The sequence below is a fragment of the Nostoc sp. genome, from assembly GCF_036917575.1.
Taxonomy (GTDB): Bacteria; Cyanobacteriota; Cyanobacteriia; order Cyanobacteriales; family Nostocaceae; genus Nostoc.
Genome location: NZ_JBALDC010000101.1, coordinates 1 through 57,671 on the forward strand (window position 1 = coordinate 1; position 57,671 = coordinate 57,671).

Below are 57,671 nucleotides of genomic sequence, written 5' to 3' on the forward strand. Positions count from 1 at the left end.
GATTCGAAAGCAGCTATACCGTTTTCTAACTTTGCGAGAGGCTATGGAGCATATCCTTCACCTAGCATCCTAACTAAAATGGCGACGGCTATACCTTAACCTTTCACGGATGATTTTAACCCAGAACTAAATGTGCGAATGTTTCTTAACGTCAAACGACCGCACAACAGTGAAGTGCCAACATCCACTTTGCTGCGGGAGTTTGCCAGTACTTTTCGCCAAAATATTTGGCCAGTAAAAAGACTACCTGAAGTATTTCACGATCCGCGATCGCTGATGGTGGGCGTGGAATCAAAAGCTTGTTTACACGCCAAATGTGTTGTTGTAGATTAGGAGCGTGTGCTTGTGACCTCTGCCAATTTTACAGAAGCGGCTCACGAGCGCAATATCGAAGCTGGTGTATTACTTAATGATCCAATAACTGCTCAAGCTTTACAAATGCAATTTGAAAGCTTGGTTACAAGAAATATCCTATGTCGAATTTCTGGAATTTAAATATTTAAAGTAACATCTTATATCTACATTTGATTCTACTAAGACAAGTCTAGCCATTTTACTAAACGATATTGTAGTTGGCAAAATTCAACGGCCTGATTTTCAAAGGGGTTGGGTTTGGGATGACGAACATATCCGCTCCTTGTTAGTGAGTATTGCTCGTGCCTTTCCTGTCGGAGCAATCAGCTTTTGGGACGAGGAACTTTGAGTTTGGCTCCGAGAGAGTAGCGAACTAGTTGATAAACTGTTTTATAGGCTTTTGTTAAGTCCTAGTTCGCTCTTGAGCCATTGTTGAATTTCATTATAGCTGTGAAATCCTTGCGACTGCTCTAATCGTTGCTTCAAACGTTCTAAGCTTTCTTCACTAACTATAGGTTCTTTACCTGGCGCATGTTTTACCTCCAGTAAGCCGGCTCGTCCCCCATCTTTATATTTCCTTAACCAACGCGTTATTGGTTGCCTCATTCCTTCCTAAACGTTCTGCGATCGCACTGCGACTCTTCACTTGACCACTTTTTAGCCAGTAGAGCATTTGTAATCGCTCTTTGCTGCTTGCCTCGTAAGCGTATTTAACAGCTTTTTCTAATTCTTCTTGACTCTCTTTTATTTCGACTTGTAATCTTAAACCCATCACGCTTAAACCAAATTTACCCTTGGTGATAATTTAGCGCATCTTCATACAGAAATGGTATAAAAAAGCAAAGTTTGTTACGCGAGGTTCAACCTACTGAGTTTCTTCAAGGATTGACACTACTGCATACTTGGGATAAACGAAGGGAAGACTTAAAGATGGGTAAAACTGGCAAGCAGGTAACAGGTGTAACTGCCAAGCGCGAAGCAGTTTTGTCTTTACCTCTATATGCTTACCAAAAATGGAAACAGCCTCTTACGCAAGGTTACTGGAAAGCAGCTAAATTTCTGCGTCAAGAATCGTTTTTCTCTACCAACGATTTACCCTACCGTACCCAACTTGTTCCGCTTGCCGTGGTCATGGCATTCCTTAGCGATCGCTGGCTGGAACCGAAAATCCACGACAAAATCGCCCGTTGGTTCTGGTGTGGTATCCTTGGCGAATTGTACGGCGGGGCAGTTGAAACTCGCATGACTTTGGATATTCAAGAGCTTATCGACTGGATTGAGAACGGTAAGGAAGAACCTGCAACTGTTCGGGATGCTAACTTTCAACCTGCACGTTTAGGGACTTTGCGCTCCCGAACTAGTAGTCTGCCAACCCAAAGATGCGCTTGTGAGGGCTGGGGAAAGGGGAAAGGGAAAAGGGTAAGGAATTTAAAACCTTTCCCCCTGCCCCTTATCCCCAGAGGGGGCCCCACCTTCCCCCTTACCCAATAAATAGCCAAGTTCACTTGGCGAACTACTAGTGCTGCATATAAAGGTATCAATACCTTGATTCAACGTGAACGTTCTCAAGATTTCTTTTGGAAGTCCACTATTCGGGATTTGGATGAAAGCGATTGGGAAGAGCGCAGACTAGATATTTATTCATCACATTTTCCCCAAAAGTTGGTGTGACAAGCAGGGTATCCCCGCATCGCGCTATAACTCTATCCTCAACAAAACTCCGATATCGTTTAAAGCAAATCGCATGATTGGCGGTAAAGCTCCAAGTGAATATCTGGTTCAACTTCAAAAGCATGACAGTGTTCAGCTAGACGATGCAGGTATGAATGCGATTTTGGCAACTCATCAAATTGACGCAATAACACTACGAAAGGATGACTTTGAGGGTTTTATGGCAAAAACTCTGGAATCGAGAACCAAAAGAGAAGCCACCCAAAAATGAAACACCAGCCAAGAAGAAAATTCGCCTTGCAGCAGCAAGAGTTGAAGCCCGAAAACGTCCCTTTGAAGAGAAAGAATCTTACAGGTGGATAGAAGCTCTGACCACTGTAGAAAGCCTTACAAGTAAGCATACACGAGTAGTTCATATTTTCGACCGAGAAGGTGATATCACAGAAGTTTTGGACAAAGTTCGCCAACTTCAGCACACCGGAGTTCTTGTTCGCGCGGCTCATAACCGTAGCTTAGATTCTGAGAGTGAGCGTATGCAGGTCAAAACTGGAAGCCCAACCGATTAGTCTGGAACAGGAAATCGAATTACCTCAGACGAGTAAACGTTCTGCCCGCAAAACCAAGCTTGCTGTACGATTTTGTCCAGTGAATCTCCGTACTCCCTACCGTTTTGATAACCGTGACCCTCTACTCGTATATGCTGTTTATGCCACAGAAATTGATTGTCCCGAAGGTGAAACACCTGTAGAATGGATGTTGCTCACCACAGAAGTTGTTGCAGATATCCAGACAGCTTCTCTGATTTTACGCTGGTATACGTATCGTTGGCGGATTTAATAGTATCATAAAATTTTCAAGTCTGGATGTCAGGTGGAACGATACAGACTTGCTGCTGAGGGTATGAAAATCTTAGTTGGCTTTTTGAGTGTAATTGCTGTAGAACTGTTGCAGTTGACTTATCTACACCGCACCCAGCCTTCAGCCCCCGCCATTGAAATTCTGAATCCTCTAGAACTCAAGATTTTAAAAGCTAAGTCTCTAAAACCACCCAAACTCCTCACAGTTAATTGGGCTGTCGAAGCTGTTGCTCGTCTTGGCGGCTACCTAGAACATCGAAGCAAAACACCAATTGGTATCCAGGTACTGTGGCGAGGTTGGTTAAAATTGCATGACCTTTGTGAAGGTTGGCAGCTTGCAAAAGAGACTTAACGGGAAAAGTCAGACCCCAAATAGCTACACCATTAAGTAGCAAACCTTTTGTATATGCTTGATCTACTTGCAAGCTTAATAAAATTTTGTTTTTATTTAACAGTACTTCATTTGACACCTATTTAAAGAAGGAGTTATAAACTAGAAAGCTAATTGCTGTCAGAAACATTTACAAATTACTAAATTCTGCATTTGTGAGATATTTTGCGTAAAACTACTGAAGTTTTCTATTTAAAAAACAGGTAATATGCAGCAGTAAACATAATACTTGCCAGTTTTACTAGCAGTACAAGTCTAAAAGTCAGTTATTTTCAAAGGGCTTTTAGTTTTTGATCAGCCATAACTGGATCAGTTTATTAGTTTGATGCTGTGCCTAATTGCGAGCAACTACAAGTAACCAGCTATAGCCGTGTACCTCAATATCTCTCAGAGGAAATTTATGAGCTAGAATATTCCATTCTCCTTTACTGAGCGTCTCAGTTTGGCTGAGAAAATGGGATCAATAAGATGGTGGTGGGTAATGCCCACCCTACAAAATAATTAGCTTTTTAACTTGTGATTTTAGCAATAAGAGATTAGTGCAAGATATAAGTTAATGAACCAGTTGAGATTAGCATTCTGCTAATCTCAACTAAAATCGATTATCGATTTTAATTAAGAATTAAAAATTTTTCAGATATTTGTAGCATAAATACTTCGGTATTGCAGTCACTAAATTGTCAATTTTTTTATTAACATCCTTATAGGTGAAGCTTTTAAGGATTTAGGGCAAAATTTTTACTAATATTAGGAGTAGGCATGGTAGAAACTATTTTACCAGGTACTTACATCACAGTACTTGATGAAGGTTTGATTAGTGCAGGTAGCATTGCTTCAGGTAACATTGGGATTGTGGGTACTGCGGATAAAGGCCCTGTAGATAAGGTAAAAATTATCAGCAGCTTTTCTGAGGCTAAGGAAATTTTTGGTGAGAGTAATACATGGGAGGATGGGAATAAAAATGATTTGACGCTAATCAGAGCTTTAGAACTAATTTACAACAATGGTGGGCAGACTGTTTATGCAGTTCGCACTGCGGCAAAAAATTCTGCTCCAGCATCCTATCAACTAAAAGATGGGACAAGTGATTTGTTTAAATTAGAGGCAAAGACACCAGGACAATGGGGAAATAGTATCAAAATAAAAATCAGTACACCGGAGGGAGGAGATTCCGCAACTAAAAAACTTAAATTGTTTTACGGTAGCATGCAAGAAACTTATACCGTTGAACAAGGTAAGATTGAGGACTTGCAAAAAACAATTAATGACAATTCAGGATTGGTGATTGGTAGTGGATTTGTTAAAACTTTAAAGAATAAACTACCGAGCGATATAGATTTAGAGACAGGTAATCCATTTAGTGGTGGTAATGATGGTGCAGATGCTGACAAAGAGGCATATCAAACCAGTCTAGCTCTACTAGAAAACAAAATAATTAATATCATACTGTTAGCTGGTCAAGATAATTCTGTTGGTTGGCTCAAAGAAGTGATTGAGGGACATCTCAAGATTACAGCTAACACTAAGCGAGAACGGATTGCAATTGTGGGTAGTGCGTTTGAAGATGGTAAAGATAACCTAGATACGATCGCTAAACACACATTCAACAGCGATCGCATAATTTTCACTGCACCTGGTATTCAAGTTACAGGTAAAAATCAAACAGATAATTTACCAGGCAGTTATTTAGCAGCAGCTGTAGCTGGATTGATTGCGTCTTTACCAGTACAAGCAAGCCCTACCAATAAAACCCTTAGCCTGGGTGGTTTGTCTAGCGTATTTAATACCGCCCAATTAGAGAAATTAGTTAGTAACAGAGTCTTAGCTGTAGAAAAGCGGGATGGCTTCCGCGTTGTCAAAGGTATTACCACGAATGACGGGGCATGGCGACAGATTACTACTAGAAGAATTGTAGATTATGCAATTTATGGAGTGCGTTCTGCCTGTAATCCTTACATTGGCAAATTGAATAATGAGCGAGTACGTGGTGCAATGAAAGCCACTATTGATGCCTTTCTCAGCCGTATGGTAAATGACGAAGCTTTGGTGGGTTATGAATTGAGTGTTTCGGCTACTAGAAGACAAGAAATTGATGGTGAAGCGATTGTGACTCTGACTCTAAAACCAACCTTTAGCATCGATTTCATCAAAGTAACTATGTACCTTGGTTAATCATTAGTCATTAGTTTTTCTCCTCTGCTTTTCTGCTTCCTCATCTCCCTCATATCCTCATTTCCATGCAAAGGAAATAAATCATGCCAAATGTGAATGTATTTCAAGGTTCTGATGCCTCTTTAGTGCTGGCTGTTGATGATAGTTCTTCAGAAGAAGGTAAACTTGCTAATAGTTTGATTGACAAATATGAACTCTCTAATATTGTCGGACGATTACAAAATGTTCAAGTAAAGGTAGAAAATGATTTAAAGCCTTATCATGAACTGGGTAAACGTTTTGCCACAGAATTACGCCCTGGAAATATTAGTGTTTTTGGTTACGTCGAACGCGCTCATATTAATGGGGCGTTAATTAAGCTATTGTTAGGAGATGGGGCAACAAGTCCACCACCTATAGGTGCGATCGCTCAACCTAGTTTTAACATTGTGATTAAACTAAATAACCCAGCTATGCCCGCGAGTAGCAGCACTCTCACAGTCTTTGGTGTCAAATTTGAATCGTGGAGTTTCGCTCTACCGGAAGATGATTTTGTCATGGAGTCTGTGACGTTTAAAGCTTTGCGGATTAGTTCTGAGGAGACAGGTTGATGCAATTAACTCCAGAAGATTTATTGATAGGTGCATCTATTACCTTTGATGTGGTGATTTCCCCTAGTATTTTACATCCTGGTAATAATCAATTACCAATAAATGAACCTCAACCAGATTTTGTTGTACAATTGCGTCCTTTAACTATCGGTACATTTCAGTTAATTATGAAAGCAGCTAGAAATGATGCTGCCCTAATTCCTTTACTGATGATTAAAGAATCATTGGTAGAGCCTACGATGTCCTTGGATCAAGTAAAACAATTACATTTAGGTTTGGTAAATTTTTTAATTCAACATATCCGCGAAATTAGCGGTTTGACAGTAAAAAAAAACAATTAGTGGTTTAGAAAACTCAGCATTACTGCAAGCAGCATATATTTTTGCCCGTGAGTTTGGATGGACTCCCCAACAAGTTCAAGCTATGACTATGGCACAAATCTCTGTTTATATGCAGATGCTTACACAGGAGGCTCGTAGGAAAGATGAAAGAGGAATTGATCGCTCTTGGTAAAGTCCTACAATGCGACTTTGAAAATTTAGTCAATCAACAGGTTCCTGGTTGGCTAACTAACGATTTTCTCATGAACGCAGATTTACAACCATTAACAGAACTAGAAGCTGCATTGTCTACGTTTTGGGAAATGAACGATGAGTTTGCATTCCTAGAAACATCGCTGACTTCTGGCTTTATACCTGGGGAGTCGTCAGAGGATCTGGGGACTAGTAGTTCGCCAAGTGAACTTGGCGGGGAAAAGGGTAAGGCGGAAGGGGGAAAGGTTTTAAATCCCTTACCCTTTTCCCTTTCCCCTTTCCCCAGCCCTCACCCAGCATCTTTGGGTTGGCAGACTACTAGTGAGACAGGGCTGCGGGAGGATTTCCCTCCGCAAGCGACTGCGAACCCGGAGGGGAACTGGGGACTGGGAATTGGGGATTTCCCCCTTGGGGGGGATAAGGGGAGGTTAGGGATTGGGATTTTTACTCAGCAGGGGGTACGCCCTGCTACGGTTAACAGAAGTCAGCAATTTGAGGTAAAAAATCAAACTCAATCCCCAAGGCGATCGCCTTCACAACTCCCAGAATTAACAAATGTTTCAGAATCCCCTACATTAAAAAATCAAACTCAAGCTGAAAAGCGATCGCCTTTGGGACTCAAAGAGTTAGCTGCTATTGTGGACTCATCTACACCTACTCATCATGAAGAGGTAAAAAATCAAACTCAATCCCAAAGGCGATCGCCTTCACAACTCCCAGAATTAACAAATGTTTCAGAATCCCCTACAGTAAAAAATCAAACTCAAGCTGAAAAGCGATCGCCTTTGGGACTCAAAGAGTTAGCGAATTTTCTAGCCTCTGAACCTTATAGTAATGATTCTGAGAGTGTGAACAGCCAAGCTGCACCAGCAATTAAGACATCACGACAACCTGATACCCTTAGTAGACCCTCTCTCAACTTTGCAATTGAGACAGCATCTACAACTGCGTTTAGCAGTCAAGATTCTGGCTACTGGGAAGGAATAGAGGCGCAAAATCGGGTAGTGAGGTCTAATTTAATATCAAAATCTCTAATTGAGGCTGATGATTCCAGCTTTGAGAGCGATGGTGTAGTGGGTTATCCAGCCAGCAGCCAGACGGTGCAGCATCTAAAACCTTTTACGAGTCAACAAATCAGCAAAGGTAATGTGTTGTCTGAGTCTTCCTTCAGCCAAGAACAACAAGAGAACTATTCACAAGAAAATCCTACAACCAAGCATGAAACAAATTTCTTTTCCCAGCCTCTTGAGCAAGAGATAGAGATAGATTTAATTGTCGAGGCGATCGCTAAAGAAATCAATCGTGAGTATCGCAGATTTTATGGGTGCTAACTATGACGATAGAGATAGGCGGTATCAAACTGAATCGAGTGCATCGCATTGTCACCTTAGAAACAGCAGATTTGATTTTACATCGCATTCCTGGTAAAGCGGGAAATATGATCCAGGATTTGGGACGTGACTCGGTGCGCTTGCAAATTAACGGCATTTTTTATGGTGCCGCTAACGCTAGTAAAGATTTAGAGGCGTTACGAAAAATTTACAAGCAACGAGAAGCAGTAGATTTTGTGGCGGAAATTGTTGGACAAGCCTATTTTAGCCAAGTAATTATCGAGCAATTTGAGGTATTCCAAGTAGCTGGAGAAGCAGAACAGTTTAGCTATCAAATAGCGATCGCTGAATCAGCAATTAAGGCAACAGCAACAGCAACAGCAACTACTAATTTAGACGGAGGGATTCAGGTAGAAGCTAGCAATTTAATCGATGTCGCCACAATTCCTGATGTACTAGCTCTTGGTTCTTTACCAGAAATTACTAACCCGATTGAACCATTAAAAGGTGCGTTAGAGCCTGTCAAAGCTGCAACTGAAAATCTGGGTGCAGCTACAGAAGTATTAAAAGCTATTTTTGGTTTTTAGTTCTATTTCTATAGAGTATTTTGAATTTTGAATTTTGAACTAATATGGCACTCTCAATTTTAGACAGCTTAGAAGAAATTAATCCTGAAATTACCTTTGCGGATTCACAAAATCAGTTTACGCAAGCCGAAGGTATAGCTTCATCGCTGAATCAACCTCTACCTAATATTGGTACTTTTAAAGATAGTCTCAACTTTCCCCAGGTTTCATTAGGTAACGTTACCGATACAATTTCTGGCGTTCCTGTATCTGCTGACGAATTAAAAGCAGCAGTAAGTGGAAAAATCGACAAAATTAAAGACATCAATTTAGAAAGTTTGCAAGCGGCTATTCCTGAAGCACCTACTGCTGACAATTTTAAAGGTTTTGATGTCAAATCTCTTAACTCCACAATTTCTAGTTTGAGTCAAGACTTGACTGGTGGTTTAAGTATAGGTAATGTACCACCTGCGGCTCAAAATGTTTTCGGAGAATTTGAGGAATTTGTCAATAAAGCGAGTATGTTACCTGCTCGCACGTTGGATGCATTATTAAAGGTATTTAAAAAACTTTTAGACAAACTATCCAATCCCGAAGATTTGCTCAGTCAAATCGGTCCGAATGTATTAACAGATATTTTAAGGGAGCAAATTAATAATTTAGCTGAACAGTTACCTTCTAATGCTATTGCGTGTATAGAAAAAAATATTAAGCTGCGACGTGAGTTAGTCGCTGAATATAACACAATTTTAGATAACCTACAACCCAGCAATTTAGATAAGGAAAAAATTAAAAATCTGAGGCTTACAATTAAAAGAATTTCTCTGGATATCAGCATAGTTGATGCTAACAATCAGGTATTATTGACAAATTTGCAAAAATTTAATATCGAAGCTTTTCAAAAAGCCATAGAAACCCTATCACAAGCCAGTGGTGCGACTGATAATTTAGGATTAATCAGCCTATTTAATAGTATTAAACAATACATTAAAATTATCAATGACAAAATTGCTGCTATCACGGATAAGCTCAAGGGATTTGCTCAGAAGATACCACAGCTAATCGAAACAGGAATTAAAAAGGCTAGTGATATTGCTAATTCATTTACTAAAATTGTTACCGATAAAATTGAAAGTGGTAAGGAACTACTCAATCAACTGACAAAATATCTTCAGGACGTAATTCAGAAAATTAAGGATTTTATTGAAGGGACAGCGAATAAATCTGCTGATTTGGTCAAACCTCTGAAGGAGCAATGTAATAAATTTTCATCTACAGCTATTACTCAGATAAATAATTTTTCGGGCAAAGTTAAAGAGACGACCACAAGACTAGAAAAAGCAATTGTTGATGTTAATACTAAGATTGAAACTCAACTTAATCGAGAACAACTGAAACAGAAAATTGATCAACTGTTAGATAAAGTAACAGTAGTTCTTGATAGTCCTCAAGTTACCAATGCGCTTCAGCAAGCAGAATCAGGTATTCAAAAAGTAACTGACAGTCTACAACAAGTCAGTCTAGAGCCAGCATTTACTACTATAGTTACCAAAAGCGGTGATTTAGAAAAGAAATTGAAAGCTGTTGACGTTTCTAAACTGAGTACAGCGAGTAAAACTGCTCTCAAGATAGGGACAGAAGTAATTAAACAAGTAGATGTTCCGGGTACTGTTAACCCGGAGTTAAAAGCAGCTTTTGATGAAATTTTGCAACCTCTAGAAAATATAATTACCTCGGTAGAAGGGGAATTTCTCAAGATTGATCAAAAAATTACTAATTTAAATCCGGGAACTTTAGTAGAAAAATTTATTGGCCCTTACATAAATAGGTTGGTCAGCAAACTAAACGATTACAAGCCTTCTAAAATACTCCAGCCTGTTAAGGATTTATATCAAGAATTGCTGTTAAAACTAGATGTGCTGAATCCTAAACAGTTGCTAGATAAATTAGAAGAATTGTACAATAAACTGCTGAATGTAATTAAATCTTTCTCGCCTAAAGCAATCACAGATTTTTTGAATGAACAGCTAAAAATTGTTACAGAAGAGTTAGATAAGTTAGATGTTGAGGCTTTAGTAAATAAGGTTACAGAAGGACTCAGCCAATTAGATAAACTCATGGCTAGTTTGGGTTTAGGTGATGTGTTGAAATTAGAGTTTTGGAAAAATTTAGAAGAGATATTGAGTTTCAGTGTAGCAGATAAAATTAAAGGTCTTGAAGAAATTCGTGATCAATTGGTTGCTAAAGTAAATGCAGTAAATACACAGGAGTTAAGTGAAGAGTGGACAAAATTGCAAGGTACGATCGCTATCTACGTAAATAATCAGAATGAAGCAATAAATATTACTATAGTTCAAGTAGTAACTAATGATTATATAGCTAATCTAACTACTCTAAAAACCAAATATACAGCTAAAAAAGAAGAGTTAGAGAAATTTCAGCCAGCTATAGAGATATTAGTAGATTACCGGGATGTGCGATCGCGCCTAGAGAAATTATACACCAACTTCACAGCTACCGAGCCAACACAGTTACAACCGCCAGAGATTTTAACTCAACTGCAAACCATAGTTGCAGATACAACAAAACTGCAAGGAACTCAAACACAATGCGACAAGTTATTGCAAACTGCTAACGCCAAAACCCCTGCACAGTTGCTAGCTGATTTCAAACAGGTAATACCCAATGAGTTAAACCAACAAATTATCAATCCTATCAAGGAAATTCTCATAGCAATTGATAATTTGCTGGCTCAACCTCGCAGCGTTTTAGATGAAATTAAAAAAGTTATCAAAACTGTAGAGGAAGCACCAAGTAGACTGCTCAGGATTCTCAGTGATTTAGCCAGAACTATGGGCGATAAAATCAGAGATGCAATTACAGCAGTGAAACAAAAAATCAATCTCTTTGGTTCGGAAGTCATTAAAGCATTGGAACAAACATATCAAGTGATTGTCAAAACTGTAGAATCGCTTAGTCCCCGGCGGATATTAAATTCTTTTGATATTAGTGATTTTAGCGATATCAATATTTTGATTCAAAAATTGCGCGAACCTAAAGATAAAGTCTCAGAATATATCAGTTCTAGATTACCGAATAACACCAAGTTGCTATTACCTAGTGATTTGTCAGGGAGAAACACCGCCGTCATTACCGCTTTGAATGAACTACTATTTGACCCGCAATTTTACAGTGCAGACCGCTTTGAAGGTGTGAAGCTAACGAGCAATGCTAAGTCGTTCATTCAGGATAGAGCATCACTATCACCTGGAAATATGTTTTACCTCAACCGCTTATTATTAGAGGTTGCATATCCTGGAACAATTATCATGAATTTAGAAGCAATTTTTCCCTATTTTAAGGATAAATTGGCTGAGATTTACCCTGAAGCTGTAGTGAAGGATCTAGATATTTTTCATCAAAAGATTTTGCAACTCATTACAGACATTCCTAAAGCTTTAGGAGATTCGTTAAATGAGCAATATGACAAAAAAGTTTTGCAAAAAACTCAAAAATTGCGAGCTAGTATAGATAACATTTTTAAGGCTCTCATGGCGAGATTAACCGGGTTAAAAAGTGAGTTAGATATTGGTTTAGAAGATGTGGGAGATGCTTTTGACAGGTTGATTAATGCTTTACCTGTGTAGTTTGGGGACTAGGATGTTACTCAGCACTTTCAACCCAGAGAGGAGGTGAAAAATAATGTTGAAGGTTAGTTACAAAGTTAAAATTGGTCAACTTAATTATACAGACAGCGATCAGAGCCAGGTGATTGATTTGCGATCGCACTCATCATTGGATATCCCTGTCAATAGTTGTCGGATTATCTTAGGGATACCTAAAGATTTGACAATTAATTTAGAAGACTCGATATCGGTAGAGTTAGGTGATGACAAAACCCATTTAGTGTTTACAGGTAAAGTCAGTAGCGTTGATTGGGGAATTGATAGCGTTATTATCTATGCTGATAGTGGTTTTAAAAGCTTAACCACGGCTCGATTGAATGTTCTGTTTGAAAAACCTAGTGCGGGCGATATTATCAAAGATATTGTCCAGAGTCGGCTGAAATTACCAGTCACTAAGATTGAAGATGGACTAAAATTTTCAGTCTATACACTAGGCGATCGCTATCCAGTTTACGACCAACTCCAGCATTTAGCTAGACAGTGCGGTTTTGATTTCTACGCCGACACAGAAGACAAAGCCGTATTTGCTCAATATAACGCCGCTACCACCCATGAATGCAAGTATGGCGAAGACATCCTTACTTACACCTTAGATCAAGTTAACAAAACTATTACTGGCGTGGAAATTTACGGCGAAAGTCCCGCCAGCCAAGGACAAGGTGAACAGGCATACTCTTGGCTGACTAAAAAAGAAGTAAAAGGAACAGCCGGAAGCAATTCCGCCATGATGCTGCGATTAGCTGATCCTACAGCTAGAACTCAGCAAGTAGCTAACAAAATTGCTGCCGCAGTTTTGCAAAACTTACCGCAAAAACCAAGAGGTACATTGAAAGTTTTAGGAAACCCCAAAGTCAAATTAGGCGATGCAATCCAAGTTGCTCAAATGCCTATTAGTCAGCAAAACGGTAAATTCAAAATTACCGGAGTAGTTCACACCCTCAAACGCCGCAGCGGATTTTGTACCCTCATTAATTGGGAGCAAGTCTGATGGAATCTATTGTTGGAGTCATGAAAAAAGTTGCTGAACATGAAATCAGCAAAATTTACACTACCGAGTTAGCGATTGTAACAGCAGTATTTCCCCATGCCGCAGAAAATGATAAAGATAATTATCAATGTTCTGTCAAGCTGAAAAATAAAAAGCAACCAGATGGCAAAGATTTTGAATTGCGGAAAGTCCCTGTCACCACATCCCATCTTGGATTAGTAAATATTCCCAACGTAGGTGATTTAGTATTAGTCACATTTATCGGGGGCGATATCAACGCACCTGTGATTATTGGACGACTTTATAATGATGAAGACTTGCCTCCTATCAACAAAGAAAAAGAATTTATGTTACAGCATAATCGGAAAGGTGGAGGTAGCTTTAAAATTGATAGCGAAGGTGTGATTACAGTTACGAGTAAGAATGAAAAAAATCTAGTTATAGTTGATGATAATCAGATAGATGTTCAAACCGAAAAATGTAATATAAAACTAGAATCAGCAGACATTAATATCAAAAACGAAACCTGTAGCGTCGGACTTTCAGGTAGTAACATCACTATTAATAATGGCACTTGCAAAATAACAGTAGAAGGTGACGGAATTACTATTGATGCTGCTAGTAATAATGTCACCGTCAAAAGTATGGGTAACATTGCCATTGGCGATGCGGCGACAGGTTCGGTAAAGGTAGGCGGACGTGTGGCTGCAAATGCAGTCGGAGACAACGATGATATTATTCTTAGCACCCATACTCATGTAGGTAATCTCGGCGCACCCTGTCCAATTATGATTCCTACTGAGAAAATAAATTCCATTCAAGCAAAAGCAAGAAATACTAAAGTCGGCTAATTAAAAAGAAGAATTTTCCCCCAATTCTCAATTAATAAAAAAAAAATATATGGTTAGAATCAAAGGCGCAAATAGTGATTATGTATATACAGGGAACCCCGAAGCATTAATTCAAGAACAAAAAGATGCTGATCCACTTTATTTAAAAATATTCATTTGTCCCTATGATATGCCAAGTCATGTAGAACCAAATGATGGAGAAGTTTGTCAAGGAACAGATGCCGAATGTCCTCATGGTGAAAATAGTTCTGGTCATGCTTTAATTTGTCTACATGAAAAAGAAGGTATCTCTCTAGTTACTAATAATCAAATTACTGCTCAGGGAAGTTTTGTAGTTAAACCTGACAATAGCCAAGAATTATTTAAAGTCGAGCCACAAGGTACAACCATTCAAGGTGTTCTAGATTTCAATGGGGCTTTGAGATTAAATCATGATGAGAATGAGCTTGGTAAAGCAGTTATTTTGGAAGTTGCAGACAACACATCTTTGATAGTTAAAACTCAAACTGGGGAGGATGTTGTTTTAGAAATTTCAGATAAATGCATCTCTATGCAAATGAGTAATGGAGCGAAAATCAATATTAATATGCGAGGAGATATTGAGTTATTACCTAGTAAAAAAGGTAAAGTAAAAATCAGTGGTGACTTAGAAGTAACAGGTGAGATAAAAACAGGCAATGATAAATTAAATAGTAAATTTAATGAAATTAGAAATCCCAACAATTTTTTAACAAGTCGACATATATAATAAATAAAATTTTTCTAATGAATAATGACTCCAATCAAATTGATATATTACTAACAAGACGCAAAACAGGACAATTTTTATCTGACCGAGAATTAGTAGATTTACAACCTACTAATAGGGATTTAAGCACAGTCAAAGGATTAGATAATTTGGCGCAAGCAATAATTAATCGTTTAATAACTCGTCAGGGCGAATTAGCAGCCTTGGGACATCCTAATTATGGTTCTCGACTGTATAAGTTAGTAGGAGAACAAAATAACCAGCGATCGCAGGCATTGGCGGAACTTTACATTAGAGAATGTCTAGCACAAGAATCCAGAATTTCTGAAGTTTTGGAGATAATTTTTGCCACCCCTAGAACAGTGTTTGAACGGAATACCCTCAAAATTACCATCAATATCAAAACTGTAGGAATTGACACTCCTTCACCTCTGAGTATTGCATTGAATCTGAATCTTTAAAATTATTGGGTTAAGGTATGAAAAATGGTATTTGAACGCAAGGATTTTGCTCAAATATTTCAGGCGATGCGCGATCGCAGTTTGCCAAATTTGACTGACTTTCAAGAAGGTAGCGTAGTGCGGACGATGTTCGAGTCTTTCGCCTACGAAATGGCCTTGTTATATGCACAGATGGAAAAAGTCTATCTCTCAGCGTATGTTAACACCGCCGAGGATGTGCAATTAGAACAAGTAGTTGCGATTTTGGGAATTAAGCGCGGTGAACCAGACTTTGCTACCGGGAAAGTCACATTTATTCGAGATATCGGTATTGATGAAGATATTGTGATTCCCATCGGTACACTGATCGCTACCAGCGAAGATACGCCCGAATCTCCCAAAAAAGTCTATAAAATCATCGAAGCACAAACCCTTACTAGAGACATAAAAGCTATTGATGTCAGAGTGCAAGCTGTGCAGCGCGGTGAAAGCCAAAAAACTGATGCGGAAACTATCACAGTCATGCCCCAGCCAATTACAGGAGTAAAATCTGTAATTAATCAAGAGGCTATTTTATTTACTGGAAAACGCCAAGAAACAGACAAAGAATTACGCGATCGCGCTAAAAAAACTCTGCTGGCTGCTAGTGGCGCAAACACTACAGCAATTGAACAGGCTTTAATTAGTTTACCGAGTGTTAAACAAGTACAAGTGCGGGAAAACTTCCACAAAGCTAGAGGTGAAGTCACTCTAAATATAGATGGTAATTCTCAAACAGTAACAATTCCTAAAGATAGTGAAATAAAAATCGGTCAAAACAGCTTTAAAACCACAGAAAAAGTTACTATTAACAATAGTAGCCCTGTGAAAGTAAATGTTCAGTCAGTGGTAGACGGACAAGCAGGAGAACTTCTACAAGCCACTAATGAGTCTACTATTAATAATATTCAAAATATTTCTATAAAAGTAATTAATCACCAACCAATTGTCTTAAAAGACTTTGGTATTATTGAAGTATTTGTTGATGGCATTGACTTTAGGGATACCGGAAAAGTTAGTGAGTTAAATCAAGAGATTGAGAGAGTTAGAGCCGCAGGCATTTATGTCATACTTAAACAAGCAATTACTGTAACTATCAATGGGATATTTAAAATTGAATTAGTCAATGGTTTAAAACTACCCAAGTTAGAAATTATCAAATTAGAACAGGAAATTCAAAAAGTTATTAAGTCTCACATTATTAAACAGGCTATGGGGCAACCGTTGCTAATATCTCAGCTTACCAAGCAAGTTTTAGAGATTAACGGAGTGAATGACATAGCCGATTTTATCCTAGAGGTGAAGCGTAAAGAAGATACAGAAAAATATCAAGCCTCTGATAAGCCTGTTAAACAATTATTAGTAGATGTCTTAGAAAAATTTACTCCTGGTTATATCAGAGTAGCTACAGAAATTAAACCCTTAATCGTCAATCTGGATATTTATTTACAGTCCGAAAATTTAACTGCTAGCGTTAGCTATGAAAGACTACAAGCAGAAATTAAAGAAAAAATTGTTGCTTATTTTGACAGCCATAGTTTGCAAATAAATAAAAGCCAGCTTGAGGCGGAGATTACTAAAATTAGTTTGGTTAAAATTGAAAAAATTGAGATTACTCTCAAACCAGAATTTTGGCAGCCTGGACTTCCTTTTAATGGAGATGTGATCGATATTAGTTTTGTGGAAAAAGCCGAGGTTGGTAATTTATTTATATATAATAAAATATTGGAAATTACGGGAGCTTTTAAATTAACGTTACCACCCACGTTAAAAGAAAAGCAGGAAATTTACAAAACAGTTAGAACTAAGTTGGAAGAATATCTAGCAAATTTGCAGCCTGAAGAAAAAGTTCAAATTGAAAGATTAGTTGGAGTAGCCAAATCTGTAGACAAGGTACTAGATGTCACTTGGAAGATTGATGATTTTCAGGTGCAATTAGATAAAAAAATCGAAATAGATAGAATTGATAATCAGGAAATCCGTGTAGACAAATTAGAAAAACCACGGTTAGCAGATGCTTTTGCTATTGATAGTGATATCGTAGTAGTTAATGTTGAAGTTACCGCAATGACGTTGAAGCTTAGTATTATTGGTGCAGTCTTTCAAGACATTAATAAAGATAAACTAAAACAGCTAATGCAGCAGGCGATCGCTAATATTTTTAATGATAGTAACCCAACGCAAAACTTACCAAAATTATCAGTAGGTGAAAATCTAGACTATGCCCAAGTTAAAGTTAACCTACTAGTTCTAATCCGCGATCGAGTTAGACCAATTACTACTCAGAATATTGTAGATTTAATTACTGAGCAAATCACCACCGCAGATAAACAAAAACTCGCAGATTTAACAATCCAGTATCTTAGAAACAGCGATTACAACATTGCAAAACTTAATTTGCAATCTCCAAATATCACCTTACCTACAGGAGACATCTTAATTCGTTCTCTAGAACGAGCTCAAATATTACCTATCTCTAAAAATAAAGTCACTGTAGAAATTGACATTCCACCAACAACTACAATACCACAACCAGATGTACAAAACGTGATTGATCAAGGCAAAGCCACAGGCTCGCGCATACCCCCAGCTAAATAAACTAATTATTTACAATGAAATACCTGAGATGTCAGAAGAAAAACGCGGTAAAACTATTAGCATCACAAATCGGCTACCAAGTTTCTACGATGCAAAAAACGTAGAAAGTTTACTCTACAAATTTGTCGATATATTTGGCTATATTCTGGAACAAGGAGAAAGCGATTTATTCAAAGTCATGCGATCGCACCTTGTGGATACAGCTGATAATCAAGGTTCTCAAGGGTTTGTTGCCAACAAAAAGGGAGACTTAGACCAAATTTTTGTCCTGTATTTAGAAGCTTTGGGTGGTACTTCCCAACTCATGCAGGCAAACTACAAATTTTATCCTGGTGCTATTAAAAATATTGCCCTATTTGCTAAAACCATCCAAGAAGGTAAAGATGCTTTATCCTGTTATTTAAGGCAAGAAAACCGCGATATCTTAGAACGCTTTCATATTTCTCGCGCCCAATTCAATATCAAAGCTTTCAAAAATGTAGGCGCGTTAGCAATTAAAATCCTAATTCCTAAAAATGACTTAAGTAAATATTTCAAAACTAAACTTTCTTTAGACATTCTGCAACTTTTAGGCAAATATGATGGTTCCCAAAGACTTTTAGAAGAGGAATCACAAGGTATATCTTTATATAAACTGCTGGAAATAGAACTAAATCAGCAATTAATCAATCCTTCTCTTTACCGTAAAAATCGGGAATACTTCGATAAATTACTCCTAAAAGAACAAGTAAAACAGTTAATTAAACAGCAGCCAACTGGAGAAAACTTACAACGTCTCAACCGGATGTTGCTAGAAGCTGCTTATCCAGAAGAAATTGCCCTAAGTGATATTCCTAGCGAACAAGAAGTAGAAAAAACTCTCATTAATTCCCTTAATAATTGCCTCAATAAACCAGAATTACTCAATGCAATTATTAAAAGCGGTATCCCCAACTATTATCAAGATAAACCATTAGAAATTCAAAATCGTATTTTACTGACTAGCGCTTATCCCAATTATATTGAAAATATTTATGCACCGTATCGGGAACGGCTCAAAGGATTGATTCAAATTTTACGTAGGGGTGCTGCTACTAAACAAGGTATTATCGATATTGTTGCTGCTAATCTTGGTATTGTTGGTAATGATGTAGCAGCCCAGGACGCGAGAAATCAAATTCAATTTATTGAATTTATGCCCGAACTAACTTGGGTGCGTCCAGAAAAAGCCTCGAAATCAACCATTAGCTATACCTATCCCCTAGCATTATTCCAAAACTTTGAAGTCCAAAATCCCAATCGTCAAGAAGAAGACGTAGAAATTCGTATTCAAGTATTAAGCAACTTACCTGTAGAAGCGTTAGTCAATCCTACTGTTATCAATATTAATAGTCCATATAAAGTCACATTTACCGGAGAATTAAAACCAGGAGATGTGCTATTGTTTAGAGGACAAACAGCTACTTTAAACGGTCAAGTATTTTCGATTTACGAAGCGACACCAAAATTACCTCAAACTAATTCTGAGTGGAGATTTACAGCAGACATTAAAAACTCTGCTGCCTATCCTGTAGGTTTATATAATCAGCAAAGTTTTGATACTGCTACCTTTGCCTTTGCTGAAGCTGCAATCAACTTAGAAATGAGACTATATAAACTCACACCGGGAGTATTTGAAGTAAAAATACCTTGGGATATTCCTGGTTTTACTGATAAATTTGATGAAGCTGAGAACCATCCCCGGAATCAAATTTTAGGGATTGTTGGTCAAGTTAAAGCAGCAGGTGTACTAGCAATTATTACTTACGAGAAAGCTATTACCGAAATTCACGACTATGAAGATTCTTTAACTATAGTGCGATCGCCTTTTCAGGAAGAACACCTGAGCGAAGACATTAATTTTACTGTGGGTAGTTATCAATTACCTTACCCGCAGGGAATGAAGCATGACATATCAGATAATCTCGTATTTTCTGGAGTCTTTGACTACACTGGCTTTGATACAAGTAATCGATTTGGATAGTATTGTCGCCATTATAAGCAACTAAAAGAGCAAAAAAATATGAAAATGTCCGATGAGTTAGATATGCAGGGAAGATTGCAAATTCAAACATTTAATCGCGATGATGAATTAATCACAGAAGTTAAAGCAGATAATTTTATTGTCTACACAGGTAGAGATTTAGTTGCCCAGCTATTTTTAGGGCAAAAAATAGATCCTGTCAGATATTTAGCTGTCGGCACAGGAAATTTAGCAGTCAATCCAGTGACAGATAGTAAATTACAAACAGAAGTCTTCCGTAAAAAAATTAAAGCCATCGATTTATCTAAAGATTTGAGTGATACTCCTGAAGTAACCATCACCAAAGAAGGGCGAGATATTAAGCAAAAAAATCGTAAAGTTATTGTTAGTGCTGACTTAGATTTTAAAGAACCAGGAGACCAGACTTACGAACTTAAAGAAGCAGGTTTGTTTAATACTGCTAACGGTGGTGTGATGTATAACCGGGTGGTGTTTCCCGTCGTCACTAAAACCCCAGATTTCAAATTAACCCTTGTTTGGGAAATTATTTTTTAATAAGGATAGAAAATGGTAAATTCTAATTTCTCACCACAAGATAAAAAACCAGGCGACTTGATTTTATCTGCTGATTGGAATGCAGCGATAAGTGAGATTAAATGCCTACAACAAGCGAAAGTCAACCGCGAAGGTGCAGACACCCTTAAAGGGCCATTAACTATCCAAGAAGCCTTGAATGTGACTGGTGATGTCAAAATTTCTGGCAATATCACGGTTAACAACACCGTTTCTCTCAAAGGTTCGGCAGATACCACTGGACTAAGCGTAAACGCTAGTGGCTATGTGGGTATTGGCACAAGCGAACCCAAAATTCATTTAGCGATCGGGGATGATGGCACAGGCTTACAACAGGAAGATGACGGTGAACTTGCTATCTACACCGATAATACGGAACGCATGAGAATTAATGCCAGTGGTAATGTGGGCATTGGGACAACGAGTCCAACAGAAAAGTTGGAGGTAAATGGCAACATCAAAGCAACCAATGCAGCTTTTGCTGGTACTCTAACTGTTACTGGTTACATAGCGATCGGGGATGGTGGCACAGCCTTACAACAGCAAGATGACGGTGAACTTGCTATCTACACCGATAATACGGAACGCATGACAATTAATGCCAGTGGTAATGTGGGCATTGGCACAAGCAAACCCAAAATTCATTTAGCGATCGGGGATGATGGCACAGGCTTACAACAGGAAGATGACGGTGAACTTGCTATCTACACCGATAATACGGAACGCATGAGAATTAATGCCAGTGGCAATGTGGGCATTGGCACAAGCGAACCCAAAATTCATTTAGCGATCGGGGATGATGGCACAGGCTTAAAACAGCAAGGTGACGGTGAACTGGCTATTTACACCGATAATACGGAACGCATGAGAATTAATGCCAGTGGCAATGTGGGCATTGGCACAACGAGTCCAACAGAAAAGTTGGATGTAAGTGGCAAGCTCAAAGCAACCAATGCAGCTTTTACTGATACTCTAACTGTTACTGGTAAGAGCACCTTGAATGGAAGTCTCACGGTTAACAACACCGTTTCTCTCAAAGGTTCGGCAACTACCACCGGACTAAGCGTAAACGCTAGTGGTAATGTGGGCATTGGCACAACCACACCCAAAATTCATTTAGCGATCGGGGATGATGACACAGGCTTAAAACAGCAAGGTGACGGTCAACTGGCTATCTACACCGATAACGTGGAACGTGTGAGAATTAATGCCAGTGGCAATGTGGGTATTGGTACAAACAATCCAACTAAGGCGAAGCTTGAAATTGTAGGATATTTAAATAACGTAGGCTTAGATTTTGCCTTCTTCAATGGCAAAAATGAAACTGGCAAATCCAAATCTGACTATTCAGCTTTTTATTCATTGTATGCTGAATACCGCATTGCATGTTTGGAATTTAACGCACTCTCAGATGCTAGAATAAAACTGATTCAAGCTCGTAGTAATAGTAATGCTGACTTAAGGCTCTTAAGACAAATCGAAATCACTGACTACACCTTAAAAGATACAATTAATAACTTAAATGAAATTCACAAAAAAGTTATTGGGCAACAAATTGCTCGCATTTTTCCTCAAGCAGTTTCTACCATCACTGATGTAGTGCCAGATATTTTTAAATCTGCTTTTATTTCAAATAAATGGATAAATTTACCCGACCACAAACTGACAGTTGGGGAACGGGTGAAAATCATTCAAGGCACAGAGGCAAATGTTTTTACGGTCGAAGCGATTGAATTAGATAGCTTTAAAATTCCTCTATCCTACAACGGTGAGGTATTTGTTTACGGTCGAGAAGTTAATGACTTCCATGTTGTAGATTATGATGCCCTGTCAATGCTTAATATCTCTGCCACACAGGAACTATACAGAATCATTGAGACACTTCAAACTGAGGTAGAGCAACTCAAAGCTCAACTTCATCAAAACAAGCCAAACAAACTACCTATATCTGAGAAGCAATGAACATGAAAGAACAAGTGGAAAAACGTCTAGCTGAACTCAAAACTGAATTTGCCGAAGGTCAAAAAGTCCTAACTGATTTAGAAGCTAAACAAACTAGTATTAGAGACACCTTACTCCGCATTAGTGGAGCAATTCAGGTACTAAAAGAAGAACTCGCCAAAGCTAACAGCGAAGAAAATGGCAAAGTATATGAAGAATTAGAAGCTATCAACAAATTATCATAGCCGTGATTCAAAAATTACTCATCAACATTAGCCAAGTTATACAAACAGAATTGGCTGGATTAATCACCCAGCCAGATAATCATATTGTAGCTTTACCTATCACTGAAACTCAACTTCAATCACTACCATTGATAGGTATTTATCCTAGTAAATTAGAAATTAATCAAAACTTTAAACAAAGCAGTTCCAGTCAACCAACGCTACAACAACTTCATCAAGAAATAGATAATCCACAACCCAACCTTATCTATCAACTCGCTCAAACACCAATTAAAGGTTCAATCCTATGTCATCTCGTCATTGAAAAACAACAGAATTTGCTTCAGGAAGATACTGATTTCAATATTGATTATCAGCAAAGAACAATCAGCTTTAAAAAAAAATTAGCAAAAGTTGATAAAATCAAGTTAGATTACTCCTTCATGAGCGTATGCATAATTAGGGAATTTACCCAAGAGTTTTTTGTAGATATCATCGATAGTAATCTAGATAACATTGAAAAATTTTCCTCGTTAATATCTGGAATCATTTTAACTAATAACGATGAATTAATCGGTGATTTTAATTCTCACTTCCAAGCTAATCCTTACCAAAGCAATCAAATTATCAGCAACCTAACTATTAGTTATATCCACTTTCTTAATGCTAATTATAACAATTTTACTAATTCATTTAAATTTCAATTAAAATTTCAAGTCAAAGGACAGTTAAACCTCAGTAGAACAGTGAGGGAATCTATCTTACCAATTCAAACCATTAAACTTTATTCGTAATATAAAAACCCCCACAAAGGGGCAGGGCTATTTCATTCTAAATATAAAGGCTGTAAGGTTTGTATCAAATAGAAGAAGATAATCCAAATTCTGATTCCCATCCGGCAATAATGTCAGTAGACCGAAAAGTTTTGCGATCGCTAAAAAATAGTAGTGTACGATACCGTTTTTGGAGGAATGGAAAAAAGCTGATCGTCTCAGAATAATGATAAGATTAGCTTCTAGTATGAACTCCAAAAATCAATCAAAATCAGCCAGATGGTAAACAAACTTCGCAGGCTACCCCATAGTTGCGGTCTACGGCTTGACGTAAAAATTCAAGCATCTGTTTGAGCGTAAATAGATGAGAGAAAACTTGTCTGGAACTTCTTTTGAGCGACTAAGATAATGCCAGACTAGATAAATCCAAATATTAATAATTAAAAATGCCAAGGCTACAAATAGAAAGCGAATGGTGGGATTTTTAATAGTATAGCAACCGCCAAGATGGTTAGGACAAACGGTATAATCATTGAATCCGCAGACTGTCACTTAAAATACTTGCCATCCTATTCACCTGGTCTTAATAAAATTGAGCAATGTTGGTCATGGTTGAAGAGTCGAATTCGTAAACAACTAATTCAATTTGACTGTCTTCAGAATGCTATGGAAGATGTGCTTCGCACAGCGTCCTAATCACCTTGTCTGTTACTATATTATTACTATTGAAGTTTTGCTGTACGAATGTGTAATCACTAGCAGAACCGCGAAGATTGAGCTTGTCCCCATCTGTGAGAGAGAAATCTGTAATCACAGCATGACCAGCTTGCCGATAGGAGTCACGTAGGCTGAACGTATCAACAGATTGAACCCCTTGAAATAGAACTCCTCATCTAAATTCACAAAGTTTGTTAGCTCTTTTTCCTATTGATAACCGGCGGCTTGTAACAGAAACAACTTGGCATAACGTCCTTTTAGCTTTAACAAATCTTCGTGAGTTCCTTGTTCTATAACTTCCCCATTTTCTATAACTAGAATTTTGTCAGCCATCCGTACTGTCGAGAAGCGATGGGAAATCAAAAGTACCATCTGATTTTGAGTAATAGCGCGAAAATGATTGAAAATCTCAAACTCAGCTTGGGCATCTATCGCTGATGTTGGTTCATCTAACACCAAGATATCTGCTTGCGATCGCATAAAAGCACGAGACAAAGCAATCTTTTGCCACTGTCCCCCAGAAAGTTCTTGTCCTCCCTTAAACCAACGACCAAGTTGAGTCTGAAAGCTTTGAGGTAATTGGTCAATAAAAGATTGAGCCATGCCTTTTTGGGCAGCAGTTTGCCACTGTGTTTTGTTTTCGAGATGTTCTACATCACCCACGCCAATATTCTCTCCCACAGTGAACTGGTAGCGGACAAAGTTCTGAAAAATCACACCAATACGACGCCGCAATACATCCACATCCCATTCCTGCAAGTCCAACCCATCTAATAAAATTCGCCCAGAGTCTGGCGTGTAGAGTCGGGTAAGTAGTTTGATTAAGGTAGTCTTACCGGAACCGTTTTCACCCACAATTGCCAGTTTCTCTTTACGTTTGAGATGTAGCGAAATATTTCTCAATGCTGGCTTGGAACTTCCTGGATAAGTAAATGAGACATTCTCAAAACGGATACCATCTTGGGGATTTAAACCAATGGTTGCTTTACCCCAAGATTTTGGTACTTCTTCTTCCAGAAAATCGTAAAGATTTGATAGATATAGGTTGTCTTCATACATCCCTCCAATAGAAGTGAGGGCATTGGAGAAAGTAGATTGTCCTTGACGAAACACAGTGAGATACATTGTCATATCTCCCAAAGAAATCTTACCTAGCACTGTTTCCAACACAATCCAAGCATAAGCTAGGTAAAAAGCCCCAGTACTGACTAAACTCAGTAGATATCCCCACAATCCTCGCCGCAGAGTCAAATCGCGGTCTTCGCCATAGAGTTGCTCAAACAGGTTGCGGTAACGTTCTAGCAGCATCTCTCCCAGCTGATAGAGTTTGACTTCTGTGACAAAATCTTCTCTTGCTAGTAAATTTTCTAAGTAGTTTTGTTGACGAGTTTCTGGCGCACGCCAACTAAATAAGCGAAAGCCTTCTCCAGCAAATTTTGTTTCCGCAATAAATACAGGCATAGCTGCCAAAACCAGTACCACCACCGCCCAAACTGAGAAATTTACTAGCAAAATCCCGTAGGTAATCAGGGAAAGGGCACTTTGCACTAATCCAAAGGTGCGGTTTACTAAGGAAAGAGGACGAACTGATGCTTCTCGTCGGGCATTGGTCAATTTGTCATAAAATTCTGAGTCTTCAAACTGCCTAAGATCCAGTGTCAGCGCCTTTTCTAAAATTAGTACATTTACCCGTTGACCCATTAGCGCCCGTAACAACGACTGACAAATGATAATTCCCCGTTGACCGCCTGCTAGTAAAATTACAGCGATCGCTTCTAATCCTACATAAAATAGAGACGGGTAAATATTGACAAAACCATTGTTTTGTAAATTAACTTGAGATGCAAATACTACCGCATCCACAATTAACTTACTAATGTAGGATATCGCCGCCGGTAAAAGACCAGCCACTAAAGTTAGACTTGCCAGAAGAATAGTAAGCGATCGGCTAGTAGTCCATACTAAGCTTACAGCCCGTCCACTGTAGCGAAAAACCGTCAGTGATTGACGTAGGATATTTCTTTTTTTTTAATCTTCATCTTTCTTTGCGCGAGATACCCCAGCTTGGGCAGATATTCCTGACTCTATTAAATCTTTATTAATTTTACAATTTTCTCAGAATGTTCGCTGAAAACCCTAAAGTTAAAACCTAGAAACTTTTTGGGATTTTTATGTTTCAGGGTGGTCACACCATTTTACAAAATAATTGATACAAATCACTTTCCCTGCCTCCCCTGCCGTCTGCCCCCTGCCTCTTGCTCAACCCCACAATCTCCGACCTGCTTTGCCACTTAATTTTTGGTGAGTGTCTTTTAACAAAGCTGGAATATCTAACTTTTCTGGACAGCGAGGCAAACAGTCACCACATTCTGTACATCGGTTGCCTTTCATTCCAGGGAACCAGTGACCAGCATTTTCAAACATTCCGTAACGATATTGACCATAATCTTTCATATCGTATGCTACTGCGAGATTACGTAACCGCAATACCTCTGGAATATTGATATTTTCTGGACAGGGTAAACAAGCATAACACTGACTACAATTATCAGTTTTCAAAGCAAGTTTTTGCTGATTTTCTAATCGTTGAAAAGTAGAAATTTCTGCTAATTTTAACTCTCCATCATCGTCAGCAATTTGCAAAGGTTCTCTTAATTCTTTTGGGTTAGCTGGCCCTATACTCAAAGTAGTAATACGATTATTAGCAAGTAAAAATCGATAGTTTAATTCTAAGGGTGAATACGGATAACACAGGTCTTTTAGAGTTTGCGGTGGCGTGTAGAGGCGTCCTCCCTTATCAGCAGGAGAAATAATGAAAATGCCCATATCCTTTTCGGCAGCTAGTTGAATCGCTGGTGCGTGCCGTTGAAAAAAATAGTAATAATGCAGATTGACAAATTCAAATAAATCTGTATTAATTGCTGCCTGAATTACTTCTAATGGCCCGTGGGTGGAAAAACCAACGTGTCGCACTCGCCCATCAGCAACAGCTTCTTCCACTGCTTGCATACAACCATTTTTGGCTTGTATCCACTCCAAATGTTGCCAAGTGTTCAAACCATGAACCCCTAAGCAATCTAAATAATCTAGTTGTAATCGTTCTAGGGATTCGTCGATACACCGACGCATGGTATCAGCATCTGCTGTGGCTGAAATTTTAGTAGTGACATAAAGCCTCGTTCGGGGTACTGACAACCCAGCTTTTAGCGCCCTACCAAGATACTCCTCACTTTTACCGTAACCTCTGGCGGTTTCTAGATGATTAATTCCTAACGCCAAGGCTTCTTCGATAGTCTGGTAAGCATTTTCAAAATCAGCCAGGTAGCGCATCGTTCCCAAAGAAAAAACCGAGAGGCGCAGATTCGTTTTTCCAAAGCGTCGGTATTTCATTTTTAACAAAGAGTTAGGAGTTATAAGTTAGGAGTTGAAAGAAGTAAATCATAACTCTTAACTACTAACTTTTTTTGCTTACAAATTAGGAGTCGAAGCAAAATAACTCATAACTCATAACTTTAATTTAGCTGTCGCCATTACCAAAGCGCTTGATCAAATCTTCAGGACGGAGATTGGAAATAAATTCACGGAAGGCTTGCTGTTCGGCTTCATCTGCATCGCGATCAACAGGGATAGAAGCATCAGCAATGACTTCTTCCATTACCCAGATAGGAGTATTTGTACGGAGGGCAATAGCGATCGCATCGCTAGGACGCGCGTCAATTTCTTTTTTGACTTCGCCTTGCTGGACAATTAAAGCTGCATAAAATGTATCCTTTTGCAAAGAATGAATAATCACCTTTTCTAGAGTCATGTTCCAAGTCTCTAGAAGATTCACAATCAGGTCATGAGTTAAGGGTCTAGGAGGCTTCTGATTCTCCAGTGCGCCCATAATTGCCCTAGCCTGTTCCTGACCAATGTAAATTGGCAAAGCCCGCCGATCTGAAGAATCTTTCAAAAGGACAATTGGGCTGCGAGTTATGGCATCTAATGCTATGCCAGCGACTTTCATTTCAATCATTGCCTAAGCCTCTACCATGCTTTGAGAGCCTTGGATGGCGTGTATTAAATAGCACCCATTTTTAGGCGGTTTGGTTACAGTAATAAACATAAGCATTCGTTCTCTATAATTGCTTCTATTAAACTCCGAACTTGTGGTGAAAACCAGAGTAAGTCAAATTGGTCTTCTTAGACAATAACCTTCTTACCCAAGTATGCCCTGTGAAGGATGCTAATGTGTTAATATTCCTATGCGAAAAAAAGTCAGAAAATATACTTGGATGTTGGAGATTTATGTGATAATTACCAATTGATTCCAGGCAAAATTAGGCAATAAATAGAGTTAGTTTGACAAAAAAGCCGTGTTTACAGGATTAATCCAAGCATTAGGAACGATGGAACCCTTGGGGGGCGATTCTTGGCAAATTACTTGTGTAAGCCAGTCGGGTGAAGTAATTATGCAAGATTTGGCTTATGGTGACAGTGTTGCTGTAGATGGTGTTTGCCTGACAGTGGAACAAGTTTTAAAAGACGGGTTTCTTGTCACTGCTTCACCGGAAACTCTACGCCGCACCACTCTAGGAGGTGAGCAAACGCAACAGAGATATGTCAATTTAGAAGCGTCGCTAAAGGTAGGTAGCAAAGTTGGCGGTCATTTTGTGATGGGTCATGTAGACGGCATCGGTCGATTGCTAGAGGCCGAACAAACGGCTAGTTCTTGGGAAATGACCTTTATTGCTTCCGTTGCGATCGCACGGTACATTGTCCCCAAAGGTAGCATTGCCGTCAATGGTATCAGCCTCACTGTCGCCGCTTATGAGCCAGAACTCTCCCAATTCAAGGTGGCGGTAATTCCCGTCACATACAGCGAGACAAATCTTCGCTACTTGGTTGCAGGCAGTTTGGTGAATCTAGAAGGGGATATTCTCGGCAAATACGTCGAAAAATTCCTTTACTCTGGCAACCCACACGCTACACCCTCTGATAACAATAGTGTAGATGGTATTACACCCGCATTCTTAGCAGAACACGGGTATTTGTAATTAAAAAAGTTAGGAGTTAGGAGTTAGGAGTTTTAAATTCATAACTCTTCACTCCTCACTCCTAACTTTTTTTAACTGCCCGGTTGCTGGCTCACCTGAGCGGTTTGCGAGCCTCGCACTAACTGGCTGAGGGCACTTTGTAATTCCACGCCTGGGTCAGTAGCAACCCACCCATCTTGTGTCAGGTGACGAACTTCAAAGTGCAAGTGAGGGCCTGTGGAATTCCCGGTGCTGCCAACTAGCCCGATGACAGTTCCAGGTTGTACCCATTGACCGGGTTGAACAAGGATTTCTGACATGTGACCGTAGAGAGTTTGTTCAGCAGATTTGTGATTTAGGATAACGGTTAAACCATAACCACCAACCCAGTTAGCGGTTTCCACTTGACCCGCAGCAGCTGCCAAAACTGGTGTTCCGGTAGGCGCACCCAAGTCTGTACCAGCATGGAAGCGTTGAGTACCTGTGATTGGATGAATTCGCCAACCAAACAAAGAAGTAATGGGAGCGGGAATAGATAGTGGATACATCATTCCCGTACCACTATAGGCGACTCTCCCCATGTAGGGGATTTGTGGCAATACTGATGCCAGTGAGAAGTCGTAAGCTACGTTACTGGGGCGGGGTGCAATGTTGCCATCTGCCATTGGTGGCGGTAAAGTCCCACCACTCGGTGCGATGGGAGCTGCACTCACTGTTGTGGGACTGAATTCAGCAGGAGTCGGGATAAACCGATTCGGGCGAAATGCGCTCTTGGTAACACTGGTAGAACCACTTTGAGCAGCACGCCATCTACTGGTGTTGCCAGTAGCGGCAATCTGTCGCACGGGTGGAACTATCGGTAATTGGGCATTTTCACTTCTTCTGAGCCAATTAGGTGCTGGTTTACCATTAGAATTAGCTACACTTTTTTCAGGTACTTTGGCGCAAACGCCACCTAATACACTTTGCCCTGATGGCAAAATGGCTCGACAACCACTAGAGCGTTCTGTAACAATTACAGAGTTTGGTGCTTGATAAGTACCTGTTGCACCACTGTCATAACTATTAGGATCGATATAGGCGTTATTATAATCCTTGGTTTTCTCAGCTGTTGCACTGACAGGGCTGTTGGAATTATTTGATGGTTGAGCGACTATTGGAAGTTTTTCAGGTGCATAGCGGACAGGGGTGTTGGGTTTTTCCTGTCTCACTTTTATTGGAGTAACCTGTGAGGCTTCTACTTTAAGCTTTGACTGTCTAATAATCACAACAGGTTCAGCAGCTTCGATTTTGGGTGTAGACTGCCTAACTGGCTCTTTTGATTGAGCAACCTCTGGCTTTTTATTTAGTCTCTGTGTAAGTCTGGATCGTCGTTGGGAAAATTCCGGTTGCGCTTGAGGGGCTTCCGGTGTAACAGCCTGTTTTTTATAAGTCGAAGCTTTAACTGGATTTGTAACAGCTGTTGACTGAGAACTTTCAACAGTGGGAACGATGTTGTCTATTTGTGCTTCCGTTTGGGCAAACACGAAGCCACCGCTAAGGAGGCTAACGCTACTAAGCCAACAGAGGCTCTGAGCTGGTAGCGTTGAGGCAAAACGTTTTTTTGTTAGACCTTGCTGCCATAGGTAATGCAAACGATGATGGGCAGAATTATTGCGCTGCGTCATTTGTTCTTTCAGTTGTGTGTAATTAGCCTAAAGAGATGATGCTAATGGTTTGTCTTGCCCAAAGAGCGAAATTTTGAACAAACCTCAAATTTAAACGGAAGATTTCTGGTATCCCAAACTGATTGTACCGGGTTCAATATAAATTTCCGGTGTAATTAATTCTTTTGCATCATCTGTTTCTAAATCAACTCGTAAATTTCCTTGAAGAGTCACCCCAACTACTGTACCTGAAAGATTATTGATGTACACCCGATCGCCGATGTTTGTAAGCAAGTCTAGATAGCGAGACAAGAGTATATTTACTCCTTCTTGTTCAAGGCACTCTATACCGGATTCTATTCCTAGCAAGACTTTAGAGGTTAACATTTCCAGACAAGAAATTGGTCTAATATCTTGGGAAGCTTGCCACGATTCCAGATTGATTCCAGTTTCTGGTACTGGGTTTGTCCAGTTAATACCAACACCAATTACTGCTTGGGTGATTTGTCCTTTGTTTACTTTGGTTTCTGTCAAAATGCCGCCTAGTTTGCGACCATTTAAAACTAAATCATTGGGCCATTTTATCCCAACATCTATACCGTGTTGGCGCAATTGTGACGTAATTCCCCAAGCAGTGGCAAAAGTTAGCTGATAGCTGTCAGTAGCCTCTATTTTCTGGTCGAAGGAAATTGCCACAGAAACATATAATCCCCCAATAGGAGAAATCCATTGGCGGCCCCATTGTCCCCGCCCAGCAGATTGCTGAGTTGCGATTACTACTGTTCCTGAAATAGCCCCTTGGTTAAGTAAGTTCCAGAGAGTTTGGTTGGTTGAGGAGACGCTTTCAAAAAAGTGAAGGGAAAATGGTAAATATCTATACTTACGCCCTGCTTGCAAGGCTGTTTCCAAGTTTTGCAGATTAAATCCCACAGCAGTTAACCCAAATTCCGTTGTTCAAGTTAGCATTGATTGGCTAATAAGTGATCCTGTTTAGGTTTGGTTGAAGATGCACACTTGGCACTGGCACAATTGGGAAGGACTGCCCTATTTAACTTGTAGTATTCTGGAACGTTGGCATCACGGCTTCTTTACTCAGCAGTTTTGGCCGCGATCGCCACAAGTTATCACAGAAGTATTGCAACCAGAGGCATCAGTCTATCGCTTAAAGCAGGTTCATGGCAATACTGTTCTCACCCCCCAAGAAGTTGAAAGCTTCTTAAACTCTGCTGAAGAGGATTTCGCATCGGCAGATGGTTTAATTAGCGAACAGCCTCTACAAGCGGTTTGGGTAGCTAGCGCAGATTGTACACCCGTGTTGATTGGGGATGTGCAAACTGGACAAGTGGCAGCATTACACGCAGGCTGGCGGGGGACTGCTAAAAAAATTGTGCCTTTAGCGATCGCTCGATTACAATCTCAAGGCAGTAAACTCGATGATTTACGCATTGCGATGGGCCCGGCGATCGCTGGTGAGGTTTACCAAGTCTCTATGGAAGTAGCTGCGGAAATCGGGGCTAGTATTATACCACATGATGACGAAGAAAAAATTGTCACGGCATTGCATGAAATAGCAAATTCACCCTTACTGAAAGACCCCAATCCTGGAAAGGTACGGCTGGATGTGCGGCGAGTGAATAGCTTACAACTGGAAAATATGGGAATTAGTGCAGAACAAATTGCGATCGCACCTTATTGTACTTTCCAAACTCCAGAGCATTTCTTTTCTTATCGTCGGGAAAAAGAGAAAAAAGTTCAATGGTCAGGTATTGTTAGCGATAAAAAATAAAACTGGTTTTAAATTTTAGCATCAATATAACCAAATAATTACTAATTCGTAATCCTCGCCTCTGATGAGAAGCAAGCTACGTAATTCGTAATTAAATGGTTATAGAGCAACTATTGAAGTCTGTGATTTAGTGGTCAATAATCAATGGATGGTACAGAATAAGTACTGATTGCAACTACGAACTACGAATTATATTGACACCCGATTAAATGATTCAAATTTGAGAATCTGTTTTTGACGAAGGGAACTAATTGCTAAAACTAAAATACTGACAGTGACTCCTAAAACAGCATAACTCGGTAGGGCAAAAATAGTTACTTTCATAAAATATGGTAATTCTCCTGCTTTCACCTTCCAGTGCTTTGCTAAAGAGTGGATGAGCCAACCATGAATAACTGCTGTTTGCATTGCAACACAGCAAACTCCTGCTAACCAAACAGACATTCTTTTCTTAGAGAATTTACAATGTCTAATCTGATATAGCAAATCATTTAGCAAAAATACAACAGCAGGTATTAACATCACAGAACTAGTGTCCTGTGAATAGTTGATGCTAATACTCAAGCAAGAAATTAATACTATTTCTGCTAAATATATTTTTTTTGACCAAGCTGTAAAAGATTGTTGTAGATACAAATACCGACCGACACCACTAACGAGTATCAAAACAATTATATTTGACAAAAGCTGGGCAAAGAATGGGTTATTAGGGAATAATCTTGGACCCACAACCATTAAATCGAGGCGACTGATTGAAATATAAGGGTTAACTGATGGATCTTTTAGCCAGAGTGAAAATCCTTGAGTGGAATCTGACAAAAATTGTGTTAAAGAATTACCCGTCAGACCTAGACCTAAAAGTGCGAGAAAAGTAACTGTGAGAAGAGATACAAAAACTAGAAAAAACCGTTTTTTAAGTAGAAAATACAAAATGAATAATACAGCTAATGTTGGTTTACAAAGGGCAAGTCCCAAGCAAATTCCTGCTGGAATATCTCGATTTTTTCTAGCCCAGATAAACATCCATAAGATTAAAACTGTAATAAAAATAGCAATATTACCAACTTGAAAATCGCGAACTAAACCATAAATCAAGGCAACTGAGATTGTGCAAATAGTTTTTAAAGCTCGCGACTTCGACTCCAGGAGGATATTTGCTCCCCATAAGGCCAAACCGATTGCTAATATATGCATTACAATCGAGATTTTAAATGCATTATTAAGCGAAAAATCACCGAGAAACCAGGTAAGAGGAATAATATTAGGTGGATAGACAAACGGTGGCAGAGATCCACACACCTTAGTTATGGTACAGAAAGTTTGATTAAAAATCTCGACATTAAAGGGACTCAAATGCTGATGAGCCAATTTGCTGGCTACATAATACCACTGAAAATCCCAAAAGGGTGGATGTGGTTGATTTAGAAAATAAATTAGCCAACCTGTATAACAGAGAAATCTTGTAACGACTAATACAACACTTGCTTGGACAATAAAGTTAACAATTGGTTTACGAAAAAATTTTATCAACTGTTGAATCACAGAAGATTTTAAGAATAAAGAATTTTTCCAAGCTAATTGTTCATCATCTAATCGCCAATTATTCTTAAGAACCCAAGCAACTAAAATTAGTATGATCAGGTTCCAAAAGCCAAAGCTAATCATTAAAATTATCTCAATAATTGTTTTTGCGTTTCCTAAATAATATCGCCAAAAACAATTGTGATAATAAATACTTAAGTATTTTCATAATTACCTTACAAAATTTTGACAATTACTCCTTTTCTGCCAAAATAATCATTAATAAAAGGCTGAAAATAGATATTTACGTTGATACACATAATGTACGTAAGTTCTATAATTTTTGCATTTTATTTGGTAAAGATTGCTTAATCTTACTTATTACATAAAGCGTCGCTCAATAACTCGCGGTGGATTAATGCCCTATCTACTAAAGATTGTATTTGCTCAGGTGATAACGGATCGCCATTAGCGTAATGCTCCATCCAGGTGAGACTAATCAAATTGGGGTCATCTGGTAAACTAACTAAATCCCATCCTGGCATTTCTAAGTCTTCCATGAGACGATTTACTTTTGGGTCATAACTGAGAGCAAAGCAGCGACAACCAACAGATGCAGCCATAATTAAACTGTGCAGGCGCATCCCAATTGCCATCTCGACACCGCGAAACACACCTTTTAAAAGTTGCGGATCTTCCAGACATAAAATCTGGCTGACATCTTTAAGGTGTGGTTGAATGGCTTCGGCAATACTTAAATCTTCACTTTTTTGAAACGGCAGTAGTAGAATAAAAGTCTGCGTAGCTTTTTGAAAGTCAACCAACGCGCGAGTTAAGTTTGCTAAACGTATTTCTGTAAGTTGGGGATGCGATCGCAACGTTACCGCAACTCTCGGCGCAGGTAAATCCCAAAGCCCAGATACTGGTTTTGATTCCAATGCCCAAACTGGGTCAGGAGCTATAATACAAGGAATTTGCCAATCAGATAATAAAGCCGCACTGGCGCGATCGCGGACACTAATTTTGGTACAATTACTAAAGGTTTGCTTTGCCAACCAACGAGTTTGCGGACGCACCAACGGGCCAATACCCTGCGCCCAAGCAACAGTTTTCAAATTCATTTTCTGCGCTAATGCCATCAGTCCCCCATAATAAAATGGGCTGATAGTGCTGGTAACATCTTGAATAAGACTCCCGCCGCCCCAAATCAAGGCATCACAAGAGCGTAAAGCTTGTAGTACAGCTAAGGGAGCCATGCGATCGTAAGTTTCTACATTGTAGCGATCGCGCGTTTCCTTTGGATTACCAGAAAGCACCACAGGCGTTACCTGAGATGGTAACATTTGCAAAAGCGTTGCCAACAAAGCTTCGTCACCACCATTACCTTTACCGTAATACCCAGACAATAACGCCCGCATCTTGACCATTTTGGATTTGAGATTAACAACTTTTTTTATACAGAATATCTGTCATTGATACAGATAGTAGACTCATTCACAATTTCTATTTTCATTCGCAACACAGGAAGATAAAAAGCACAAATTGTACAGACGCGATTAATCGCATCTCTCCCAACTCTTGTACAGACGCGATTAATCGCGTCTCTCCCAACTCCAACTCCTAACTTTCTTATGCACGCCCTTTCGATTCCCACCTGGATTATTCATGTTTCTAGCGTTATTGAGTGGATTGTCGCCATTTGGTTAATCTGGACTTACGGCGAACTCACTAATAACCGCAGCTGGTGGGGATTATCCCTTGCCATGTTACCAGCTTTAGTCAGCGCGATGTGTGCCTGTACCTGGCATTATTTCGAGAACGCCGAATCACTGGAATGGCTGGTAACGCTTCAAGCTACCATGACTTTAGTTGGTAATTTTACGCTTTGGGTAGCCGCATATTTGATTTGGCGTTCTACCAAATCTGTTAACACTGTTGAACCAAAACCTATTGAATCAAAGCAATGATTTCTAAAGAAACCCTGTTTGCACTTTCACTGTTTCCCTATTTGGGTTTCTTGTGGTTTATCAGCCGCAGTCCACAAATGCCGCGTTTGGCGCTGTATGGATTTTACGGCACTCTCGTTTTTGTTGCCATTACCATCCCGGCGGGGATTTATGCTGTATTGCATTATGGTAAGTCTTTAGCCAATGTAGATTGGTTACACGGTGGTGCAGAACTATTTTTGACGCTTTCTAACATCTTGCTTGTGCTGGGTTTTGGGCAAGCTGTAAGGCAATTAAAAATGAAAAATGAAAATAGTTAATTCAGCGATAAATAGCGTTTTAATTGCAAAGAGGAAGAGTTAGATGGATGTAATTCCAGCGATTGATTTACTAGAAGGTCAGTGTGTGCGACTGTATCAGGGAGACTACGATCGCTCGCAAGTTTTTAGCGAAAATCCTGCTGATGTTGCCAAACAGTGGGTAGATGAAGGTGCTACTAGATTGCATATAGTTGATTTAGACGGTGCTAAAGCAGGTAAAGTAGTAAATCTGGGGGCAATTGAAGCGATCGCTCAAGCAGTGTCAGTACCCATTGAAATTGGTGGAGGATTGCGCGATCGCACCAGTGTCCAACAAGTATTCAATCTAGGCATACAGTGGGCGATTCTCGGCACTATCGCCGTAGAACAACCCCAGTTAGTGCAAGAACTTTGCCAAGAATTTCCCGAACAGATTATTATCGGTATTGATGCCCGTAATGGCCTCGTTGCAACTCGCGGCTGGTTAGAAACCTCGGAAGTTTTAGCAACTCAACTGGCTGTACAAATGCAAGAATTGGGTGCATCTGCCATAATTTACACAGACATCCACCGAGATGGGACACTTACAGGCCCAAATTTAGAAGCTTTGCGAGAACTTGCAGCAGCAATTTCCATCCCGATAATTGCTTCTGGCGGGGTAAGTTCTCTCACCGACTTGTTGAGTTTGTTAGCCTTAGAACCTCAAGGCGTGACTGGTGTGATTGTCGGACGTGCTTTGTATACTGGAGATATTTTACTCAAAGAAGCACTAAGAGCGATCGGGCCTGGGCGGATTCAGGATATTCCACCGAATCTCGGTTTTTCTAGCTTTGCTTGACATTTTATTGGGAAAACCGCTATCAAAATTTAGAATTACCCTGGTTGCGCTGGTGGGATAATCAGGGTAATTTGCTACAAACAGGATGGGAGCGGTCACAATGCTTGGCTACTAAACTGAGAGAATTAAATATTAACCCCGATGAGTTAGTTTAATTATTTTAGCAATTATCTTTAGATAGATAGGGTAAACACTACGTTATTTCTCATTATAAATCCCTTGCTAGTAAGGAAAAATCTCTACGCCATATTGAATTCATTTTGTCAAGGTGTAATTACTTATATAGTTTAATAAATCAGTAAGGCCCTCTATGGACTGAATTTATATTCATGCTTTCAGTAGATGCAGTTATGCCTTTATAAATGCGATTATATATATATGTTCTCAAACAATAGATAGTTGCTGTTGTTAAAATAAAAAAATCATATTTTATGCGATTCCAGTAACTTTGGTTTTTAGCCAATTGTTTGATGTTTTGATAAGGTAAGACAATGAATAATATCCTAAAGCGCACACTTCTACCTAGCCTGATGGCTGCCAGTTTAGCTGGTGTCACCTTAGTTCCCGCAAAACCTGCTGCTGCTGATGACCAAGTACTAAGAGATGCAGGTATTGGGGCTGTTACCAACGTTGTAACAGGAGCTGTTAGGGGACGTCATAATGTATTAAAAAATGCTGTTAGGGGTGGTGTCACTGGCGCAGCCGTCAATGGTGCAAATGGTCTAAGAAACACTCGTAATCGTCATCACCGGAACGCTGTTCAAGATGTCGGAGTCGGTGCAGGGGCTAGTGCATTGACTGGTGTAATTACTGGTGATAGAAGAGATACCCTTGGCAATGCTGTTGATGGTGCTGCTGTAGGTGGAGCAATTCATCTATTAACCAATCACAAATAATTCCTAAATTCATCAACTGAAATACTTTATCACCAGTTGACGCACTTATCCCTCCCAAATTCATCTCCTTGCTAAAAGCAGTAACCTCCTTTCCCTAATAGGGAAAGGAGGTTGTTGGCTTATATTTATTTGAGATATATGCCACCGTCAACTCGGATGACGTTAGGTTTAATAGTAATCCCTAGCCCTTCAATGCCTTTCTAAAGTTTCGACGATAAGATTGATTTGTAATAAACAAAGCTGGCCATAGCAAAGATAAACCAATCCGATTGGTGAAAGTTGGATTAAAATTAGTCCGTCCAAACCCATTCCAAAACTTCCAAGCCCCGCCTCCGTAAACCACTATCAAGCCAATAAAAATTAAGGTACCCATTCCTATCAACTCCGTTAGTAACTGACAGAATTTAAGTTAAGTTTTACCACACGAGGTAATCACCTCATCAGCAACACCGAGAAGGTATAATAAAACTCCCCAGTTTTTGATATCTAAGTAAGTTAAACACACATCTCTCATTCCAGTGTAGAATAGCCTCATAGATTGCAGCCAGTTTGAGCCTCATAAATTGCATTTTCTTGCCTAAATACTAGAAGTTTTGGTCTAAATGCACAAAACTACAGTTATTACAGAAAGATTACTAGAGTCATAAGAAGCGAGAAATTACACTTAGACAATACTAGAACTTCATCTGAAATTTAGAGGTTTTTAATCGCTCGCTCTCAAAAACTCATATAAACACCTTTCACTTTAAATGTTGCGACAAATGGGCAGCAGAAACATTTATTCTATTTATCATAACTTTCTGGCATACCTACTGGTGATAAACCTGCGATCGCTCGTAAGTTTTGGCAACGAATCAGCTCAGTAAAATTGAAACTGGAACGCCCTTCAATTTTGGTTACTGCTTCAATTGCAGATAATAAGTGCTGTGCTGCTTCAGCTTCTGAATAACCGCGCCGTTGTGCTATCTTAATTGCGGCTGCATCGGCATTTAACTCTGACTCTTGAGATTTATTAGTGCGCCAGATCCTCCAAGCAGCGATCGCACTTAATCCCCCAGCTACAGCAATGCCGACTACATCTGACTGTGCTGCTTCAAAAAATCCGCCTAACAGCCCAACTAACACCACGCCTTGATAAATGTCGGGTTTAAACCACTTCACCCCCATCAACCAGCTAACCATTTGCAACAGCAGCAAGTCTCGTTGCGGCTTTGGTAGGCGACGCCACAAATCAAAATTAATGTATATCGGTCGCGCTTGGTTCCAGGGTTGGGGAAAGGAAGCATCAATCACTTTTGCTTGCTCTGGCTTACTAACGATTTTTGTCGTCATCCGACCCGAAGCAGGCATGACATCTAACAAACGGCGAATTTCAACATTTGGCTCCATAAATTTAATTATTAGCCATAATGTGCATAGTAACTAGGTGTGTAAAAAATAAAGTTTTCATGTTAACCTTTGATTTATGAGATGCTTTGGCAGTCTTGAATAAATTCAGATTGAGCCATAAAAATATTGATAAAGCAGTTTGATAGTGTGGCGGAATTTTATAGTATTCATTTGCCGCCAAATTCAAAACCTCAAAGTTTTGGCTTGCCATTAAGACTATATTTGTAACTACATGGACGCTTTTGCTACCCTCCCGCCTGAATGGACAAATAAGGCAATACATGCATACAATTTTTGCTGTCCTAACTGCCACTCAAGTAGCCTAGAAGCTGAAAAAGTTTGGCTAAATCGGCGATCGCCTGTACTTACAGAAGACCGTCGTCGCAAATGGCAAGAATTCTACTACTGTCACTGTGGTTCTGTATGGTGGGCTTGGAGTAGCGATCGCCCGCCAAAAGATATATCCAATCAGCCAGATTACAATCCTACATAGCTAATTTTCTTCCTAAACAAAACCCCACTTTAAGGTGGGGTTTTGTTTATCTAATTCTGAGTTTTGCCAATTTTAGAAGGTGAAGGTAGTACGTAGAGTACCGACGTATTCAGTATTGTTAGCGTCATTATGCTCTGGATTGAAAATTACCAACAAGCCAGGTGTTACCTGAATATTATCGGAAACCTTGTACTTGTAAAGACCCTCTAAGTGATAAGAAGTACTGTCGTCGAAGGTAGTATTGCCAGCGACGTTTTTGATACTACCACCAGTAACTCTGGGTGGTTGACCAAAGATCACACCTAAAACGTTGCCTTCACCACCAAAGTCTTTCAAAGCAAGCGATCCAGCCCAGTACCAAACATCTGCGTCTGCACCAGCATTAGCACCAGTAAGAGCATCAGCAGTTGTATAACCCCCCCAACCACTAATAGCCAAGGTAGAGCCAAGTTGGAAGGTAGCTTCTATACCGTAATTATTGGATTCAGTGCGAGTACCAGCCCCAAAGGGGTTATTGGCAAAAGTGCTGCCTGTACCTTGGAAGAGACTGTTAGCTGCATTGCCAGCAAAGTAACTACGGGCGTAAGTGAGACCAATATTGAAGGCTTTGCTGGGTTTGAAAGTTAATTGACCGAAGATGGTGTTATCACCATCGAACAGCCCATTATTAAGACCGGGATTATTAGCACCAAAGATATTACCAGTACCACTTGAAGGTGCTAAATAAGCACCAGTCAAACTTATAGCTTTGTTAGGATTTAAAGTAACAGTTAAAGCAGCAGAATTTTGACCTTGACGGTAAATGGGGCTAAAACGTCCATAGCGAGAGAGCGCACCTCTAGCAGAGCTGGCAAAATCAGGGTTAAAGGGGTTTACGTTTTCCCATAATTCACCACCAGCAGCGTCAACTTTGACACGCACCGCGTCAGAAAAGTTGAAAGCGTAGTTGATTTTATCAATTACAACCGAGTTGCCGTTATCTCCATCAAAAGCCAAGCGGCTCATGTTAGTGCCAGTACCAGTAGCGGTTGCAGCACTACCAACATTAGAAATGGTATTGTTAGCACTTAAGCGGATTTGCAACTGGTCTGTACCAGTGAAATTGCTCAACAAGTTCAAACGAACGCGATCGCTAAAAGTGGTGTTAGAATTCAAGTCTTGAGTAGGAGCACCACCAGGAACTGCTCTAGTGTCACCGAAAACATCAGAGACAGCGAAAATTGCTTCTCCAACCAACTTGGTGGTAGTGGAAAACTGATTAGCTTCCAACTCAGCAGTGCGGGCTTCTAATCCATCAACTTTACCACGCAGAGTTGCTAGTTCAGCAGAATATTCTTCTTGTAAGCGCTGTAAAGTAGCTAAATCTTGTTTGCTGACCAAATCGGCAGTAGCTGTAGCAATCAGTTCGTTAACCCGGTCTAAACAGGCATTCAAACCTGCGGCAAATTCATAACGGGTTAAAGCACGGTTACCACGATAAGTACTGTTAGGATAACCTGCAATACAGCCATAGCGCTCAACTAAAGATTGTAAAGCTTGGAACGCCCAATCTGTAGGCTGCACATCCGAAAACTGAGAAACTGATGTTACCTGACTCATTTCGTTAGACTCTTGAGTTTCAGATAACTGGCTAACATTTGTTGTCTGTTCGTTGACTTCAGCAGCTAAGGCACTATTAGCAACTAAAAATGTAGCAGCTAATACAAACGGACTAACCTTAAAAAGATTCCAGAATCGTTTTGTCATGTTTTTAATTTCACTCACACCTACAATAATCCAGCGATGAGAAAATGCTTTAAGCACTTCTATTTTGTGGATTTCACACACAATCACAGAACCGATTATACCTTTATCCTGTGATTATTACAAGCAATAACTTTTAATTAATTTATTTGGTAAGCGCAAAATAATGCGGCGTTTGTGACGTAGGACTGTTCCTTCTTCCTCTAACTGCTGTAGAAGTCGGGTAACTGTTACTCGCGTAGTATTTAACACTTCAGCAATATCTTGATGGGTAACATTTAAATCAATTAACTTGCCCTTATCTATGTCACGTCCAAATTTTTCACTTAACCAGACTAAAAACTGCCATAAGCGTAGCGAAATTGGTTTTCGATGCACAATGCTTAGTAGATCCTCTGCTTGTTGAATATGAGACAACAAAGCATTAATATCCTGATGCCACAAATGAGGTGGCACAATGCTTACTTCTACGCATGTGAGACATTCAATCTGGTAGGGCTTGACTCTAGATAAAGGATAGCCAATCAGATCCCCTAGTCCCCAATAACCGAGAGTGATGAATGTTCCATTTTCACTCCACGTTAAGGTACGAACTGCACCGTATTCAATCCGCCAAAGCACGTCATTGTAAGGTGGAATTACTTCCCGACGGGTAAATATCTGCTGGGGTAATTGTCTGCTGAAAGCAGAACTATTTGATAAGGCAGAAGAGTTTGAAGTAGAAGGGGAATACATCATTAACTGTAACTACATAATTATCAGGGAATCCCGCTATTTATAATGATTAATAAACTCTAATAATCTGTATCTAAATTTACCTGGATGTCTGAAAGTCTATTCTTCTCGAGCAGAGCTAGGGACTAACTCAAAATCTTCTAATGACAACAACTTTTGCTTAAGGTATCTATCAGTGAGATAGAGCCAAAATTTTTAGTTATTTATCTGCTACTTTAATTGTGTAAGTTTAAGAACAGGTAAGCTTTTAGTAAAATATTTAGTTAAATTATTTTTAATTACTTGGTATTTTCTGAAGACTAAGTAACGGATATAAGCGCAAATAATCTATGAAAATAGTCGGGTAGAATGGCGCTTACGAAATCGCTGGATTTAGATCTCCGACTTCTTGCAGACACGTGGAGGGTAGAAGTCGGGGATCTGGGCGGATGTCAATTAGGACCGTTGACCGGTGACAATATATGCTACCCTTTGACCGATATTCGTAGCATGATCTGCCATGCGTTCCAGACAACGAATTGCCAGTGCCAGCAGCACAATCGGCTCGACTACGCCAGGCACATCCCGTTGTTGGGCTAAAGTTTGATAAACGCGATCGTAGGCATCGTCTACAGTATCATCCAGATGCTTTAAACGGCGTCCACCAGCTTCATCGAAATCTCCTAAAGCCTTTAAGCTAGTTGCTAACATCGCCTGTGCGTGAAGGGACATAGCTTCAATGTCGGGCATTGACGTATGAGGCGCGTAGGGAAAAATTTTAATCGCAATCTCAGCTAAATCCTCAGCATAATCGCCAATGCGCTCTAAGTCTCGCACCAACTGCATAAAGGCACTCAAGCAGCGCAAATCTGGAGCTGTAGGCGCTTGTAGCGTCATAATCGCTGTACAGTCTGATTCAATTTGTCTATAAAATCGATCAATCTTTTTATCTAATCGGGGGAGTTCCTCAGCTGCTGTTAAGTTACGAGCAAATAACGCTTGGTGGCTGAGACGAAATGATTGTTCTACTAAAGCACCCATGCGTAATACATCCCGCTCTAAGCGCCTAATGGCGCGTGCGAGTTGTGGTCTTTGCGGATTGGGAGTATAATTGACAGCTTTCACACTTGTTGTCTTAAAGGTGAAGATATTACTAACTATAGTCTTGGCTTAGGGAGTTTGCCATAACTTGCGGAAATTGGAGTTGCATCCATGCACCGCCAGTTTCTGGATGGTTCATCGCTTTAATTGAACCTCCGTGGGCAATCAAAATTTGTTCAACGATCGCTAATCCTAATCCATTACCAACGATCGCTCCTATGGAGTTACTATCTTGAGGGGAATGAGTTCGCGCTTTATCTCCTCGATAAAATCGCTCAAAAACGTGGGGTAAATCTGCCTCAGAAAAGCCGACTCCAGAATCAATAAGACTTATTTCTAAGATTGAGGAAGCAGCATCATTATCTTTTGCTGATAAAATTTTTGCTTCAAGGTAAATGCTTGTACCAGGAGGACTGTACTTAATGCTATTGTCTAGCAAGTTGAGAAAAACCTGGTAAATCCTGGCTTTGTCTGCCTTAATCCAAAGATTTTCTGGCCCAGAATAAGAAAAAGACAGATGATGACGCTGTACTAAAGGTTCTAGTGTTTCCCAAACAGATGCAATCAGCGATCGCAATTCTACAGCTTTAGCTTGCAATTGCATATTTGGGTTGGCTTCCATTTGGGTAAGTTCTAACCAGCTTTGCACCAAGTTAATCAGCCGATCGACTTCTTGCATGAGGCGGTTAACCCAACGATTTAAAGGCGGTTCTAAGCGGTTTTGTAAAGTTTCTACAACTAAACGAATCGAAGTTAGCGGCGTTCTGAGTTCGTGTGCTAAATCGGAAAAAGAGCGATCGCGTACTTGATTTATGTCTAATAGGGGTTGACGATTTTCTAAAAAGACTCCCACTTGTCCATTAGGTAAAGGCAAGCTAGAAGCCCGTAAAGCCAAAGATTTAATTGTTGCCATCTCTGCTGCATCATCACAAGATGGATGAAATATCCATTCTCCCGTTTGTGGTTTTTGCAAATCACGAGTTTGCTCAATTAAATGGTCGAGTTCATAAGACCGTACCAACTCTAATAACAGGCGTACTTGTTCTGGTTGCCATCTTTGCAGATACAAAATTTCCTGTGCCTGTCGATTACACCACAGCAGTTGATTTTCCTCATCCACCTGCAAATATCCCACAGGTGCAAAATCTAGCAGGTCTTGATAAGTTTGCAACGACTGCTGCAAATCTTGCCGTTGCTGTTTTACCATTGCTATTTCCTGCCGCAACCCAGGAATCAGCAGCAGTACCATCTTATAAGAATGCGAAGTTAACGGTCGAAGTAAGCGCCCCAGGTAGCGGCTAAGTTGAACCTGTTGCCAAACCCAAAACCCAATGCCTACCGCTAAACCTAGAAAAAATCCCAATAAAAGCATTTGAGTTGTTAGTTTCTTGGTGACTACTAAAAACTAACAACTATCCCAACTAATTATCCAAACCTATAGCCAAAACCTCGTACAGTCACAATATATTCGGGATGACTGGGGTCTTGCTCTAATTTTTCGCGCAACCACCGAATGTGAACGTCTACGGTTTTACTATCGCCGACGAAATCCGGCCCCCAAACCTGGTCGAGCAATTGTTCCCGTGACCATACCCGACGGGCATAACTCATAAACAGTTCCAGCAAACGGAACTCTTTAGGGGAAAGATTGACTTCTTGACCGCGAACCAGCACGCGACATTCTTGAGGATTCAAGGAGACATCCTTAAATTTTAATATAGGTATTTGCGGTAAATTACTTAGGCGTTGGCGGCGGAGTAAAGCGCGACAACGAGCAACTAACTCGCGCATACTAAAGGGTTTGGTCAGGTAGTCATCTGCACCCACCTCTAGCCCCAAAACCCGGTCAGTTTCACTACCCTTAGCACTGAGCATTAGAATCGGTACTGGGTTGCCTTGATGACGCAGCAAACGGCAAATATCTAGCCCATTGATTTGCGGCAGCATCAAATCAAGAATGACCAGATCGAAGGGTAGTTCCCCTGAATTGGTTTCAAAACTTTTAAGATACTCTATAGCAGACCGCCCATCGCGAGCTGTTATCACCCCGTAACCTTCTTCTTCCAGAGCTACAGCTAGCATTTCCTGGATTAATTCTTCATCTTCTACTACTAGAATCCGGCTGGTTTGTCCAATATCCGTTCTGGCAGAGTATTTGGTCGATTCACTGGTATACATTGATATCACAAAAGTCTAGGACTGTGCTTGTATCAATTAGGATGATTAAATCTATTATCTCGCCTTATTGCAACCACACTTTTGCTAAAGTTAATTCTTTTAGATTTTATTTACAAAAAGTAACATACACCACAGCAGTTTCTTAAATCATAAATCACTGTGCCTGCAAGCTTCTAATATAGTTTTTTTATTAAAGACTTTAAATTTTCAATTCAAGATCCAAAGACATTATTGCATGAAGGATTATCTTGACAGAGGAGATTAGTTTAGGTATATTTATTTTAGTATAAATGTACTATTAAAACCTCAAAGGGTAACATACCTGAAAAACAGAAAGATATATATGTGGAAAATTCGTAACCACTAAGTGTCAGATGTTGAGCATTTCAGTATTTCCACCGCGTTAAAAATGTTGATTCAAAGGTTACTCTGATGTCTGCATAGGGTAGTCATTGGTATGGCTTGCTACCCAATAAAATTTGCCTATTGAAGGGAGTTGGAAGATGACTACAGTTGGAGTCAAAGACAGCAAACAACAACTAATGCAAGCATTTCAACAAATTATTATTCAAAGAAAAAAACTTGAATCTAAAATAGCAACTAAACAAGAGGAAGCAGAAAAGGCAAAAAGTCAAGTAATTCTGCAAGCAGCTTCTGCATATACAGTTGATAGTATTGTCAAAGGTTTAGCTGATTTACAATTGGAGTTTGGCAGTATTGTCAACGGATTATCTGAAAAACTAGCTCAGGAAAATTTTAAGTTAGATGAATTGAACCGAGCTATAGAAATTGAAACTCAACATCTACAAGAACTACAACAAATTAGAGTTGTAGCGGATACTCTAGACATTTTAAGTCAAGAACATCAAGAAAAATTAAAAATTCTCGAACAAGATACTATTAGTAAAAGGGAAGCAATAGAGAAAGAAATTACAATCAGGCGGAAAGAATCGCAAAAAGAACAAGCAGAGTATGAAGAAAAACTCCAAGCATATAATGATTTATTAGCCAAAGAACGCCAGCAAGAACAAGAAGAATTTCAGTATAAGTTAGAAACTACTCGTAAACTCAATACTGATGGCTACAAAGAAATAAAGCGTCAACAACAAAGAGAAATACAGGAAAATTCTCAAAATAAACAGAAAAACTGGGCAGAACGAGAAAAAATATTTGCTGAACGCCAACCACTTTTTGCAGATTATGAACAAAAAGTAACTATATTTCCTAACGAGATCGAAGAAGCCATTAAGAAAGCCAGAGAAGAAGCAATTAAAGAGACAAGCCAAAAAGCTAAAATTGAGGCTGATTTATTTGAAAGAGAATGGGAATCTAACAAACAGAGCTATGAACAAAAAATTAAATCTCTGGAAGAAACAATTAAGAAGCAGTCTGAGCAAATAGAAGGAATTTCGGCTCAATTACAAACTGCATTAAAACAAGCACAAGACTTAGCTATGAGGGCTTTTGGTAGTTCTAACCCTAAATAGTTGTGAGTCTGTAGCATTTTAACAATTTTGAATTCCTGAAAAGGAGGTTTGTTGTGGTGGGGAAAAAACCGACTGATAAGAATACTAAAGTGGAAATTCTTCAGGCGTATGAGGAGTTAGCAAAAGAAAAAGCAGCATTGAAATCAGAATTCGATAAAGTTGCTAAAGAAAACCAGTTTGAAAATAAAGAGCAACCTAAATTAGAACAAAAAATAGCTATAAATCAGCTTTCTAGTATCCAACAAAGAATGAATAATACAATTGAAAGCTTGGCGAAGATTCAGTTAGGTTTTGGCAGTGCTGCTAATGAATTATCAGAACAGCTAACCACAAAAGCCTCTAAGTTGGAAGAAATTAGACGAACTTTAGAAGAAGAAATCCAACAATTAACACAGTTGCATAATTTAGAAATTTCTGATGATATCTTGGATACTCTCATCCAAGCTTATGAAGATAATACTAAAGCTTATCAGGAAGAATATAGCCAGCGTTCTGAAGTGTTATTCCAAGAAATACTAGAGCAAAGGAATACTTGGAAAAAAGAACAGGAGGAACAGCAACGGGCGATAAAAGAACGGAATGAAAACTTGAATAAAACTCGGCAGCGCGATACAACAGAGTACAAGTATAATCTAGAACTCCAGCGTCAACTGCAAAATGACGAATACGAACAAGAGCAGAAAGCGCTATATAAGCAACTGGAAGAATCACTACAAGAAACCCAAAAGCAGTGGGCTGAACGGGAGAAAGTAATTTTTGAGAGAGAGAAACAATTTGAAGAGTTAAAAGCTAAGGTAGAGGCTTTTCCAAAAGAAAAAGAAGCAGCCATCAAAAAAGCTACAGAAGAAGGTAAAGGCATTGCCCACTACCAAGCTAAAGTAAAATCAGATTTATATTCTAAGGAAGTGGAAGGTCAAAAGCGTTTCTATGAACAAAGATTACAATCTCTAGAACAAACTATTATTAATCAAGAGACGCGAGTTCAAAATCTTTCTAAACAACTTGAATCCGCTCTCAAACAAGTTCAGGATTTGGCAGTTAAAGCTATTGAAGGTAGTTCAAATGTTAATTCATATCAAGCAATCAAAGAAATAGCTTTAGAACAGGCAAAGACTCAAGCAAAAAATAAATAAGCTAATTTATTTTTGATGAGAATTGTAGAGACTTAATTTAATTTAAGTCTCTACAAGTAACTTTAATAATTTTTATTCGGTTTTATTCGGTTTTTTGAGGTCTGGGGGAGGTTGTACTTTCTTCTTTGTTTGGTTAGCCTGCGTTTGCTTTAATGTTCTATTGAAATTTTGTTCTTGACTAGACATAATACTAAATTCTGATATTAAACTACTGGTATCGTTGATTACATAAATATATCACAGAGAATTTAAGTTTAACCAAAAAAGTTAGTAAATAATTTTACCCCTGTAGGAACCTTTACTTTTAACGAGATGAATACAAAGGTCATAGGAATTATCCATAATAAAGATATTTTAATAATCGGCTTACACGTAGTGGATAGTTTAGTACATAGAATAAGCGATAAATCGCTTACTACGAGCTATACAATGTATCGGCGATTCTATTCCAATAGTTTTAGGATATGTTTTGGGATATAATTCCAATTCCACCTGGGATTATTCTCTATGTTGATATCCTCCAGTAATTTCAAATCGCAAATACTATCTGGCAAAGACTCTAACATATTGTCACGAGCATCTATATATCGAAGATTTTGTAAATTGCCAATGCTTTCTGGTAAATCTCTTAAAATATTTCCTCTAATATTTAAGAATTCAAGACTTTTTAATTCACCAATACATTCTGGCAAAGACGTAAAGTCACCATATTCAAGAGAAAGATATTTTAAGTTTTTAAAATTCCCGATTGCATCAGGCAATTGATGTAATTGACTATTCATGCGAATTTCTAAATATTCCAGCTTATCAAGATTACCAATTGTATCAGGTAATGATTGGATTGCTGTTTCTTTAATTGTAAGATGTGTCAAAGCTTTAAGCTGTCCAATACTATCAGGAAGTTTATTTATAGAAAGAGCTCTTCTACAACCTTGTATTTTTAGATTCTTAAGATTTTTCAGATTTCCTATGGTGTTAGGTATTTCTTTGAGCCAATAACAATCACAAATATCTAGTTCCTCTAAACTTATGAAATTGCCAATACTATCAGGTAAATATTCCACATCGTAGCAATCGTAAATATGAAGTTCTATTAATGATTTATGTTGATAAGTAATAAACTTTTCAAGTTCTTATAAAGTGTATGCACTGTCAAAATAAGTCATATAGTTCAGCAAATAATCATTAATAGTTAGCTTAAAATCTATTTGCCAAAGCTCTTATTTCTAAGAATCTGTTGATAGCCAATTATCCAAGCTTATTCCTTTAACTCGCAGCAAGTCAGAGTCATTAGAAACCAGAATTAATCCGCGTGCGATCGCTGTAGCCGCTATCAATATATCTTGTTCTTGTATCTTAAAACCCCTATGTTGTAAATCCACATGAATTTCACACGCTAGTTCAATAATCTCTAAATCATCTATTAATATAATTTTATAGATTTGACAAAATTTATTAAACTCAGCTAACTGCCTAGTTGCATTAATAGCTAAAAGACCTCGTTTGACTTCATAGTAAGTTATGCAACTAATAAACACATCTTGTTTCAGACGACGGACTTCCCGAAACTTCTGTTCTACAATTATATTTCTCTTCAAAATATAACTAATAATATTTGTATCTAATAAATAAGTCACTTTGTCTATTTTCGCTTTACTGCTTCATCATACATTTTGATTTGCTCCGGTGTTAAATCATTTAACGTACCTGAAACTGCCTCTAAAATAAAAATGCTATCAATTCTGTCTGTCAAATCATCATTTGCAATTTTCCTCATTTCTTCTGGTGAGAATTGCCCAAATAGTTCAACTAACATTTGGATTATCTCACGTTGGTTTAACTTTACTTGATATAAACTATTACTTTTAAATAACTTGTCTACAATTGGCGATATCCGGTTAGTAAGTTCTTGATGATAGCTAGAAACTTCTTGCATAACTTCTTCTCAGGATTTAACTAATTACCTCAATTATAAACAATCTCCCTCTGCATAAAATAAAAGGCGGACAAGATGCCCACCTCTACAAAATTTTGAGAATATTCTGTTGCTATTAACCTAACAATTGTTTAGCCTTAGCTAATACATTATCAACGCTAAAGCCAAACTTCTCTAGACAAACATTACCTGGAGCCGAAGCACCAAAGCGATCGATACTAACAGTATCGCCTTCAGTACCCACGTATTTGTGCCAACCGAAACTAGCGGCAGCTTCTACAGACAAACGCTTGGTGACAGCTTTTGGCAGAATGGACTCTTTATAAGCCGCATCCTGTGCTTCAAACAGTTCCCATGAAGGTAGCGAAACAACACGAACTTTCTTGCCTTCAGCCTTAAGTTTTTCGGCTGCGCCAACGGCGAGGCTCAATTCTGAACCAGTACCAATCAAAATGATATCAGGTGTACCTTCGCTATCTACCACGGTGTATCCACCCTTTGCCACGCCTTCAACTGATGTACCTGCCAAGTTGGGGACGTTTTGACGGGTAAACGCCAATAGAGATGGAGCGTTTTGCTTCGATTTTTCGATCGCTATTTTATAAGCGCCAGAGGTTTCGTTACCGTCTGCGGGACGAAACACTAATAAATTAGGAATAGCTCGTAAGGAAGCTAGAGTTTCAATGGGTTGGTGTGTCGGCCCATCTTCACCTTGTCCAATAGAATCGTGAGTCATCACCCAAATCGAGCCAGCTTGAGAAAGGGCGGATAAACGGATGGCAGCACGCATATAATCTGTGAAGATCAAAAAGGTAGCACCGTAGGGAATTAATCCCGAACTGTGCAACGCTATACCATTACAAATTGCGCCCATACCATGTTCCCGCACACCAAAGTGGATGTTGGGGTTTTCGTATTGCCCTTTTTGAAAGTCGCCTTTGCCTTTGACTTCGGTAAGGTTGGAGTGGGTTAAATCAGCCGAACCACCAATCAATTCAGGTAAAACCCCTGCCAGTTTGTTGAGGCAATTTTCTGAGTGTTTGCGGGTGGGCAGTCCTTTGTCTTCTGGGGTGTAGGTGGGTAGTACTTTATCCCAACCATCGGGTAGTTTGCTGCTTATATAGCGTTCAAAGTCAGCCGCTTCTTGGGCATACTTAGCTTTGTAGTCTGCAAAAGTCTTGTTCCATTCGTCTTCGTAACCTGCGCCACGTTCTACTGCTTTGCGGGTGTGGTTCAGGGCTTCTTCTGGGACTACGAAAGGCTCGTATTCCCAACCCAAATTTTTCCGAGTCAAGGCGATTTCGTCTCCGCCAAGGGCAGCACCGTGAACACCAGCGGTGTTTGCTTTATTAGGGGAACCGTAACCAATAATGGTTGTTACCTTGATGAAAGAAGGCTTATCGGTAACAGCTTTGGCTGCTTCAATTGCTTTGGCGATCGCTTCTAAATCGGTGTTACCATCTTCAACGTGTTGGACGTGCCAACCGTAAGCTTCAAAGCGCTTAGAAACATCTTCGGTGAATGCCACATCTGTAGAACCGTCGATGGAGATGTGGTTGTCGTCGTACAGAGCGATAAGTTTGCCTAATCCCAAGTGTCCGGCAAAAGAAGCAGCTTCACCAGAAATCCCTTCCATGTTGCAACCGTCACCTACAATTACGTAGGTGTAATGGTCAACAATCTTGGCATCGGGTTTGTTAAATTTAGCGGCAAGGTGGGCTTCGGCGATCGCCAAACCGACTGCATTGGCAATTCCTTGACCCAAGGGGCCAGTTGTGACTTCTACGCCTGGGGTCATGAAGTTTTCGGGGTGTCCAGGGGTTTTGGATTCCCATTGACGGAATTGCTTGATATCTTCAATGCTGACGCTATCGTAGCCTGTCAGGTACAGTAGGGCATACTGCAACATCGAGCCATGACCAGCAGATAAGACAAAGCGATCGCGGTTAAACCATTTGGGATTCTTGGGATTAAACTTCATAAAGCGATCCCAGAGGACAAAAGCCATTGGAGCCGCGCCCATCGGCAGTCCTGGGTGTCCCGATTTTGCCTTTTCTACGGCATCAACAGCCAAGAAGCGGATCGAGTTAATAGCCAGTTCTTCGACGGACAATTCTTTGGCGGATTGGGTTGCAACAGTCATAATCTCTTGTTTTTAACGACGGGTTAGCACTCTTTGTAGCTTCTCTTGCTGGGGTTATTTTAGATTCCCCACAGTATCCTCATCATCCCACTCCCGCTTGTCGATGGACAAGCGGGATCTCCTGAGTTTCTGGTGATAAATCAAGCTGATAATTGGGTCATGCTGAACGCTTAAGTTATAGCGGAATGATATCTATCATACTTTTGGCACAGTCATCTCAGGAGAGCTGACCAGCAATAAAATGGGAAATTTTTAGACGTATTTCTTAAAGGCCAGTGTGACATTATGACCGCCAAATCCAAAGGAATTGGATATTGCCACCTCGACTTTTTGAGCGCGGCTAGAGTTAGGCACGTAATCTAAGTCACACTCAGGATCGGGATTTTCCAGATTGATTGTCGGTGGGATTTGGTCATTAGCGATCGCCAGTACTGTTGCCACTGCTTCAATACCTCCAGAACCGCCCAATAAATGACCTGTCATCGATTTGGTGGAGCTAATTGCCACCTTATAAGCATATTCTCCCAAGGCTTTTTTGATTGCTGAGGTTTCAGTTGAATCATTAGCTGGGGTACTAGTGCCGTGAGCGTTAATATAGCTAATTTGTTCGGGAGTTATACCAGCATCTTTGAGAGCCAGTTCGATTGCTCTAGCGGCTCCGAGTCCACCAGGTACGGGGGAAGTGATATGGTAAGCATCACAGGTCATGCCATAACCGATCATTTCCGCATAAATGTGAGCGCCGCGACTGATGGCGTGTTGCAGTTCTTCTAGAATTAAAATTCCTGAACCTTCACCCAAAACAAATCCGTTGCGATCGCGGTCAAAAGGACGGCAAGCTCTAGTCGGGTCATCATTGCTAAAAGAGAGGGCTTTGCAGGCGGCAAACCCAGCCATCGACAATGGTGTGACAGCTGCCTCTGTTCCTCCGCAAATCATCGCTTGGGCATATCCCCCTTGAATTAAGCGAAAAGCATCGCCTACTGCGTTGGAGCCAGCAGCGCAGGCTGTTACAGGACAGGAGTTTGGCCCTTTAGCACCCGTGTGAATTGCCGTTAATCCTGCTGCCATATTGGCAATCATCATCGGAATCATGAATGGACTACAGCGATCGGGTCCACGGTTGAGGTAGATAGTTTGCTGGTCTTCTAATACCTTAATCCCACCAACGCCAGAACCGATCATCACACCTACCTGTTCTGCATTCAGGTCATTTATTTCTAACTTGGCGTTAGCTAAAGCCTGTTTTGCTGCCGCAACCCCAAATTGGGAAAATCGATCCATACGCTTGGCCTCTTTACGCTCCAAGTAATCATGCGGATCGAAGTTTTTCACCTCACCAGCAATCCGGCAATCATGGCGAGACGGATCAAATAATGTGATGTAGTCAATGCCATTGCGGCCACTCAACAATCCATTCCAATATTCTGTTGCTGTGTTACCTATAGGTGTAATCGCGCCAACACCAGTTACAACAACGCGTTTACGTGTATGATCTGTCATGATTCAGTTAAAAATGGCGAAAAAACGAAAAGTCGAGCCAGTGCGCCCTTGCGGTTTCCCGACTTGTATTCCTCCGGGGAAGCAAGCTAGCAAGAGCGTCTCCCCTTCTCCCAAAGGGAGAGGCTAGCGCCAAGGGAGAAGCAGCTGGCGTAGGGGCGCCGGCTTTTAGCGATCTGTTAGCGCAGCTCTCTTCGACGCAGGAGCGTCACTTTTCAAGAAGCAGTAGGCAAAAAATTTGAGGTTAGCGACCAGGTACTAGTGAGCCAGCACGATCTTAAAGGTTTCCTTTACGAGCGACTGGCATCGGATTTGCTGACTTCAAGTGATTGTCCTTAACGTCAGCATTGGTGACATTAGCAGCGTCAGGCGAAGAGTGGCTAAATATTTAGAGAAAAATCTCTCCAATGCCAATCCTCAATTCCAATCCTCAGTTAAGCTGAGGCGGTAACTTTGTTATTGATGTAATCTACTGCATCTTGAACCGATACGATCTGCTCGGCAGCTTCATCAGGAATTTCGATATCAAATTCTTCTTCCAAAGCCATTACCAATTCAACGGTATCTAAGGAATCTGCTCCTAGATCGTCCATAAACTTGGACTGGGGTGTGATTTTGGCAGGGTCGTCAACACTCAATTGTTCGGTGACGATTTTCTTGACCTTTTCAAAAAGTTCCGTTTGGCTCATAAATAATAAAAGTCCTTAACCAGTTGCTAGGTTCTGCTCTTTATGGGAAACATTGTTTTGAGCATATACATCTTATCGTCAAGCGCGATCGCCCGCATTACTTCCAAGGGTTTTTCTGCTAGAAAACCTCTCCCTTTCCTAAAAGAAATCGAGTAAGTTTTCTCGGAACACTTGAGCAGTGGAGCGTGCTACGCCATCGTCGATCCCGTGTAAATGCTTTGGTTTTCCAATTATTGCTAAAATTTTTTACAATGTCTCAATCGGTATTTACAGCCTTGCTAGCAACTAAAAATATGTAGATGCTGCGACCCTTTAACCTAGACGCTTAAAAGGTAGCTAAACGTCAAACATTAGAATGATGCTAACAAGGAATGATAAAACAGTTATTGTTTAGAGCGATCGCTCTAATCCAAATATACTTCTATGCTACCTCAGACACTTAAATACGCTTATTTCCCTGGTTGTGTTGCCCAAGGGGCCTGTCGGGAACTTTACCAGTCAACTCAAGCGCTTACCCAAGCACTCGGCATTGAACTAGTTGAACTTAAAAAAGCTGCTTGCTGTGGCTCTGGCACATTTAAAGAAGATTCCCAACTGCTAGAAGATACAGTCAACGCCAGAAATATTGCCTTAGCAGAAGAACTAAATCTACCCTTACTTACCCATTGCAGTACTTGTCAAGGTGTTATCGGTCATGTAAATGAACACCTGAAAGAATGTCAGACTTCTAACCCTGTTTACGTTGAACAGGTTAATGGCTTGCTAAATAAAGAAGGCTGTTCGCCTTATCGCGGTAGTACCGACGTTAAACATCTTCTTTACGCCTTAATAACAGATTATGGTTTAGAGGAAATTAGCAAACGTGTCACCCGGAAGTTAACTGGATTAAAATGTGCGGCTTTTTATGGCTGTTATCTCCTCCGCGCCCAAAAATCTATGCCTGATGACGACCCCTTCCAACCGGAAGCGATGGAAAATATGTTTCGGGCTGTAGGTGCAACACCAATTTATTATCGAGGGCGGACACAATGTTGTGGTTGGCCGCTTGCTAGTTATGCTACTACCCAATCTTTTAAGATGGCGGGTATGCATATTCAGGACGCTTTGACATCTGGTGCTGACTGTATAGTTACGCCTTGTCCTCTGTGCCACTTAAATTTAGATTCGCGTCAGCCAGAGGTAGAAAAGGTGATTGAACAGAAGCTAGGTTTACCAGTTTTGCATTTACCTCAGTTGATTGCTTTGGCACTTGGGGTTAGTCCAAAAGAATTGGGTTTAGAACGCCACGTTGTTTCCACAAAGCCAGTGTTGCAAAAATTAGGATTTTAGTTTTAGGACTAGCCCTTTCAATGTAATTGGTATAATCTCTTTTTTTCTCTCTGCGCCCTCTGCGTCTATGCGGTTCAAAAGTCTTTTATTTAACTACAGAGGCACAGAACACACAGAGTTATCCTTCTTCTGTCACTCTCCGAAAACATTTGCCATTTCTGAATTCTAGAGCTTTTGTACAGCAAGTGTAGGCTAGCAAGCACCGCAGGCATCGTGCCATTATTTTCTAATAACAAATACAAGACCAATTTTTTTGTAATAGTATAGCTTGTATTCATTGCCTCATGAGGATTATAGCGATTGTCCTCTGGGAAAGTGACAGAAGAGGGTTATAGCAAGCGCCAAGGTGGTTAGGACAGACAGTATAATAGATGAGCAAAGTAAAATTAAATACTAATTAAGCGTTCAATACAAGGAAAGCTCATGCCAAAACCTTACAGTTACGATTAACGCCAGAAGGTAATTCAGGTAATAGAGTTAGACGGGATGAACAAAACGGAAGCGGCGCAAGTTTTTCAAATCAGTCAATATTTGGAAAATAGGATCGTTTTTTATGACTCTAGGTGAATTAAAACACCAAGGTGGAGATAGTGATGCCTGCGACAATCCCTTTGGGTAACGCACCATCCCCCAATAACTTGGATAAAATCACTATGGTGCTAGTTAACCCTTCCTAAATCTGATGAAAAGCGATGTTTAGCGACAAGCCGCTTTGCATCTATGCTCTTGTAAACGTAGATACTTCTGACAACTTGTAGAAATTCCTTTAGTACAGGTGTCATATCTTCTTCCCGCCACACTATAGCCGTTTCTACTAATGGTGTTTTCTCCTCCAGAGTACGATAAACTACACCAGTTCTCTGAAGATTTTGCAATGAAGACGGCGCGATCGCAATCCCCATTCCGGCTGAAACCAATCCAATAATCGTCTGCATCTGAATCGCTTCTTGAGTCACTTTTGGGCTGAAATTTCCTTGCTGACAAAGACTTACGATTTGGTCATAAAGTCCGGGCCCCAAATGGCGAGGGAACATGATAAAGTTTTCGTTTAATAGCGATCGCACTGAAATTTTTTCTTGTTCAGCTAAGGGATGAGTTTTTAACATAGCCACAATTAAAGCTTCTTGCTGAATGCATTCTTCATTAAGTGTGTTGTCTTCTAAAGGTGGATGGGCAAAACCTACATGAATGCGGCGATTCTGTAGCGCTTGCTCTTGCTGAGTTGTGGTTAATTCTTGCAATACCAACTCTACTTCTGGAAACTTTTCTCTAAACCGCCGCAAAATCACAGGAAGCAAATCGTAAGTTACCAAACTGGTAAACCCAATTCCTAATTGTCCCTTTTCACCTCTTCCCGTTTTTTGAGTTAGCTCAATTGCTTTTTGTAGTTGAGCTAAAAGTTGATAAGCTTCTTGCAAAAAAACTTCCCCTGCTTCCGTTAACTGCACCTGTCGTTTGGTTTTACGGTGAAACAGTTCTACTCCCAATTGCACCTCTAATTGCTGAATTTGCTGGCTTAAGGGCGGTTGAGCGATGTGCAGTCGCTCGGCGGCTCTACTGAAGTGCAGTTCTTCAGCTACAGCAATAAAGTAGCGCAGGTGTCGCAATTCCATTTTTTTGATATTTTATAAGTCTCAATTTTCTATCAATATATATTGGACATCTGAAAACTACCTGCGTATGATACTCATACAAATATTGCAGGAAGTCAGAGCGATGCCGGAAAAGTATACTCCAGGCTATTCAAGTAATGCGACGAATTTCATGGCAAATCGCAGCTTAGATACTCATGGTGCGTTTTTCAAGCCTTATTTACGTCTAGGGATGAAATTGCTAGATTGTAG

56 protein-coding genes and 3 pseudogenes are annotated in these 57,671 nt (G+C 39.8%); 35 read left to right on the forward strand and 24 right to left on the reverse strand.

Features of this window, described 5'->3' with window-relative positions:
- Positions 1–132 precede the first annotated feature (132 nt).
- From V7K79_RS28585 to V7K79_RS28595, 3 genes are all read left to right on the forward strand, one after another.
- Positions 133–333, forward strand: coding sequence for a hypothetical protein (locus tag V7K79_RS28585; protein WP_335052749.1), 201 nt, complete (start codon positions 133–135; stop codon positions 331–333).
- A 12-nt stretch (positions 334–345) separates the two neighbouring features.
- Entirely contained in the window at positions 346–495 is a 150-nt protein-coding gene (locus V7K79_RS28590) for a hypothetical protein (protein WP_335052751.1), read from the forward strand.
- Between the two features lie 70 nt (positions 496–565).
- The gene (locus tag V7K79_RS28595; protein ID WP_442938982.1) at positions 566–703 is read left to right on the forward strand and encodes a DUF262 domain-containing protein; all 138 of its coding nucleotides are present in this window, start codon (positions 566–568) and stop codon (positions 701–703) included.
- Positions 704–744: 41 nt separating this feature from the next.
- Here V7K79_RS28595 and V7K79_RS28600 read toward each other — a convergent pair whose 3' ends face one another.
- Both V7K79_RS28600 and V7K79_RS28605 read right to left on the reverse strand, forming a co-directional pair.
- Positions 745–960, reverse strand: a complete 216-nt coding sequence (locus tag V7K79_RS28600) for a helix-turn-helix domain-containing protein (protein ID WP_335052753.1) — start codon at positions 958–960, stop codon at positions 745–747.
- On the reverse strand, positions 923–1,126 hold the full coding sequence (locus V7K79_RS28605; RefSeq protein ID WP_335052755.1) for a hypothetical protein: 204 nt from the start codon (positions 1,124–1,126) through the stop codon (positions 923–925). The genes V7K79_RS28600 and V7K79_RS28605 overlap by 38 nt, the downstream gene beginning before the upstream one ends.
- Positions 1,127–1,284: 158 nt before the next feature.
- On the opposite strand from V7K79_RS28605, the gene V7K79_RS28610 reads away from it, so the two are divergent.
- The 19 genes and pseudogenes from V7K79_RS28610 (at position 1,285) to V7K79_RS28700 (ending at position 23,349) form a co-directional block, all read left to right on the forward strand.
- Positions 1,285–1,845: a hypothetical protein gene (locus V7K79_RS28610; RefSeq protein ID WP_335052757.1), complete on the forward strand. Its 561-nt coding sequence runs from the start codon at positions 1,285–1,287 to the stop codon at positions 1,843–1,845.
- 54 nt (positions 1,846–1,899) lie between these two features.
- Complete coding sequence (locus V7K79_RS28615; RefSeq protein ID WP_335052759.1) at positions 1,900–2,025, forward strand: hypothetical protein; 126 nt, start codon at positions 1,900–1,902, stop codon at positions 2,023–2,025.
- A 209-nt stretch (positions 2,026–2,234) separates the two neighbouring features.
- Positions 2,235–3,234, forward strand: a pseudogene (locus V7K79_RS28620) (IS4 family transposase); the annotation flags it as partial.
- Positions 3,235–4,032: 798 nt separating this feature from the next.
- Complete coding sequence (locus V7K79_RS28625) at positions 4,033–5,445, forward strand: phage tail sheath C-terminal domain-containing protein (RefSeq protein WP_335052761.1); 1,413 nt, start codon at positions 4,033–4,035, stop codon at positions 5,443–5,445.
- Between the two features lie 83 nt (positions 5,446–5,528).
- Complete coding sequence (locus V7K79_RS28630) at positions 5,529–6,035, forward strand: hypothetical protein (RefSeq protein ID WP_335052763.1); 507 nt, start codon at positions 5,529–5,531, stop codon at positions 6,033–6,035.
- Positions 6,035–6,376 carry a hypothetical protein gene (locus tag V7K79_RS28635; RefSeq protein ID WP_335052765.1) on the forward strand — a complete coding sequence of 114 codons (342 nt, stop codon included), beginning with the start codon at positions 6,035–6,037 and terminating at the stop codon, positions 6,374–6,376. The genes V7K79_RS28630 and V7K79_RS28635 overlap by 1 nt, the downstream gene beginning before the upstream one ends.
- Before the next feature lie 143 nt (positions 6,377–6,519).
- Entirely contained in the window at positions 6,520–7,899 is a 1,380-nt protein-coding gene (locus tag V7K79_RS28640) for a hypothetical protein (protein WP_335052767.1), read from the forward strand.
- 2 nt (positions 7,900–7,901) lie between these two features.
- On the forward strand, positions 7,902–8,486 hold the full coding sequence (locus V7K79_RS28645) for a DNA circularization N-terminal domain-containing protein (RefSeq protein WP_335052769.1): 585 nt from the start codon (positions 7,902–7,904) through the stop codon (positions 8,484–8,486).
- 44 nt (positions 8,487–8,530) lie between these two features.
- Positions 8,531–12,112 (forward strand): hypothetical protein, encoded by a 3,582-nt coding sequence (locus V7K79_RS28650; RefSeq protein WP_335052771.1) that lies wholly within the window; start codon positions 8,531–8,533, stop codon positions 12,110–12,112.
- 55 nt (positions 12,113–12,167) lie between these two features.
- Positions 12,168–13,139, forward strand: coding sequence for a hypothetical protein (locus V7K79_RS28655; protein ID WP_335052773.1), 972 nt, complete (start codon positions 12,168–12,170; stop codon positions 13,137–13,139).
- Positions 13,139–13,990: a phage baseplate assembly protein V gene (locus V7K79_RS28660; protein ID WP_335052774.1), complete on the forward strand. Its 852-nt coding sequence runs from the start codon at positions 13,139–13,141 to the stop codon at positions 13,988–13,990. Before V7K79_RS28655 ends, V7K79_RS28660 begins: the two co-directional genes overlap by 1 nt.
- 49 nt (positions 13,991–14,039) lie before the next feature.
- On the forward strand, positions 14,040–14,738 hold the full coding sequence (locus tag V7K79_RS28665; protein WP_335052776.1) for a hypothetical protein: 699 nt from the start codon (positions 14,040–14,042) through the stop codon (positions 14,736–14,738).
- A gap of 17 nt (positions 14,739–14,755) precedes the next feature.
- Positions 14,756–15,199, forward strand: a complete 444-nt coding sequence (locus V7K79_RS28670; RefSeq protein ID WP_335052778.1) for a DUF2634 domain-containing protein — start codon at positions 14,756–14,758, stop codon at positions 15,197–15,199.
- A gap of 24 nt (positions 15,200–15,223) precedes the next feature.
- Entirely contained in the window at positions 15,224–17,815 is a 2,592-nt protein-coding gene (locus V7K79_RS28675; RefSeq protein ID WP_335052780.1) for a baseplate J/gp47 family protein, read from the forward strand.
- A 28-nt stretch (positions 17,816–17,843) separates the two neighbouring features.
- Entirely contained in the window at positions 17,844–19,817 is a 1,974-nt protein-coding gene (locus V7K79_RS28680) for a hypothetical protein (RefSeq protein WP_335052782.1), read from the forward strand.
- Positions 19,818–19,856: 39 nt separating this feature from the next.
- Positions 19,857–20,372: a hypothetical protein gene (locus tag V7K79_RS28685; RefSeq protein WP_335052784.1), complete on the forward strand. Its 516-nt coding sequence runs from the start codon at positions 19,857–19,859 to the stop codon at positions 20,370–20,372.
- 12 nt (positions 20,373–20,384) lie between these two features.
- On the forward strand, positions 20,385–22,352 hold the full coding sequence (locus tag V7K79_RS28690) for a hypothetical protein (RefSeq protein ID WP_335052786.1): 1,968 nt from the start codon (positions 20,385–20,387) through the stop codon (positions 22,350–22,352).
- Positions 22,349–22,576 carry a hypothetical protein gene (locus V7K79_RS28695; RefSeq protein ID WP_335052788.1) on the forward strand — a complete coding sequence of 76 codons (228 nt, stop codon included), beginning with the start codon at positions 22,349–22,351 and terminating at the stop codon, positions 22,574–22,576. The genes V7K79_RS28690 and V7K79_RS28695 overlap by 4 nt, the downstream gene beginning before the upstream one ends.
- A gap of 2 nt (positions 22,577–22,578) precedes the next feature.
- A complete protein-coding gene (locus tag V7K79_RS28700) occupies positions 22,579–23,349 on the forward strand; it encodes a hypothetical protein (RefSeq protein WP_335052790.1) in 771 nt (256 codons plus the stop codon).
- Positions 23,350–23,599: 250 nt separating this feature from the next.
- Here V7K79_RS28700 and V7K79_RS30095 read toward each other — a convergent pair.
- Positions 23,600–23,820: pseudogene (locus V7K79_RS30095) on the reverse strand (ISH3 family transposase); the annotation flags it as partial.
- Between the two features lie 15 nt (positions 23,821–23,835).
- On the opposite strand from V7K79_RS30095, the gene V7K79_RS28705 reads away from it, so the two are divergent.
- Positions 23,836–24,024 carry a transposase gene (locus tag V7K79_RS28705; protein WP_442938980.1) on the forward strand — a complete coding sequence of 63 codons (189 nt, stop codon included), beginning with the start codon at positions 23,836–23,838 and terminating at the stop codon, positions 24,022–24,024.
- A gap of 228 nt (positions 24,025–24,252) precedes the next feature.
- Here the strand turns inward: V7K79_RS28705 and V7K79_RS28710 are convergent, their stop codons facing one another.
- From V7K79_RS28710 to V7K79_RS28720, 3 genes are all read right to left on the reverse strand, one after another.
- Entirely contained in the window at positions 24,253–26,061 is a 1,809-nt protein-coding gene (locus V7K79_RS28710) for an ABC transporter ATP-binding protein (RefSeq protein ID WP_335052877.1), read from the reverse strand.
- Positions 26,062–26,304: 243 nt separating this feature from the next.
- Positions 26,305–27,435 (reverse strand): aldo/keto reductase, encoded by a 1,131-nt coding sequence (locus V7K79_RS28715; RefSeq protein ID WP_335052792.1) that lies wholly within the window; start codon positions 27,433–27,435, stop codon positions 26,305–26,307.
- A 127-nt stretch (positions 27,436–27,562) separates the two neighbouring features.
- A complete protein-coding gene (locus V7K79_RS28720) occupies positions 27,563–28,060 on the reverse strand; it encodes a bifunctional nuclease family protein (RefSeq protein ID WP_012406891.1) in 498 nt (165 codons plus the stop codon).
- Positions 28,061–28,400: 340 nt separating this feature from the next.
- Here V7K79_RS28720 and V7K79_RS28725 point away from each other — a divergent pair, with 340 nt between their 5' ends.
- Positions 28,401–29,081 carry a riboflavin synthase gene (locus tag V7K79_RS28725; RefSeq protein ID WP_335052794.1) on the forward strand — a complete coding sequence of 227 codons (681 nt, stop codon included), beginning with the start codon at positions 28,401–28,403 and terminating at the stop codon, positions 29,079–29,081.
- Between the two features lie 71 nt (positions 29,082–29,152).
- Here V7K79_RS28725 and V7K79_RS28730 read toward each other — a convergent pair whose 3' ends face one another.
- Together V7K79_RS28730 and V7K79_RS28735 are read right to left on the reverse strand one after the other, a co-directional pair.
- Positions 29,153–30,727, reverse strand: a complete 1,575-nt coding sequence (locus V7K79_RS28730) for a M23 family metallopeptidase (protein ID WP_335052796.1) — start codon at positions 30,725–30,727, stop codon at positions 29,153–29,155.
- A gap of 90 nt (positions 30,728–30,817) precedes the next feature.
- Entirely contained in the window at positions 30,818–31,636 is an 819-nt protein-coding gene (locus V7K79_RS28735; protein WP_335052798.1) for a biotin--[acetyl-CoA-carboxylase] ligase, read from the reverse strand.
- A 76-nt stretch (positions 31,637–31,712) separates the two neighbouring features.
- Here V7K79_RS28735 and pgeF point away from each other — a divergent pair, with 76 nt between their 5' ends.
- On the forward strand, positions 31,713–32,492 hold the full coding sequence (gene pgeF, locus V7K79_RS28740; protein WP_335052800.1) for a peptidoglycan editing factor PgeF: 780 nt from the start codon (positions 31,713–31,715) through the stop codon (positions 32,490–32,492).
- A gap of 189 nt (positions 32,493–32,681) precedes the next feature.
- Here pgeF and V7K79_RS28745 read toward each other — a convergent pair whose 3' ends face one another.
- Both V7K79_RS28745 and csaB read right to left on the reverse strand, forming a co-directional pair.
- Complete coding sequence (locus V7K79_RS28745; RefSeq protein WP_335052802.1) at positions 32,682–34,157, reverse strand: glycosyltransferase family 87 protein; 1,476 nt, start codon at positions 34,155–34,157, stop codon at positions 32,682–32,684.
- Between the two features lie 230 nt (positions 34,158–34,387).
- The gene (gene csaB, locus V7K79_RS28750; RefSeq protein ID WP_335052879.1) at positions 34,388–35,431 is read right to left on the reverse strand and encodes a polysaccharide pyruvyl transferase CsaB; all 1,044 of its coding nucleotides are present in this window, start codon (positions 35,429–35,431) and stop codon (positions 34,388–34,390) included.
- 213 nt (positions 35,432–35,644) lie between these two features.
- On the opposite strand from csaB, the gene V7K79_RS28755 reads away from it, so the two are divergent.
- The 5 genes from V7K79_RS28755 to V7K79_RS28775 all read left to right on the forward strand — a co-directional run bounded on the left by V7K79_RS28755 (position 35,645) and on the right by V7K79_RS28775 (position 37,992).
- A complete protein-coding gene (locus V7K79_RS28755) occupies positions 35,645–35,980 on the forward strand; it encodes a DUF2499 domain-containing protein (RefSeq protein ID WP_335052804.1) in 336 nt (111 codons plus the stop codon).
- Positions 35,977–36,279 carry a DUF3593 domain-containing protein gene (locus tag V7K79_RS28760; protein WP_335052806.1) on the forward strand — a complete coding sequence of 101 codons (303 nt, stop codon included), beginning with the start codon at positions 35,977–35,979 and terminating at the stop codon, positions 36,277–36,279. The genes V7K79_RS28755 and V7K79_RS28760 overlap by 4 nt, the downstream gene beginning before the upstream one ends.
- A gap of 43 nt (positions 36,280–36,322) precedes the next feature.
- Positions 36,323–37,096 carry a 1-(5-phosphoribosyl)-5-[(5-phosphoribosylamino)methylideneamino]imidazole-4-carboxamide isomerase gene (hisA, locus tag V7K79_RS28765; protein WP_335052808.1) on the forward strand — a complete coding sequence of 258 codons (774 nt, stop codon included), beginning with the start codon at positions 36,323–36,325 and terminating at the stop codon, positions 37,094–37,096.
- Positions 37,093–37,251: a hypothetical protein gene (locus tag V7K79_RS28770; protein ID WP_442938981.1), complete on the forward strand. Its 159-nt coding sequence runs from the start codon at positions 37,093–37,095 to the stop codon at positions 37,249–37,251. The genes hisA and V7K79_RS28770 overlap by 4 nt, the downstream gene beginning before the upstream one ends.
- Before the next feature lie 336 nt (positions 37,252–37,587).
- Entirely contained in the window at positions 37,588–37,992 is a 405-nt protein-coding gene (locus V7K79_RS28775) for a hypothetical protein (RefSeq protein ID WP_335052810.1), read from the forward strand.
- Positions 37,993–38,173: 181 nt separating this feature from the next.
- Here the strand turns inward: V7K79_RS28775 and V7K79_RS28780 are convergent, their stop codons facing one another.
- A complete protein-coding gene (locus V7K79_RS28780; protein WP_292872983.1) occupies positions 38,174–38,365 on the reverse strand; it encodes a hypothetical protein in 192 nt (63 codons plus the stop codon).
- A gap of 410 nt (positions 38,366–38,775) precedes the next feature.
- Positions 38,776–39,381 (reverse strand): DUF3318 domain-containing protein, encoded by a 606-nt coding sequence (locus tag V7K79_RS28785; RefSeq protein WP_335052812.1) that lies wholly within the window; start codon positions 39,379–39,381, stop codon positions 38,776–38,778.
- A 232-nt stretch (positions 39,382–39,613) separates the two neighbouring features.
- On the opposite strand from V7K79_RS28785, the gene V7K79_RS28790 reads away from it, so the two are divergent.
- Positions 39,614–39,874 (forward strand): hypothetical protein, encoded by a 261-nt coding sequence (locus V7K79_RS28790; protein ID WP_104906465.1) that lies wholly within the window; start codon positions 39,614–39,616, stop codon positions 39,872–39,874.
- A 72-nt stretch (positions 39,875–39,946) separates the two neighbouring features.
- Here V7K79_RS28790 and V7K79_RS28795 read toward each other — a convergent pair whose 3' ends face one another.
- The 5 genes from V7K79_RS28795 to V7K79_RS28815 all read right to left on the reverse strand — a co-directional run bounded on the left by V7K79_RS28795 (position 39,947) and on the right by V7K79_RS28815 (position 45,610).
- The gene (locus tag V7K79_RS28795) at positions 39,947–41,620 is read right to left on the reverse strand and encodes an iron uptake porin (protein WP_335052881.1); all 1,674 of its coding nucleotides are present in this window, start codon (positions 41,618–41,620) and stop codon (positions 39,947–39,949) included.
- A 117-nt stretch (positions 41,621–41,737) separates the two neighbouring features.
- Entirely contained in the window at positions 41,738–42,352 is a 615-nt protein-coding gene (locus tag V7K79_RS28800; RefSeq protein WP_442938983.1) for a Crp/Fnr family transcriptional regulator, read from the reverse strand.
- 435 nt (positions 42,353–42,787) lie between these two features.
- On the reverse strand, positions 42,788–43,456 hold the full coding sequence (phoU, locus tag V7K79_RS28805) for a phosphate signaling complex protein PhoU (RefSeq protein ID WP_335052816.1): 669 nt from the start codon (positions 43,454–43,456) through the stop codon (positions 42,788–42,790).
- A 28-nt stretch (positions 43,457–43,484) separates the two neighbouring features.
- Positions 43,485–44,804 carry a sensor histidine kinase gene (locus tag V7K79_RS28810; RefSeq protein ID WP_335052818.1) on the reverse strand — a complete coding sequence of 440 codons (1,320 nt, stop codon included), beginning with the start codon at positions 44,802–44,804 and terminating at the stop codon, positions 43,485–43,487.
- 53 nt (positions 44,805–44,857) lie between these two features.
- Positions 44,858–45,610: a response regulator transcription factor gene (locus V7K79_RS28815; RefSeq protein ID WP_335052820.1), complete on the reverse strand. Its 753-nt coding sequence runs from the start codon at positions 45,608–45,610 to the stop codon at positions 44,858–44,860.
- Positions 45,611–46,113: 503 nt separating this feature from the next.
- Here V7K79_RS28815 and V7K79_RS28820 point away from each other — a divergent pair.
- Positions 46,114–47,097, forward strand: coding sequence for a hypothetical protein (locus tag V7K79_RS28820; RefSeq protein ID WP_335052822.1), 984 nt, complete (start codon positions 46,114–46,116; stop codon positions 47,095–47,097).
- Between the two features lie 53 nt (positions 47,098–47,150).
- On the forward strand, positions 47,151–48,230 hold the full coding sequence (locus V7K79_RS28825; RefSeq protein ID WP_335052824.1) for a hypothetical protein: 1,080 nt from the start codon (positions 47,151–47,153) through the stop codon (positions 48,228–48,230).
- A gap of 443 nt (positions 48,231–48,673) precedes the next feature.
- On the opposite strand, the gene V7K79_RS28830 is transcribed toward V7K79_RS28825, so the two are convergent.
- The 6 genes from V7K79_RS28830 to acpP all read right to left on the reverse strand — a co-directional run bounded on the left by V7K79_RS28830 (position 48,674) and on the right by acpP (position 54,498).
- Positions 48,674–49,294: a leucine-rich repeat domain-containing protein gene (locus V7K79_RS28830; protein WP_335052826.1), complete on the reverse strand. Its 621-nt coding sequence runs from the start codon at positions 49,292–49,294 to the stop codon at positions 48,674–48,676.
- A gap of 162 nt (positions 49,295–49,456) precedes the next feature.
- Positions 49,457–49,867, reverse strand: coding sequence for a PIN domain-containing protein (locus V7K79_RS28835; RefSeq protein ID WP_335052827.1), 411 nt, complete (start codon positions 49,865–49,867; stop codon positions 49,457–49,459).
- Between the two features lie 5 nt (positions 49,868–49,872).
- Complete coding sequence (locus tag V7K79_RS28840) at positions 49,873–50,166, reverse strand: hypothetical protein (RefSeq protein WP_334922436.1); 294 nt, start codon at positions 50,164–50,166, stop codon at positions 49,873–49,875.
- A gap of 115 nt (positions 50,167–50,281) precedes the next feature.
- Complete coding sequence (tkt, locus tag V7K79_RS28845) at positions 50,282–52,309, reverse strand: transketolase (protein WP_335052828.1); 2,028 nt, start codon at positions 52,307–52,309, stop codon at positions 50,282–50,284.
- 252 nt (positions 52,310–52,561) lie between these two features.
- Positions 52,562–53,812, reverse strand: coding sequence for a beta-ketoacyl-ACP synthase II (gene fabF / locus V7K79_RS28850; protein ID WP_335052830.1), 1,251 nt, complete (start codon positions 53,810–53,812; stop codon positions 52,562–52,564).
- Between the two features lie 431 nt (positions 53,813–54,243).
- A complete protein-coding gene (gene acpP, locus V7K79_RS28855) occupies positions 54,244–54,498 on the reverse strand; it encodes an acyl carrier protein (RefSeq protein ID WP_335052832.1) in 255 nt (84 codons plus the stop codon).
- 423 nt (positions 54,499–54,921) lie between these two features.
- Between acpP and V7K79_RS28860 the strand changes: the two genes are divergently transcribed.
- The gene (locus V7K79_RS28860; protein WP_335052834.1) at positions 54,922–55,827 is read left to right on the forward strand and encodes a CoB--CoM heterodisulfide reductase iron-sulfur subunit B family protein; all 906 of its coding nucleotides are present in this window, start codon (positions 54,922–54,924) and stop codon (positions 55,825–55,827) included.
- Positions 55,828–56,250: 423 nt separating this feature from the next.
- Positions 56,251–56,355 (forward strand): annotated as a pseudogene (locus V7K79_RS28865) (IS630 family transposase); the annotation flags it as partial.
- Between the two features lie 131 nt (positions 56,356–56,486).
- Here V7K79_RS28865 and V7K79_RS28870 read toward each other — a convergent pair.
- A complete protein-coding gene (locus V7K79_RS28870; protein ID WP_335052837.1) occupies positions 56,487–57,440 on the reverse strand; it encodes a LysR family transcriptional regulator in 954 nt (317 codons plus the stop codon).
- Positions 57,441–57,671 lie beyond the last annotated feature (231 nt).

What these genes read in the sequence shown, in the direction of transcription:
- V7K79_RS28600 (WP_335052753.1), bottom strand. Translation starts at nt 960, where the DNA reads ATGAGGCAACCAATAACGCGTTGGTTAAGGAAATATAAAGATGGGGGA.
- V7K79_RS28605 (WP_335052755.1), bottom strand. Translation starts at nt 1,126, where the DNA reads ATGGGTTTAAGATTACAAGTCGAAATAAAAGAGAGTCAAGAAGAATTA.
- V7K79_RS28610 (WP_335052757.1), top strand. Translation starts at nt 1,285, where the DNA reads ATGGGTAAAACTGGCAAGCAGGTAACAGGTGTAACTGCCAAGCGCGAA.
- V7K79_RS28625 (WP_335052761.1), top strand. Translation starts at nt 4,033, where the DNA reads ATGGTAGAAACTATTTTACCAGGTACTTACATCACAGTACTTGATGAA.
- V7K79_RS28630 (WP_335052763.1), top strand. Translation starts at nt 5,529, where the DNA reads ATGCCAAATGTGAATGTATTTCAAGGTTCTGATGCCTCTTTAGTGCTG.
- V7K79_RS28635 (WP_335052765.1), top strand. Translation starts at nt 6,035, where the DNA reads ATGCAATTAACTCCAGAAGATTTATTGATAGGTGCATCTATTACCTTT.
- V7K79_RS28640 (WP_335052767.1), top strand. Translation starts at nt 6,520, where the DNA reads ATGAAAGAGGAATTGATCGCTCTTGGTAAAGTCCTACAATGCGACTTT.
- V7K79_RS28645 (WP_335052769.1), top strand. Translation starts at nt 7,902, where the DNA reads ATGACGATAGAGATAGGCGGTATCAAACTGAATCGAGTGCATCGCATT.
- V7K79_RS28650 (WP_335052771.1), top strand. Translation starts at nt 8,531, where the DNA reads ATGGCACTCTCAATTTTAGACAGCTTAGAAGAAATTAATCCTGAAATT.
- V7K79_RS28655 (WP_335052773.1), top strand. Translation starts at nt 12,168, where the DNA reads ATGTTGAAGGTTAGTTACAAAGTTAAAATTGGTCAACTTAATTATACA.
- V7K79_RS28660 (WP_335052774.1), top strand. Translation starts at nt 13,139, where the DNA reads ATGGAATCTATTGTTGGAGTCATGAAAAAAGTTGCTGAACATGAAATC.
- V7K79_RS28665 (WP_335052776.1), top strand. Translation starts at nt 14,040, where the DNA reads ATGGTTAGAATCAAAGGCGCAAATAGTGATTATGTATATACAGGGAAC.
- V7K79_RS28670 (WP_335052778.1), top strand. Translation starts at nt 14,756, where the DNA reads ATGAATAATGACTCCAATCAAATTGATATATTACTAACAAGACGCAAA.
- V7K79_RS28675 (WP_335052780.1), top strand. Translation starts at nt 15,224, where the DNA reads ATGGTATTTGAACGCAAGGATTTTGCTCAAATATTTCAGGCGATGCGC.
- V7K79_RS28680 (WP_335052782.1), top strand. Translation starts at nt 17,844, where the DNA reads ATGTCAGAAGAAAAACGCGGTAAAACTATTAGCATCACAAATCGGCTA.
- V7K79_RS28685 (WP_335052784.1), top strand. Translation starts at nt 19,857, where the DNA reads ATGAAAATGTCCGATGAGTTAGATATGCAGGGAAGATTGCAAATTCAA.
- V7K79_RS28690 (WP_335052786.1), top strand. Translation starts at nt 20,385, where the DNA reads ATGGTAAATTCTAATTTCTCACCACAAGATAAAAAACCAGGCGACTTG.
- V7K79_RS28695 (WP_335052788.1), top strand. Translation starts at nt 22,349, where the DNA reads ATGAACATGAAAGAACAAGTGGAAAAACGTCTAGCTGAACTCAAAACT.
- V7K79_RS28705 (WP_442938980.1), top strand. Translation starts at nt 23,836, where the DNA reads ATGGTTAGGACAAACGGTATAATCATTGAATCCGCAGACTGTCACTTA.
- V7K79_RS28715 (WP_335052792.1), bottom strand. Translation starts at nt 27,435, where the DNA reads ATGAAATACCGACGCTTTGGAAAAACGAATCTGCGCCTCTCGGTTTTT.
- V7K79_RS28720 (WP_012406891.1), bottom strand. Translation starts at nt 28,060, where the DNA reads ATGATTGAAATGAAAGTCGCTGGCATAGCATTAGATGCCATAACTCGC.
- V7K79_RS28730 (WP_335052796.1), bottom strand. Translation starts at nt 30,727, where the DNA reads ATGACGCAGCGCAATAATTCTGCCCATCATCGTTTGCATTACCTATGG.
- pgeF (WP_335052800.1), top strand. Translation starts at nt 31,713, where the DNA reads ATGCACACTTGGCACTGGCACAATTGGGAAGGACTGCCCTATTTAACT.
- V7K79_RS28745 (WP_335052802.1), bottom strand. Translation starts at nt 34,157, where the DNA reads ATGATTAGCTTTGGCTTTTGGAACCTGATCATACTAATTTTAGTTGCT.
- csaB (WP_335052879.1), bottom strand. Translation starts at nt 35,431, where the DNA reads ATGCGGGCGTTATTGTCTGGGTATTACGGTAAAGGTAATGGTGGTGAC.
- V7K79_RS28755 (WP_335052804.1), top strand. Translation starts at nt 35,645, where the DNA reads ATGCACGCCCTTTCGATTCCCACCTGGATTATTCATGTTTCTAGCGTT.
- V7K79_RS28760 (WP_335052806.1), top strand. Translation starts at nt 35,977, where the DNA reads ATGATTTCTAAAGAAACCCTGTTTGCACTTTCACTGTTTCCCTATTTG.
- hisA (WP_335052808.1), top strand. Translation starts at nt 36,323, where the DNA reads ATGGATGTAATTCCAGCGATTGATTTACTAGAAGGTCAGTGTGTGCGA.
- V7K79_RS28775 (WP_335052810.1), top strand. Translation starts at nt 37,588, where the DNA reads ATGAATAATATCCTAAAGCGCACACTTCTACCTAGCCTGATGGCTGCC.
- V7K79_RS28780 (WP_292872983.1), bottom strand. Translation starts at nt 38,365, where the DNA reads ATGGGTACCTTAATTTTTATTGGCTTGATAGTGGTTTACGGAGGCGGG.
- V7K79_RS28785 (WP_335052812.1), bottom strand. Translation starts at nt 39,381, where the DNA reads ATGGAGCCAAATGTTGAAATTCGCCGTTTGTTAGATGTCATGCCTGCT.
- V7K79_RS28790 (WP_104906465.1), top strand. Translation starts at nt 39,614, where the DNA reads ATGGACGCTTTTGCTACCCTCCCGCCTGAATGGACAAATAAGGCAATA.
- V7K79_RS28795 (WP_335052881.1), bottom strand. Translation starts at nt 41,620, where the DNA reads ATGACAAAACGATTCTGGAATCTTTTTAAGGTTAGTCCGTTTGTATTA.
- V7K79_RS28800 (WP_442938983.1), bottom strand. Translation starts at nt 42,352, where the DNA reads ATGTATTCCCCTTCTACTTCAAACTCTTCTGCCTTATCAAATAGTTCT.
- V7K79_RS28810 (WP_335052818.1), bottom strand. Translation starts at nt 44,804, where the DNA reads ATGCTTTTATTGGGATTTTTTCTAGGTTTAGCGGTAGGCATTGGGTTT.
- V7K79_RS28815 (WP_335052820.1), bottom strand. Translation starts at nt 45,610, where the DNA reads ATGTATACCAGTGAATCGACCAAATACTCTGCCAGAACGGATATTGGA.
- V7K79_RS28820 (WP_335052822.1), top strand. Translation starts at nt 46,114, where the DNA reads ATGACTACAGTTGGAGTCAAAGACAGCAAACAACAACTAATGCAAGCA.
- V7K79_RS28840 (WP_334922436.1), bottom strand. Translation starts at nt 50,166, where the DNA reads ATGCAAGAAGTTTCTAGCTATCATCAAGAACTTACTAACCGGATATCG.
- tkt (WP_335052828.1), bottom strand. Translation starts at nt 52,309, where the DNA reads ATGACTGTTGCAACCCAATCCGCCAAAGAATTGTCCGTCGAAGAACTG.
- fabF (WP_335052830.1), bottom strand. Translation starts at nt 53,812, where the DNA reads ATGACAGATCATACACGTAAACGCGTTGTTGTAACTGGTGTTGGCGCG.
- acpP (WP_335052832.1), bottom strand. Translation starts at nt 54,498, where the DNA reads ATGAGCCAAACGGAACTTTTTGAAAAGGTCAAGAAAATCGTCACCGAA.
- V7K79_RS28860 (WP_335052834.1), top strand. Translation starts at nt 54,922, where the DNA reads ATGCTACCTCAGACACTTAAATACGCTTATTTCCCTGGTTGTGTTGCC.
- V7K79_RS28870 (WP_335052837.1), bottom strand. Translation starts at nt 57,440, where the DNA reads ATGGAATTGCGACACCTGCGCTACTTTATTGCTGTAGCTGAAGAACTG.